Consider the following 57671-nt stretch of genomic DNA (forward strand, 5'->3'; position numbering starts at 1 on the left):
GGACGATGGCGTTGGTAACAGCTTCCGAGATTGCGGTTTTGATATCTGCGATTTCTTCCAGCGTGGGATCCAGCTGAGAGGCGAAAGCGGCTGCGCAGATGCGCGCGAAGCCCTCGTTTGCAGAGATTCCAGGAAACCGCAGTTCCATCTTATTGTTCACGTTTCTTTCCCCCGTTAAATTTTTTTGATAATGCGATACAGCCCAGAAAGGCGAAAAACCTTGTCGATTTGCTGATTTAGCCCCTGCACGGCCAGCTCGCCGCCGCTGTTTTTGAGCAGCTTATAGCGCCCGATGATCAGCCCGATTCCAGAGCTATCCATCAGAGTAACATCCCCAAAATCCAGAACGAGCCGCAGGCCTTTGCCGCCGGATTTGATGAGCGTATCCAGCTTTTCCTTCAGGGGAGCGGCGCTATGATGATCGAGCTCTCCCGAAAGGCGCACAATTTTTTGCGTCATAAAAATTCCTCCTAAGCATCCTAACCAAAATAATTCTCTTTTTGGGCAAATAACCCTTGGAAGAAAAAACACTGCTTTTGGCGAAAAATGAAATTGCGATTTCCATAAAAAACCGCTGGTAAATTTTCGCTTTATGGGGATGATAACACGGGAGGTGCGTATGAGCAAAACAAAAGAAAAAAAGAGGCCGGGAAGGGCATGGCGCATCTTTAAAATTTGCATACTCTCGCTTTTAGTATTGACAATTTCTGCCATAATATTCATGGCTTCGTATTTGATGGGCATTGAGGAGTGGCAGCAGTTTGAGCCGAGCCAGATTAAGGACAGCATGCAGATCTCTCTGCGCATCTATGATAAAAACGGCGAGGAATATCTGACGCTGGCCGGAGAGCAGGACAGGCGCTATATTGGCATCGATCAGATCCCGGTCCATGTGCGCAACGCGTTTATCGCCATCGAGGATGCGCGGTTTTATGAGCATGGCGGGATCGATTTCGTGCGCATTGGCGGCGCACTCATCGAAGATATGAAGAGCGGGAGCATCCGCCAGGGCGCCAGCACCATCTCCCAGCAGCTCATCAAGCTTTCGCAGCTGCGGCCGGATCAGACAGTGCGCCGCAAGCTGGCGGAGATCATGATGGCGTTTAAGCTGGAAAAAGAGTATTCAAAAGATGAGATTTTGGAGCTCTATCTCAACGAGGCGTATTTTGGCCGGGGCGCTTATGGAATTGAAAATGCTGCCCGTTTTTATTTCGGGAAATCCGCCAGCGAGCTGAGCATTGCGGAAGGCGCGCTGCTGGCCGGCGTTCTCAAATCTCCCACCAATTATGCGCCGCATATCCACCCGGAAAAGGCGCTGGAGCGGCGCAATCTGGTACTAAACCAGATGCTGAAAAATGAGCTTTTGACGGAGGAACAGGCGGCACAGGCCCAGGCCGAGCCGCTTGTTCTGGCGGAAAAAGAGGAGAGCGAATATCTCTATGGCTACTACACGGACATGGTTCTCGCAGACGCCTGCGAAGCTCTGGGCATCGGATATACCGAGCTGATGACAGGCGGTTATGAGATTTACACCAATCTGGATCCCGATTTGCAGCAGTATCTGGAGCAGACGGCCAAAGACACCTCGCTTTTTCCGCAAAACGCGGCGGACGGCTCCAGCTGTGAATGTGCGATGGTCGTGCTTTCGGTGGATTCGGGAAAAATTCTGGCACTGCTGGGCGGCAGGGAGCATACCACGCGCCTGGCGTTTAACCGCGCTACCAGTATGCGCCGCCAGCCGGGCTCGGCCATCAAGCCAATTCTGGTCTATGCGCCGGCGCTGGAATACCTGGGCTATGATACGACGAGCACGCTCATGGATGAACCCACGGATTTCTCCGGCTATACGCCCAGAAACTCCGGGGACAACTACCGGGGATGGGTAAGCCTGCGGGACTGCGTCGCGTACTCGATCAATATCCCGGCGGTCAAGCTCTTGCAGGAGGTGGGCGTCGGCCGGGCAAAGAGCTATGCCAGCGCCGTGGGCATTCCATTCGACGAGAGGGACGACAGCCTTTCTTTGGCGCTGGGCGGGTTTACCACTGGCGTCAGCCCGCTGGAGCTGGCGGCGGCATATCAGCCCTTTGCTTCAGGGGGCTATTACGCCGCGCCGGCCTCGATCAGCAAAATTTTGGACCGCGATCAGAATGTAGTATACCAGGCAAGGGAGGAGAAAAACGCCGTGCTCTCTTCCCAGAGCGCATATCTGATGAGCTCCATGCTGGAATCAACTGTGCAGTACGGGACGGCGCACAGCGCGCTTTCCGAGCTGGAGATGGAGCTTTCGGCCAAGACGGGCACCAGCACCTACGACGATGCCAGCAACAATAAGGACGCTTGGGTTGTGGCGTATAACAGCGAATACATCGTCTGCTGCTGGATGGGCTTTGACAAGACGGACTCTGCGCACTCGCTGCCCAAAGGAGTAACGGGCGGAACATATCCGGCGCGCTTTGCCGCAAAAATTTTCTCCCACCTCTATGAGGAGGCGGAAGCGCCCACGATGCAAAAGCCATCGGGCATAGAGCGAGTGCTGCTAAATAAGAGGCAGCTGGAGAAGAACAACGTCATGCTGGCCAGCAAGAGCGAGAAGGCGGATAATATCGCTGTGGAATACTTCAGAAAGGGGAGAATCCCGGCCAAGGCGGCGGTCATGCCAGAGGATTTCCGGGTTGCGCAGGGGGAAAAGGGGTATCCCGTCATCACGTTTACGGCGGATCGGAGCTACCGATATGTTTTGGAGCGCAAAGCGCCTGGGCCGGGAGAATTCGAGAAAGTTGCCGTGCTTCGGGGCGGGAGCACGAAAACCGACCGGACGGCACAGAAGGGCCAGGCCTATATTTACCGGCTGACTCCGGCAAACTATTATGCCGAGGAGGATTATTCCAGTATCTATGCCTATTCGCCGGACAGCGGAGCGGGGCAGGGATAGCAGGGGCTGGCCCAAAGCAATCAAAAAGCCCTGCACCATTTTGATGCAAGGCTTTTTGGCAGAGGAGCGGCTTTACGGCTCCACCAGAATCGTCTCGGTTTTGGAGAGGGCGTCTGCGATGAGCGCTTCTTCCTCCAGAAGCTTTTCCGAAAGCTCGATTTTGCGCAGGTTCGGCCGGGTAACCGGGTGCTTGGGCACGAACACCGTACAGCAATCCTCATAGGGGAGGATGGAGGTTTCAAACGTGCCGATGGTGCGGGCGCGCTCGATGATCTCATCCTTATCCATGCCGATGAGCGGCCGGAAGACCGGAAGATCGACAGCGCTGTTGGTTACATGCAGGCTGGCGATGGTCTGGCTGGCGACCTGCCCGATGCTCTCGCCCGTGACGATGGCCTGGCACTGGTTTTCCAGAGCGACGCGCTCGGCGATTTTCATCATATAGCGGCGCATGAGGATGGTCAGCTGTTCTTCCGGGCATTTTTCATAGATCGCCATCTGAATTTCCGTGAAATGCACGATATGTAGCCGGATGGGGCCGGTATATTGCGCCAAAAGCTTGGCCAGCGTCAAAACCTTTTCTTTGGCGCGCTCGCTGGTATAAGGGAAGCTGTGGTAGTGCACGGCTTCCAGATAAACGCCGCGGCTGGCCACCATATATCCGGCCACGGGGCTATCGATGCCGCCCGAGAGCAGCAGCATCGCCTTGCCGCTGGAGCCCAGCGGCATGCCGCCTTTGCCGGGCAGGATGCTGGTATAGACATAGGCCTGCTCGCGCATCTCGACGTAGACCGTCAGCTGTGGGTTTTTCACATCTACACTAAGGCCCGGGACATGCTCCAAAATATAGCCGCCGACCTCCGCCGCAACTTCCATAGAGCTTAAGGGATAGCGCTTATCCGAGCGCTTGCCCTTCACTTTAAAGCTGGTGGAGGAAAGGCCCAGCCGCGCCATCTCGGCCTGGGCCAGATCTGCCGCCTTTTGGCAGACAGCGCTCAGATCTTTCTCCATCTCGTAGGCCGGGCTGACGGAGTGCACGCCAAACACCTTGCACAGCGCATCCATCGCCGCAGGAATCTGGCTTTGCTCGATATGGCGCACATAAAACCGGCCGTCGCCTTTTTTGACGCTGCCGCCAAAACGGCGCACCGCCGCACTCATGCTATCCTTGAGCATCTTTTCAAAACGGGGGCGGTTCTGGCCCTTGAGGTGGATCTCTCCATAACGCACTAAAATAATTGGTATCATCGCTTATCTCCTGACAAAGCCTTGGTATTTTGCTAAAATTTCGCGGATGGCCGCGGCAGTCTGCTCCATCTGCTGGGCGGTATTTTCCGGGCAGAGGCTCAGGCGCAGGGCGCACTGGGAGACGTCTTTTGGGATGCCCAGTGCTTTATGAATGCGCGAATAGCCGATTTTTTTGGAGGAGCAGGCCGAGCCCGTGGCGACATAGATCTCCTTTTGCTCCAGCAGATGCAGCAGCACTTCGCCGCGCATGCCGGGGAACGAGAGATTGAGAATATGCGGCGCGCAGTGCTCAGGCGTGATGCAGACAGTGCCTGGAATCTGCATCAGGCTCTGGCGCAGCTGCGCCTGCAAAGCGCGCATATGGGCGATTTTTTCCGCGTGCCCGTCTAGATATTCCCGGGCAGCCTGGGCAAAGGCCAGGATGCCGAAGGTATTTTCCGTGCCGCTTCTCAGCGCGCCCTCCTGCCCGCCGCCCAGAAGATAGGCCTTGAGCGGGGCGCCCTTTCGGTAGAACAGCGCGCCCGTCCCCTTGAGGCCATGGATCTTATGGGCGCTGGCGGTGTAGTAGTCCACCTGGCTGGCGGCCATATCGAAGGGAACTTTCAAAAAGCCCTGAACGCCGTCTGAATGGAACACTGCCTCGGGGTTTTTCTGCTTGACTGCCGCAGAAAGCGCCGCAATATCGTTGATGGAGCCGGTTTCGTTGTTCACGTGCATGATGCTCACCAGCGCCGTCTCCGGGCAGACCAGCGCCGCGAGCTGCTCCGGGTGAACCGAGCCGTCTGGGCCGGGGGTTAGAAAATCCACACGGTGCCCCTCTTTTTTGAGCTCGGCAAACGCCTCGTAGACGCAGGGGTGCTCATAGGCGGTGGTGATGAAATGCAGTTTTTTGCCGCCCTGCCTGCGCCATCCCTTGAAAATGACGGTGTTGGCGCCCTCCGTGCCGCAGGAGTTGAAGAGCGCACCGTCTGCGCGCAAAACGCCGCAGAGGAAATCCCGGGCCTGGCGCAGATCCCGCTCGGCGCTGACCGCCGGGGGATACATGGCCGAAGGGTTGAACCACTCAGTTTCGATATGCCGCTCAAAAAGAGCCGCAAGGCTGGGCGAGGGTTTGGTCGTCGCCGCGTTATCCAGATAGATCATGCTATGCCTTTCCAACAAAGATCCGATTGCCGGTAAAAAATTGTTTTCTCTATATAAACTGCACTTATTTTACCACGCGGCGCCGGGATTGTCGAATAATACCTGATGAAAAAACAGATACTATCAGAAAAACAGGAGGGTTTTGCGATGAAAGAGTATCAAAACATCCCCGCAGATGACTTGGGCGCGAAAAACAGCCCACAGGAGCGGGAGATGCGCAATCAAATTTTAACGGAAAAGGACGTGCGTCATGAACATTAAGAAAAAACAGGAAATAGGCAACTACAACGAGTACGTCAAAGAGACCATGCCAAAATCCCATACGTTTTCCAGCTGTATCAAGGCGTTTTTGGTGGGCGGGCTGATCTGCGTCATCGGCCAGGGCGTTTCGGATATCGGAAAGAATCTGCTGAAACTGGATGAGAAGGGGACGGCAGCGTTTACCTGCATCGTGCTCATCTTTTTTGGAGCGCTTCTAACCGGCCTTGGCATTTACGATGTCATCGGGAAATTTGCCGGAGCGGGTAGCATCGTCCCGATCACGGGCTTTGCAAACTCCATGGTATCCCCGGCGCTGGAGTATAAGCGGGAGGGATATGTCCTGGGCGTTGGGGCAAAGCTGTTTACCATTGCCGGGCCTGTGCTGGTTTACGGCATCTCGACTTCTGTGCTCGTCGGGCTGATCTACTTTATTTTGAACGCGCTGGGCGTCATTCAGTTATAGGAGGCAAAGATGGGCAAAAGAGTTGGAACGTATACCGTGCAGTTTGACCACCCCGTGCTCATTCGGGGCAGAGGCAGCGCCGTGGGCCAGGAAGAGGGAAAAGGGCCGCTGGGCGGCTATTTCGACCAGATCGCGCAGGATGCGATGTGGGGCCAGGATTCCTTTGAAAAGGCGGAGAAGAGATTTTTCATGGAGGCGGCCAAGAAGGCTGTGGAATCTGCGGGGCTGGGCCTGAAAGATATTCACTATATGCTGGGCGGAGACTTGCTCAACCAGATCATCTCTGCCGGCTATTCGGCCAGAGATCTGGATATCCCGTTTTTGGGGCTTTACGGCGCATGCTCTTCCATGGCGGAATCGCTTTGCATTGGCAGCATGCTCATTGACGGCGGCTTTGCGCAAAATATTCTCTGTGCGACCAGCAGCCATTTCGCCACGGCAGAGCGGCAGTTCCGCTATCCGCTGGAGCTGGGCACGCCCAAGCCGCCCACCGGCCAGGATACGGTTACGGGAGCGGGCGCGACGGTGATCTCGGCCGAGCAGGGCGATCTGGAGGTTAAATCTGTAACCGTGGGCCGAGTGGTGGATTTTGGCATCAAGGACGCCAACAACATGGGGGCGGCCATGGCGCCTGCCGCCGTGCAGACGATTCTCTCCAATCTGGAGGATTTGAATGTCGATCCCGGCTACTACGACGCCATTATCACGGGAGATCTCGGCATTTTTGGCTCGGATATTCTGCTGGATCTGGCGGGCAGAAACAATGTGGATCTCTCGGGCGTGCACAAAGACTGCGGCAAGATGATCTTCGAGGGCATGGATAAAAACTGCGGCGCCAGCGGATGCGGATGCGGCGCCAGCGTGCTCAACGCATATTTCTTCAAAAAGATGCTGGACGGAGATTTGCAGAGGATTCTGTTCGTCGCCACGGGCGCGCTGCTTTCTCCCACCAGCGTACAGCAGGGGGAGAGCATCCCCAGCATCGCGCATGCAGTGCATATCGAAAGGAGAGCAGGCAAATGATGGATTATATTAATGCGTTCTGGGTTGGCGGGCTGATTTGCGTCATCGGGCAGCTTCTGATGTCTCTGACCAACATGACGCCGGCGCGGATTTTGGTAACCTTCGTTACGGCAGGGTGCATTTTGACGGCGCTTGGGGTGTATAAGCCCATTGTGGAATATGCCGGAGCCGGGGCGACTGTGCCGCTGACGGGCTTTGGCTATTCGCTGGCCAACGGCGTCATCGAGCAGGTGGCGGAAAAGGGCGCCATCGGCATCTTCACAGGCGGCGTCATGGCTACGGCAGGCGGCATTGCGGCGGCGGTCGTCTTTGGCTTCCTGGTTTCGGTCATCTTCAACCCGAAGGTCAAAAAATAAGCGCAGCCGCAAAGAAAAACAGCATCTGCAAAAAGATGCTGTTTTTTTGATGGGATGTTTGGCGAATTTCAAAGGTGAAAAAGATTTTCCAAAGTAGCATATGCCGGCCGCGCGAATTTGTGATACACTAGTTCATGCAGGAGGAAGAAAACATGGTAGCGGAAATATTATGCGTTGGAACCGAGCTGCTGCTCGGGGATATTGTGAATACAAATGCGGCATATCTGGCCAGGCAGCTGGCGGACCTTGGCATCGATCTCTATACACAGTCTGTGGTGGGCGACAACCCGGAGCGGCTGAAGGAGAGCCTGGCCATCGCGTTTTCCCGGGCGGATCTGGTGCTCATGACAGGCGGCCTTGGGCCGACCTACGACGATCTGACAAAAGAGACGGTGGCGGCATATTTCGGGCGGAACATGCGGCGGGACGAGCACTCCTATCAGCGGCTGATGGAGTATTTTGCCAAAGCGGGAAAAGAGCCCACGCCCAACAACCTCAAGCAGGCGGATATGCCTGAGGGCGCGGTCGTCTTCGATAACGACAACGGGACGGCCCCTGGCCTTGCCGTGGAGGGAGATGGCAAAATCGCCGTGCTCATGCCCGGGCCGCCCTATGAGATGACGGCCATGTTTGAGGCGCGCATCCGGCCCTATCTGCAAAAGTTTTCCGAGAAAGTGCTGGTTTCCCGGACGATCCGCATCGTCGGCATGGGGGAGAGCGAGGTGGAATACCGGCTGCGGGATTATATGCTCAGCCATCTGAACCCGACTGTCGCGCCATATGCCAAGCAATCCGAAGTGCAGCTTCGGGTAACGGCTTCGGCCAAGACGCAGGAGCAGGCCTATGCGCTCATCGAGCCGGTCGTGGCGGAAATTCAGGAAATGCTGGGCGATGTGGTCTATGGTGTGGATGTGGAAAACATGGAGCAGGCGGTGGTGCAGCAGCTAAAGGAGAAGGGGCTCAAAGTCGCCACGGCGGAGAGCTGCACAGGCGGGCTGATTTCCAAGCGGATTACCGAAATTCCCGGCGCAAGCGATGTCTTTGAATGCGGGGTTTGCTCGTATGCGAACCGCATCAAGCACGAGCTTTTGGGCGTTTCCCAGCGGACGCTGGAGCAGTTCGGCGCGGTTTCCGAGCAGACGGCGCGGGAGATGGCCGAGGGCATCCGGCGGCTTTCCGGGGCGGATATCGGCGTTTCGGTTACGGGCATTGCCGGGCCGGGCGGCGGGACGCCGGAAAAGCCGGTGGGGCTTGTCTATCTGGGCGTCAGCTCGGAGGGCTATTCCAAGGTTGTGCGGTATCTTTCGGGCTCTAGGAAGGCCGGAAGCAGAGAGCATATCCGCTATATCGCCTCTCAGCAGGCGCTGAAGCTGGTGCTGGAAGCGATTCGGGAAAATCAAAAGAAATAGCAAAAAAACGGGGTGAGCATTCACCCCGCTTTTTATACATGCGGCAGGGGCATTTGCCCATCAGGAGATTGGCAAAAACTGCTTCCCTGCCAAAAGATTAGACGAAAGCCGCCGCCTATCCGGGCGGGGCTTCTTTTTGTGTTGATATCCGGTGCGCATCAGGGCTTTTCCTTGCCCGGGCCGCCTCCGCCAAAGGCGCCGCCCATGTTTTTCATCATCTGCTCCATGCCGCCATTTTGGCTCATATTTTTCACCATATTCATCATCTGCCCCATTCCGCTGAGATCCGGCCCGCCAAACATCGGGAGCAGGGAAAACATGCTCTCCGGGCGTTTAGGGTCGATGCGGGAGAGCTTTTTCTGCATCTGCAAAACCCGCTCCAGCTGGGAGAAGTTCTTAGCGGACGCGGGATTATGCTTTTTGAACACGTCCAGCATGCCAAGCATGCGGTCCTGAGCGGTGAGATAGCGCTTTTTCATGCTAAAGCCGCCCAGATTGGGGCGGGAGCTGTGATAGGCCAGCTCTTTGGCCGCCTGCTCATAGCCCAGGATATCGGCAATGGCATTGCGGTCGTGCGGCGCGGCATAGGGATAGAGATCGCGCAGCAGGCTCAGCATCTGCGGCTGGGAGAGCTCATTTACCATCGCCATGGAAAGCAGCGACTGCAGAGAGCCGGAAAGGGCAGGGGGAGGCGCCGCCTCCTTTGGCTTTTGCGGCGCAGGCATCTGAACGGCGCTGCGCTCGGGCATTTTTCGATTCCAGTATTCCATGTAACAAACCTCCTCGCTCTTCCTATTATCCTATTCCGAAAAAGCACAGATGTGCACAAAAAACCGCGGGCCGCATATATTGATAAAAAACGGAGGCATTTTTATGGCAAGAGATTTAAAAAATTTTGCAAGGCGAAAAGGGAAAAATGTCGATGAGAGAATTGCAAGGGAAATTCCGAGGGACAAACAGGAGCAGGCCCAGCAAATACAGGAGCAAATTTCCCAGTATGAAGGCAAAAGCGAGGATGAGCTGTTTTCCGCGCTGCTCTCTCAGGTGGAGCAGGGCAAGCGGGACGGCAGCTTCACGCAGGAAGGCCTGCAATCCTTTATCCAAAGCGTTTCTCCCATGCTCACGGACGGGCAGCGGCAAAAGCTGGGCGAGATAGCGAATAAAATCAGATAGCGGCTCATTTTGCCGAAACATAAAATCCGGCTTTGTTTTTCGCAGAATTTGTAAAAAAATTCGTGCACAGAGCGACATTTTCTGCTGGGCGCGGCGTGTTCTAATTTTCTCACTGGAATAATAAAATGAGGTGGGGAAATGCAATCTAGGCAAGAGCGGCAAAGGAAAATTGAACTCAACATTACGCTGCGGACCGCCATCTATCTGGCGATTACATTTTTTGGCGGTTTTTTGGTTGGGAGAGTGCGCATCGGGGAGACCATCTGGCCGTTTGGCGTGGCATACGTTCTGGCGGCATTTTTGAACCAGAGCGTGCTCAACCCGTATATGGCGCTGGGGGGCGTGCTGGCCTCTATGGCGACATATTCCCTGCATATGGCAAACGCGCCCTACTGCTTCTCGGTGGTGGGCGTTGCGGCGGCGCTGATGATCGTCGCGCAGGCCGTGAAACTGCCGGCCCGGACACCGATTGCGCTGGCGGCGGCGGGCATTTCCTACCTGGGCTGCACGCTGGCATTCAAGCTGGGGCTGATTCTGCCCATCCTCTCTTCGCTGATCGAGATGCTCATCACACTGCTGATGATCGTCGTCTTTCACACGGCTCTGCGGCTTTTTGCAGGCCGGCGGCGCAAAGTGCTTTCGGATGAGGAGATCATCAGCCTCTGCTTCCTGGGCCTGCTGGCCGTGATGGGGCTGGGAGATCTGGCGCTGTTTGGCGTATATCTGCGCGAGGTTGTGGCGGCATATGTCTCGATTTTTGCGGCGTATGTCGGCGGGGCGGCCATCGGCGCGGGCGTGGGCATGTGCTCGGCTCTGGCGTGCGTCATCGTTGGGACAAACCCACTCAACATTGCGGCATATGGCATCTCTGCGCTTGCGGCCGGGGCCTGCCGCAAAATGAAGCGAGCGGGCGTCTGCTTGAGCTTTCTGGTTACCCAGGCGTTTTTTGTCTTCTATATCTGCTATGGAGAGCTGCGCAATGTCTCGGTTGTGGGCATGGTGATTGCGGCCATCGCTTTTTTGTTTACCCCAAGAAGCTTTGTGGAAAAGCTGGAAGTTTATGTGGACGCCAATCTGTTCTGGAATAAGGAGCAGACGCTGAGAGAGGAGCGCTTTCGGGAGCTGACGGTGGGCAGGCTCAAAGAGATCTCCACGGTCTTTCAAAACTCTGCCAGAGTATTCGGCGAATCGGCCAATAAAAGCCGGGAGGAGGGAAACATTTCCTACACCATGGCGAACATCCCGGAAGAGGCCTGCGCCAACTGCATGTTTTTCAGAAGCTGCTGGGACGTGAATTTCGAGGCGACCTATGAGCTGATGCAAAAGCTCTATGCCAAATATGACAGCGGGAAGAAGCTGACCGAGCGGGATTTGGGTGCGTTCAGCAAAAAGTGCATCCGAGCGGACAAGCTCATTTCTGCCGCCACCATGACATTTGAAAAATTCAACACCAACAGCAAGTGGGAGGGCAAAATCGCCGAGAGCCGGGGCATGATTGGCGACCAGATGATCGGCGTCTCGAGGGTGATCGATTCGCTGCTGCGGGAAGTGCAGGTGGACATCGATTTCAGGGACGAGATGGAGGAGAATATCAGGCTGGCTCTGGACGAGATTGGCGTGCCTGTGCGGGAGGTTTGCGCCGAGTTTTCGGCCGGGGCGCTGAATGTGGATCTGGTAGTCAAGGGCTGCGGCGGCAGAGAGGCCTGCGAGACGAAAATCCGGCGCGCGGTTTCGGGGGCATGCGGGATGCCCATGGAAAAAGCGCGGGGGTATTCGGTCTGCGGGAAAAACTGCCGGCTGCGCTATGAGCAGGCGAAAAATTACAGCTTGCAGACGGGCGTGGCCATGATGCCAAAGGAGGGGAGCTCCATTTCGGGCGACACGCATTCCTTCGAGGCGCTCAGAGACGGGCGCTATATGATGCTGCTTTGCGACGGCATGGGGAGCGGCGAGCGCGCTGCCCGGGAAAGCCGCACGGCCGTCACCCTGATGGAGGATTTCTACCGGGCCAGCTTTGACGACAAGACGATTTTAGACGCCATCAACAAGCTGCTGATTTTGAGCAGCAGCGACGATATTTTCTCGACGATGGATCTATGCATGATCAACCTCATCGACGGGAAAGCGCGGTTTACCAAAATCGGGGCGCCGCACTCGTATATCATCGGCAGAAACGGGATTCGGAAGCTGGATGCGGGTTCGCTGCCCATCGGCATTTTGGACGACTATGAGCCGGTGGTTTACGACGTGGAGCTGGAGCACGGGGATATCATCCTGATGTTTACAGACGGCATTGCAGATTTGGAAAACGCGGACGACGGCCTGCATAAGGCGATTCGCGATGCCGCTGAGATGCGCAACGCAGACGATATTGCAAACCAGATTCTCTCCTACGCTTATGCGGCTTACGGGGCAAAGGCGGGAGACGATATGACGGTGATGGTGGCGCGGGTCATCAAAAATAAGGCAGTCCGCTGAAGCAAAGAGAGGGCGCAGTTGCAGGCGCCCTCTTTTTTATGGTAAAATATGTGATAGTTTGGATGCTTTGGCCCGATGAGGGCAAGGAGTGAGAAATCGTATGGTAAAAGAATGCATGGAGGCTCTCTCGAAGCTTTCCGGGAGCTATACATTCCGCAATGTGTTTGAGATCATGTGCGGATACGGCGAGAGGACGGCGGCAGAGCTGACGGAAAAAGACGGAACGCTGACGACTGTTACATATGAAGCATACCGCGCGCTGGCCAGAGGCGTGGGCCAGGCGCTGGAAAAGGAAATTGGGGCGAAGAACAAGTGTGTGGGCATTAAGCTGGAGAACTCGCCCGCATGGCCGGCCATGCTCTGGGGCATTTTGATGAGCGGGAACGTGCCGCTGCTGCTGGACGTTCGGGCAGAGCAGAACATCACCCAGCATCTTCTGACGGAATCCGGCGCCATCGGCATTATCACCGAGGAACAGGAGAAATACCCCGGGATGAAAATCCTGCGCCCGGCGGAGCTGCTGGAAAAGAAGGCGAAAAACAGCTATGAGCCAAAGTGGGCGGATATGGTTTGCCTCTGCACTTCGGGCACCACCGGGACTTCGAAAATTTACGCTTACGACGGCTTTGCCATGGCCAAGCAAATCGAGAACGCCAAATATTTCCTGGGGGAGAACGAGGATATCATGTATGATGCGGCGGACGGCCCGCTCAAGAACCTGGCTTTTTTGCCCATGCACCATATCTTCGGGTTTGTCGCCGTCTATCTTTGGTTTTCCTTCTTTGGAAAGACCATCGTCTATCTCTCGGATAAGAGCCCCAAAGGCATTATGGAGGCTTGCAGGAAGCATCAGGTAACGCATATCTTCAATGTTCCGCTCTTTTGGAACAACGTCGCCCAGGGCATCATGCGAAAAGTGCGCCAGGGCGGAGAGCGGCGACAGAAACAGTTTGAGACGCTCTCGAAAATCAGCCATACGATGCAGAAAAATATGAAAAAATCCGGCCGGAAGATTTTGGGGGCATCGGCCCTTAAGAGCATTCAGCAGGAGCTGATTGGCTCGGGCGTGCGCTTCCTCATCAACGGCGGCGGGCACATCGTGCCCGAGACCATGCGCATCATCAACGACATCGGATACCCGCTCTATAACGGCTTTGGCATGACGGAGGCCGGCATCACTTCGGTGGAGCTGAGCCGGGATATTGACGTGCGCCTGGAAGCCAGCGTGGGCAAGCCCTTCGAAAGCGTGGAATACAAGGTTTTGCCTATGGGCGCAGACCAGAACGCCGGCGAGCTGGTCATCCGGGGCGATTCGCTTTTCTCCGGGCGCATGATCGGGGGAAAATTCGTCCCCCGGGAGGAAGAGTGGTATCAGACGGGAGATATTGCCCGGCTGGATGAGGATGGCCGCCTCTGGATTGAGGGGCGCGTCAAAGAAGTGATCATCGGGGCCTCTGGAGAGAATGTGTATCCCGACGAAGTGGAGGGATATTTCTCCGAGCTGCCCGGCGTGGAGCAGATGGTGGTTTTGGGGCTGGACGTCGGCGAGCCATATGAGCAGATTGCCATGATCCTGAAGATGGAGGAAGGTATTTCCAGCACGGAATTTGCCGCGGCCTCCATGCGCATCGCGGAGATCAACGGCGGCCTGCCCATGTATAAGCAGGTCAAGCGGGTTCTGGTTTCGGACGCTCCCATGCCTTTGGCCAACGGCATCAAAGTGCAGCGCCAGAAGCTCAAAAAGCTGGTGGAAAACGGAAGCTGGAAATGCAGGCCTATGGATGCCGCTCTGGAGCAGATGAGCGAGGATGTGGGCACAGAGGGCGAGAACGCCAATCCGAGGTTTTTGCAGATTAAGCAGGAAGTGCGCAAAATCTTCTCGGATGTGTTGATTTTGCCGGAGGAAGAGATCGGCGAGCGGGCGCATTTTGTCATCGATTTGGGCGGAGACAGCCTCTCGGTCATCGGCGTCATCGCGCAGCTGGAAGAGAAGTACAATATCGAGATTTCGGATGAGGATTTCGCAAGGGCGGTCAACGTCTATGAAATTGCAGAGCTCATCTATAAGAACACGGCGCTCTCGGGAGAGGGCGAGGGCAGCGAGGCTGTGCGGCGCATCACCTCGTTTGCGGATATGAGCGAGGCACGGAATTTTGAGGAACACAGGGCGCAGTACCAGATGCAGGGAGCGCAGTTCATCGATCTGGAAAAGGCGGCCGGCGGCAAGAGCGTCGTCAGCTTTGCGAATGCGGATTATCTCGGCGTCTCCAAAAATTCGGATGTGGTGCGCGCGGCCAGAAAGGCAGTCAAGCGCTATGGCGTAGGCAAGGGCGGAGGCCGCAGACAGACGGGCGAATGCGATATTTACGGCAAAGTGGAGCGGCAAATTGCCCAGCGCAAGCATGTAGATGCGGCGCTTTTGCTGGCGGATGCTTTTGGCGCAAACGGCGCTGTCATCCGGCATCTGTTTGGAGAAAAGGATCTGGTGTTATGCGACGAGGCGGCTTCTGCGGCACTGCGCTGCGGCTGCCAAAGCGCCAAGGCGGAATTGCAGTTTTACCCTCATGGGGATATGCCGGCGCTGGAAACGCTTTTGCGCGCGGCGCAGGGCAAATATGAGAAAGTGCTGATCGCGGCAGAGGGCGTTTGCCTCCAAAACGGGGAGCTTTGCCCGCTGGAAGAGCTGGTGCGCCTGAAGGGGAAATACCGCTGCTGGCTGCTTTTAGACGGCTCGCACAGCGACGGTGTGCTGGGCGCATCGGGCGGCGGCATCGAGGAGCTGCTGGGCATCCCGGGGCCGGCCATCGAGATTCGAACGGGCAGTCTCTGCGGCGCATTTGGCGCCAACGGCGGCTACATTGCGGGCGATGCGGCGCTGATGGATTACCTCAGATATACGCTGCCGGAGTTTGATGCCGGCGCGCCGGATTTCGCATCGGTCGGTGCGGTGGAGAAAATTTTGGAGCTGTCTGCATCCGATCAGTCCATCGTCGAAAAGCTTCAGGAAAACATCGCGTTCTTCCAAAGCGCCGCGCAAAAGAGGGGCATAAAAATGCAGGGCAATGCAAAATCGGCTGTATTCCCCGTCGCTGTCGGCTCGACGGAGCAGGCAGAGCAGGTTTGCAAAAAGCTCCTGCAAAAGGGGTATTATGCGCCCATTGCCGCGTGGCCGGAAATGAAGCAGGGGCAGGCACAGCTTCGCTTCTTCGTCTCTGCGCTGCATACGCAGGAGCAGATGGGCGGGGCGCTGGATGCTCTGAGGGAGGCCTTGCAGGAGGCATAGACAGCGCACTGTAAAAAGAGATAGCAAAAGCCGCAGGTTTTGGCCTGCGGCTTTTGCTTATTCATGATCATCGATCTCCGAGAGATTATACGGCGTTTGCTGATATACATAATAGTTGAGCCAGTTGCAATATAATAGATTCGCATGCCCTCTCCAGCGGACGATGGGGCTGAGCGTGGGATCGTCCTCTGGGTAGTAGTTGCAGGGGACGGCGATCTCGAGGCCTTTTGCGATATCGCGGTCGTATTCGCCTTTGAGCGTATGCGGATCGTATTCTGAATGGCCGGTTACGAAGATCTGCCGCCCGTTTTTGGCGATGGCGATATAGACGCCGGCCTCGGGGGATTCGCTGATGATATGCAGCGATGGATTTTTCTCGATCTCTTCCCGGTTGATCCCGGTATGCCGGGAATGCGGCGCCCAGAAAATATCGTCGAACCCGCGGGTGAGCTGCGTGGATTTATCCGTGACATGGTGCTCGAATATGCCAAACATCTTGGCGGGCAGCTCGTGCTTGGGGATTCCGTAGTGATAATACAGCCCGGCCTGGGCGCCCCAGCAGATATGGAACGTGGAAAAGACGTTCTTTTTGCTCCATTCCATGATCTCGCAGAGCTCCTCCCAGTAATCCACCTGCTCGAACGGGAGGTTTTCCACGGGCGCGCCCGTGATGATCAGGCCATCCAGCTTGGAAGAGCGGATCTCCTCGAAGGTTTTATAAAAAGTCTCCAGGTGCGTTTTGGAGGTGTTTTTAGATTCATGCGATTTTGGGCGCAGCAGGATGATCTCGACTTGCAGGGGCGAATTGCCAAGAAGGCGCAGAAGCTGCGTCTCAGTCTCGATTTTGGTGGGCATCAGGTTCAAAATTGCAATTTTAAGCGGGCGGATATCCTGCGTGCGCGCGCGCTCATCCGTCATAATGAAAATCCCTTCGTCAGACAGCGTTTTGGCTGCCGGCAAACTGCTGGGAATGTTGATTGGCACGGTTTGTTCCTCCCTTTTTTGAAGTCGCCAAGGCGTTTGACAACTATTATACTTTATCTTAGAATGATTGTATAGAAGAGAGTGCAAATATTTTTTGGGGAATGAAGATATCATGAGCAAAATCAGCGAGTGGATGAAAAATAAATCTCACGATTTGGCGGAAGAGCTGGTGGGCATCAACGCCCGGCATCTTCTGACGGATAACATCAGCGGCTTTGGCATGAAGGGAAGGGTGATTGAGCTGCTTTCCGAGCTGAAAACGGCGCTTTTCCCGAGCTTATATGAGAGGGAGCTGGTGAATGCGGATTATCTCTCGGCCAAGGTGATGGATAAACTCAACAACGCGGCGATGCTTTTGAACGCGATGATCCGCGACGTTCTGATCAACAAATGCGAGCTGGAAAAAAAGCAGAACTGCGGCGGCAGGGAGTGCTTTGCCCATGCCGATGAGATCACGGCGCAGTTTATGGAGCGGGTTTTGCAGGTCCGCAAAATGCTGACGCTGGATATTGCGGCGGCCTATGAGGGCGATCCTGCGGCCAAGAACGTCGAGGAGATTTTGCTGAGCTATCCTTCGGTCGAGGCGGTCAGCATCTATCGCTTGGCGCACGAGCTGTTTTTGCTGGAGGTGCCGCTCATTCCGCGGATCATGACGGAGTATGCGCATCAGCTGACCGGCATCGATATTCACCCCGGCGCGAGCATTGGCAGCAGCTTTTTTATCGACCACGGCACGGGCGTCGTCATCGGGGAGACCTGCGTCATCGGCAACCGCGTCAAGCTGTATCAGGGAGTAACGCTGGGGGCCAAGAGCTTTGAAGTGGATGAGCGGGGCAATCCGGTCAAGGGAGTCAAGCGGCACCCGAATATCGAGGATAACGTCGTGATCTATGCCGGGGCGACCATTCTGGGCGGGGATGTTACCATCGGGCACGACAGCGTCATCGGCGGCAACGTCTGGCTGGTGCATTCTGTTCCGCCGCATACGACGGTCTATAACGCGGCGCCAAAGCCCATCATCTCCCAGAGAAAATAGAATTTTTGAAAACTTGAAACAGAAAGAAGGAATTTGCTCCCAGGGGGAAGAATAAATAGCATAACCAATTATTCTTTCGAGTGAAAAAAGTGAATAGGGAAGAAAAATCCTCAGAGAAAACATTTTTTCTGCGGGGGTTTGTTTCAATATAAAACAAAGGGGATGTTTCGCATGATTCAGTTGATTTATGGGTCCAAGGGAAGCGGAAAGACCAAGCGCTTAATTGAAATGGTGAATGCCGAGGCAAAGGCCGCGGATGGAAATGTCGTTTTTATGGACGACAACAAGCGCTATATGTACGATGTGGATCGGGAAGTGCGCTTTGTAGATGTTACAGAGTATAATGTGGATACTGAAGATAAGCTATACGGCTTCCTGTGCGGAATGCTTGCCCAGAACTTCGATATTTCGGCTATCTATATGGATGCGTTTTTGCACATGATCGGCAAAACGCCGGATGAGCTGACAGAGTTTTTTACAGAGCTGGATATTCTGGCGGATAAGAATAATCTGAAGATTGTGCTCAATGTCAGCGCGGATATCGCGAACATCCCAGAACTTTTAAAACAATATGTCATCTAGCCCTTTCAAGGCCGCGGCAATGCCCCGCGGCCTTTTGATTTGCCGCAGTTTCTGATAAAATACGCCAAAGAGCCGGGAGTTGCTTATTGAATGCAAAAAGGCGGCGTGCTATAATCTAAATGTACCAACATATATTTGGAGGGATAGCATGAATTTAATCAGCACCAGAAATTCCGGAGAGAGCATTCCGGCGATTGCGGCCGTCTTAAAAGGCATTGCGAGAGACGGCGGGCTTTTCGTCCCGGAAGTTTTCCCGATCATTACGCTGGATATGTTTACAGAGCTGGGAAAGATGCCTTATCATAAAGTGGCGGCGCGGGTGCTTTCCGCCTTTTTTGGTTTTAGCGATGAAACTGCGGAGAACATGACGCGGTCTGCCTATGCCAGATTCGACGACCGGGAGGTTGTCCCGATTCAGAAGCTGGGCGATAAGGAATATGTCATCGAGCTGTTCCACGGGCCGACGCTGGCCTTTAAGGATATGGCACTGCAGGTTTTGCCCAGGCTGATGGAGCGCGCTTTGCAGGGCGCGGAGCAGGATGTTCTGATCCTGACGGCGACATCCGGCGATACGGGCAAAGCCGCGCTGGAGGGCTTCTGCGACGTCCCCAGAACGCGCATCGCGACGTTCTACCCGGCAGACGGAGTCGCCCAGATGCAGCGGCTGCAAATGGTGACGCAGGAGGGCGAGAACACCTATGTCTGCGGCGTGCAGGGCAATTTCGACGACGCACAGACGGCCGTCAAGCGCCTGTTTGCCGACCCGGCATTCGTGCAGGCTGTGGCGGAAAAGGGATATACGCTCTCTTCTGCAAACTCCATCAATTTCGGCCGGCTCTGCCCGCAGATCGCATACTATCTCTATGCCTATGCGCGGCTGGTTGCGGCGGGGGAGATTCGCCTGGGAGAGGAAGTCAATATCGCGGTGCCCACGGGCAACTTCGGCAATATTCTGGCGGCCTATTATGCCAAGCGCATGGGGCTGCCGGTGGAGCGGCTGATCTGCGCTTCCAATAAGAATACTGTTTTGACGGATTTCTTTGAGGGCGGCGTCTACTCTGCCAACCGCGAGTTTTACCGAACGATCTCGCCTTCCATGGATATTCTCATTTCCAGTAACCTGGAGCGCCTGCTTTTTGAGCTGTATGACAGAAACCCGGGCTATATCCAGGAGCTCATGCACGAGCTGAATGAGAATGGGCGCTTTACGGTGGATACCAGCATCAAAGTGCGGATGTCCCGGGATTTTTACGCCGGGTTTGCAGACGAATATCCCACCATGCGCACCATCAAAAAGATGTTCGATACCTATGGCTATCTGATGGATCCGCATACGGCTGTGGCTCAGCATGTCTATGAGCAGTATAATAAGCTGATGGGGACGAGAACGCCGACCATTCTGGCATCCACGGCGAGCCCCTTCAAGTTCTCGGAAGACGTGCTGTTTTCCATCAGCAAGGAGCGCGTGGACGATCCCTTCCTGGCGGCGCAGAAGCTGGCCAGCCTGGCAGAGATGCCCATTCCGGAAGCGATTGGCAAACTGGCACATAAAAAACAGCGGTTCTCGGATGTCGCCCGCCCGGAGCAGCTGGGCAAAATGGTTCTGGAGAACCTGTAGAAGAGGGAAAGATTATGGCAGAAGCGGAAAAGAAGATTATATTCAGCGGCATTCAGCCCTCGGGAAACCTGACGCTGGGCAACTATCTGGGGGCTCTGAAAAACTGGGTGGCTTTGCAGGATGATTACCACTGCTATTACTGCGTGGTCGATATGCACGCGATCACCGTGCGGCAGGAGCCGGCGGAGCTGCGCAGAAGATGCGGCGACCTTGTGGCGCTTTACCTTGCGGCGGGGCTGGATCCCGAGAAAAACACCATCTATATTCAGTCGCATGTCAGCGCGCACGCAGAGCTGGCCTGGATTTTGAACTGCTACACCTATATGGGCGAGCTCAACCGCATGACGCAGTTTAAAGAGAAGGCACAGCGGCACCCGGATAACCTCAACGCCGGGCTTTATACCTATCCCGTTCTGATGGCGGCGGATATTCTGCTTTATCAGACGGATATGGTGCCGGTGGGCGTGGATCAGAAGCAGCATCTGGAAATCGCCAGAGATATTGCCATGCGCTTTAATAAGATTTACGGCGATGTTTTTAAAATTCCTGAGCCGTATATCGGCAAGGCCAGCGCCAAGATTATGAGCCTGCAGGAGCCGGAAAAGAAGATGTCTAAATCCGATCCCAACGAGAACGGGTTTATCACGCTGCTGGATCCGCCGGAGGTCATTCGGCGCAAGATTCGGCGGGCCGTAACGGACAGCGACGGGCAGATCCGCTACAGCGAGGAGAAACCCGGGGTTTCCAACCTGCTCTCCATCTATGCGGCGATTCACCATATGGAGCCGGAGCAGGCGGAGAAGCAGTTTGCCGGGCAGGGGTACGGCGTGCTCAAAGATGCCGTGGCAGATGCGGTTGTGGGCGAATTGGAGCCGCTGCAAAAGCGCTTTTATGAGATCCGCGCAGATAAGGAGCTGATCAACTCCATCATGCAGTCGGGAGCGGAGAAGGCGCAGAGGGCCGCCAATAAAACGCTCTGGAAGGCGCAGAAGAAGATCGGCTTCGGCCCGCGTAAGTTCTAAATAAGAGCGGCAAACCTGCCGCTCTTTTTCGTCAGAGCGAAACAGGATGGGAGGCGGTATTTTGAAAAGAAAATGCAAGGCGGTTTTGGCAGTGGTTTTGGCGGTTTGCTGTTTGGCAGGGTGTGTTCCAGCGGAGCCGGAGCAGCCGTCTGCGCCGGCGGAATCCGGCTCTGCACCCACGATTTTTGCAGACGCCGCGGCTGATTTTGAGCGGCTGCAATTTGAGACGCAAGACCTGGAGGGCAATGCCTGCGACAGCAAAGAGCTCTTTGCCCTGCATGATCTGACGCTGGTCAACATCTGGGCTACGTGGTGCGGCCCCTGCATCGAGGAGATGCCTGCGCTGGAGGCAATCTACGAGGAAGGGGAGATTGGCGTCGTAGGCATCGCTGTGGAAAGCGAAAAGCAGGAGACGGCTGAGCTGGCGGCGGAGATTGCGGCAGAGCTGGGCGCGACATACCCGAACCTGCGGCCGACGCAGGAGATGATTCGGGATTTCCTGGCAGACGTTGCCTATCTACCCACGACGATTTTTGTGGACAGCGACGGGAAGGTGGTTGGCGGCGGCCTGTATATCGGCGGGCGCGGCGAACTGGAATGGAGAGATACCATTGAAAGCGTGCAAAAAAGCATGGAATAACAGGCTCTTCGCGCTGCTGCTCCTGCTGGGCGGCATTGCGCTGATGGCGGCGGGCGCGGCGCGGGGAGAGCTGGGCGTCGTTTTGGCCAGAGCGACGAATATCTGTATGGAGTGTATTGGAATTGGGTAAGGCGCGGCGTGCGATACAAGCGGCGGTCTCTCTTGCCGCAAACAGCTATGTGATCGGCTTTCTGAAGGGGAAGATTTACCGGGGGAGCCTGAAAAACCTATGCGTTCCGGGGCTGAATTGCTATTCCTGCCCGGGCGCGCTGTTTTCCTGCCCTTTGGGCGGGGTGCAGGGCGTCATTGGGAGCCGCCAATATCAGCTCTCGCTCTTCTTTATTGGCTTTTTTATGGCGGTCGGAGCGCTTTGCGGCCGGTTTGTCTGCGGCTTTCTATGCCCGTTCGGTTTTTTGCAGGAACTCATCCATAAAATTCCCAGCAAGAAAATCCGAAATTTTAAGGGAGATATGCCGCTGCGGTATTTGAAATACGCGGTTCTGGTGCTGTTTGTCCTGCTGCTGCCTATGTTTGCGGTGGATGCTTTTGGGCAGGGAGAGGCATGGTTTTGCAAATACATCTGCCCTGCGGGCACTTTGGAAGGCGGCGTGATCCTGCCGCTGCTCAATCAGGGTTTGCGCGCGGCAATCGGGGCGCTTTACCGCTGGAAGGTCGGCATTTTAGTTGCGCTTCTGCTGCTTTCCATCGCGATCTACCGGCCATTTTGCAAATATCTTTGCCCATTAGGCGCCATTTATGGGCTGTTTAACCGTGTGGCGCTGCTGCGCTACCGGGTGGACCAGGAGCGGTGCACACAGTGCGGGGCATGCCAGAGGGCCTGCCAAATGGGAGTGGATATCACAAAAGGGATGCACCTCTCCGAGTGTATTTTCTGCGGAGACTGCAGGGCCGCATGCAAGGCGGGCGCGATTTCTTTTCGCGCGGCGCGGGGAAAAAAGACTGGAGATGCAATAAATTTTAAAAGGGACGCAGGAATCTAGTAAAAATATATCGAATTATTTAATGTAGCAATTCTAAGCATCATAAATCAAATGGAGGTTTGGCATGACCAAATATATTGTAGCGCACGATTTTGGTACAAGCGGCAATAAATCCACTCTGTTTACTACAGAGGGAAAATGCCTGGGCAGCATCACGGTTCCTTACCCGACGGATTATTCCAACGTCGTCTGGGCGGAGCAGAAGGGCGAGGATTGGTGGAAGGCATTCTGCGAGAGCACCAAAACACTGCTCAAGGACGTCGATAACAAGGATGTTCTCTGCGTGAACTTCGACGGCCACTACCCGGGCTGCCACTGCATCGACAAAGACGGCAAAGAGCTTTACCCGGCTATGATCTGGCAGGATATGCGCGCAGAGGCAGAGGCGAAAGAGATCAGCGCCAAGACGCCTAACTGCAATTTCGGCTGGCGGCAGGACGGCCTGCTCAACAGCGTCTGCACGCTGCCCAAGCTCATGTGGGTGCGCAACAACATGCCTGAAATTTACGAGAAAACCTATAAAGTTCTGGCTTGCCCCAACGACTATATCATCCTGAAGCTGACGGGCAAATACGCCATCGACCACACCAACGCCGAGAGCACGGGCTTCTATGATCCGGCGATTCAGGATTGGTCTGACGAGATTCTGGAAGCTGCCGGCATGAGCCGCGATGTGCTTCCCGAGATTCACAACATGACGGATATCATCGGCGAGGTTCCTGAGAAATATGCCGAAGAGACTGGCCTTGCCGCCGGAACCAAGGTGATCATGGGATGCGGCGACGGCCCTGCCTCCTCCATCGGCGCAGGCAACATCGATCCCGGCGATGCGTATATCAGCGGCGGCTCCTCTGCATGGGTTTCCGGCGTTGGCCCCGGCGGGAAACAGCTGGGCGGCACCTGCCAGACGGCGGGCTCTTCCTTCAGCTGGCTGAAAAACGAGATCTGCAAAATCGAGCAGAAGCTGGCGGAGGAATCCAACGGGGAAAAGACAGTATTTGATATCATCAATGAGGAAGTTGCCTCGGCGCCGGTCGGCTCCAATGGCGTGATGTTCCTGCCGCACCTGATGGGCGAGCGCGCGCCGCGCTGGAACCCCAAGGCTAAGGGCTCTTTCCTGGGCATTACGCTGGCGAACACCCGCGCAGATCTGCTCCGTGCAGTTGTCGAGGGCATCGTTCTGAACCTGAACTGCATCTTGACGGAGATCCGCAAAGAAATCGACGTCAATGAGCTGATCATGATCGGCGGCCTTGCAAAGGGCGATGTTGTCCGCCAGATTTTTGCAGACGTCATGAACGCGAAGATCATCAAGCTCAAGCATATGGATGAAGTTGCTTCCATGGGCACGGCGGTTATCGGCGGCATTGCAATGGGCATCTTCGAGAATGAAAGAGCGGTTAAGAAGTTCCACGAGGTTGAGGCTATCAACGAGCCGAATCCCGAGGCACATGCGGTTTACGAGAAGATCATCCCGCTGTTCGACAAGGCATATTTCTGCCAGGTCGATCTGTTCGAGGAAATGGCAAACCTGAAGCTCTAAGAGAATGCAGAAGAGACGCGCATAAGGCGCGTCTCTTTTTTGTGGGTTATTTTGGAGAAACGGGGCGGAGTACTATAACGGCACTATATTATTGTATTTTTGTGATAAATTAGTGGAAAACGATGCAAAAATGCGGTATAATGATTTTAATCGCTACTGAAATTAAAGATTTCAAACGGGTTCCCAGATTCATTGAACCATGGCGCCGCCTGTTTCGCCGCGGCGCTGGAAGGGGAAGCAAGTTGGCGCTTGCCTTTATCATGGTATAATAAATGCACGGCTTAAGCGGAAAGGCTATGCCCTTCCCAAGCCTGGGCATTTATTGACGGCTGCCGCCAGCGCACACTGCGCGCTGACGACATGGTAGAATAAAAACACCTAATATTGAGATGGACAAAACAAAGCGGATGTTGTTTTGGACAGAGAAAGGAAAAAGAGAGATGTTTTGTACAAAATGCGGTGCGCAGATACCGGACGGCGCGAAGGAATGCCCTGTTTGCAGTAACAAGGAAGAATTGCTGCGCCAGGAAGAGGGAAAACAGGCCGTGCATATGCCGGAGGCGGAGGCTGATGTGCCTGCGGGTGCAGACACGCCGCAGAAGAAAAAGAAACTGCTTCCTCTCATCCTGGGCATCGCGGCTGTGTGTCTGGTGGCCATCGGCATTATTTTAGGTGTGCAGGGCGCGCAGAAGGCCAAGCTCAAGGAAGAGCTGATGCGAGGCTGGAGCCGGGTCGAGGAGAGCAGCGGCGGAGCATATTATCGGCTTGTGCTCGATTTTGATGAAGATACTGTGGATGTTAACTTTGAGGCTGCTGCAATCTTTGGGCTGGACAAAAGGCTTGCAAGCCTGGAATATAAGGTCATCTCGGGCAACAAAATTAAGATTCTGGATTTTGATGAGGAATTTACGATCGAGTTTGATAAAGAGCATGAGAGCTTCCGAATCACACCTGCCCTCGTAGATACCGACTATTATTATGAATATTGGTACAATTTCGATTGATGCCGGAGCATGAAAAAAGAGCTTTCATTTTGAAAGCTCTTTTTCGTTTTGAATGTTTAGGCGTGGGAGAGCGCCTGCTCGAGATCGGCGATGATGTCATCCGCATTCTCGATGCCCACGGAAAGACGGATCATATCTCCGGGGACGCCGGCTGCCGCGAGCTGTTCATCCGTCAGCTGGCGGTGCGTGGTGCTGGCAGGATGCAGCACACAGGTGCGCGCATCGGCCACATGCGTTACGATGGCGGCCAGCTGGAGGTGATCCATGAAGGCCATGGCGCCTTCTCTTCCGCTTTTTACGCCAAAGGAGATGACGCCGCATGTTCCGTTGGGCATATATTTCTGCGCCAGAGCGTGGTATTTGTTGCCGGGAAGGCCAGGATAGTTTACCCAGGCGATCTTATCGTTGGATTCCAGCCATTCTGCGATTTTCTGCGCGTTTTTGCAGTGCTGTGCCATGCGAAGCGCCAGGGTCTCCAGGCCAAGATTGAGCAGGAAAGCGTTTTGAGGCGACTGAATCGAGCCCAAATCGCGCATCATCTGGCTGGTGGCTTTGGTAATATAGGCGGCCTTGCCGAATTTTTCCGCATAGCGAATGCCGTGATAGGATTCATCCGGCTCGGTGAGGCAGGCGAATTTTTCTGCGTGTGCAGACCAATCGAAGTTGCCGCTGTCGATAATCGCGCCGCCCACAGCAGAGGCATGGCCATCCATGTATTTGGTCGTGGAGTGCGTAACAATATCCGCGCCAAATTCAAAGGGACGCAGGTTGATAGGGGTGGGGAAGGTATTATCGACGATGAGCGGAACGCCATGGCTATGGGCGGCCTTGGCGAATTTTTCGATATCCAGCACAGCCAGGGACGGGTTGGAGAGCGTTTCGCCAAACACGCACTTGGTATTTTCGCGGAAAGCGGCGTTGAGCTCTTCCTCGGTGCAGTCTGGGGAGATGAACGTCACTTCGATGCCCATTTTTTTCATGGTCGTGGAAAACAGGTTGAGCGTTCCGCCATAAATTGCGGAAGCGGAGATGAAGTGATCGCCCGCCTGGCAGATATTAAAGACGGCAAAGAAGTTTGCCGCCTGGCCGGAGGAGGTAAGCATCGCGGCCACGCCACCCTCCAGCGCCGCAATGCGCGCGGCGACGGCATCATTGGTCGGGTTTTGGAGCCGAGTATAGAAATAGCCGCTGGCTTCCAGATCAAAAAGCCGGCCCATTTCTTCGCTGGACTCGTATTTAAATGTTGTGCTCTGGTAAATCGGCAGAATTCTGGGCTCGCCATTTTTGGGCGAATACCCGGCCTGCACGCAGAGAGTTTCGAGATGTTTGTCCATTGCTTTCTCCTTATATTACTTTTCTTATCTATAAAATAACACAATGACCAAGAGATTGTAAAGCCGAGGCGGGGGAATCAGTTCCAAAAGAAAGCGTTTTTTTGGCGGATCACTATGAGGCGGATTTTTCGTTTCGGGCAATAAAAATATCGCAATCCACCAATGTGAACTGCGATACTTTTTGGAGGCGCCACCCAGATTTGAACTGGGGGTGAAGGCTTTGCAGGCCTCTGCCTTACCTCTTGGCTATGGCGCCATGAATGCGGCTTTAAGCCGCATTGTGAATTGGAGCGGAAGACGAGATTCGAACTCGCGACATTCGCCTTGGCAAGGCGACGCTCTACCACTGAGCCACTCCCGCAACTATTTGGCGACCTGGATGGGGCTCGAACCCACGACCTCTAGCGTGACAGGCTAGCGTTCTAACCAACTGAACTACCAGGCCACATTACTGTGAGCAAGTATTATTGTACCCGATGGCCTGATAATTGTCAAGCAAGACGAGAGAAAACTTTCATATTTCTTTCGACTTTCTATACCTATGCCGCTCTGGGCGGAAAGTTTCCGGATTTTTGCAAAAAACGCACAGAATTTGCAAATGGCCGGAAGAGACAAGCTATGATATACTAAAATAATATGAGGCAGGGGCAGTGTGCAGAGGAAGGAAGCGGCAAATGCCCGGGAGGAGAAACGATGGCAGCAGAAAAAGAGCAAAATGCGCGGGTGCTGGACAAAATTGCAGAGCCGTTGCTCAAGTGGTATTCGAAAAATGCGCGGATACTGCCCTGGCGGGAGAGGCCGGAGCCATACCGCGTTTGGGTCAGCGAGATTATGCTGCAACAGACTCGGGTGGAGGCAGTCAAGCCCTATTATGAGCGGTTTCTTTCTGCACTGCCCAGCATTGCGGCTTTGGCAGAAGCGCCGGAAGAGCAGCTGCTAAAGCTCTGGGAGGGGCTTGGGTATTACAGCAGAGCACGCAATCTGCAAAAAGCGGCGCAGAAAGTGATGCAGGAATATGGCGGAGCACTGCCAGCCAGCTATGAACAGCTGAAAAGCCTGCCGGGCATTGGGGAATACACAGCCGGGGCGATCGCTTCCATCGCGTTTGGCATCGCTGTGCCTGTGGTGGATGGGAATGTTCTGCGCGTGATTTCCCGGATCACTGGCAGTTTCGAGCAAGTTGATACGACGGCATGCAAAAAGCGCATATGGAAGGAGCTTGGCCAGATCATGCCGGGCGACGTGCCGGGAGATTTTAATCAGGCGCTGATGGAGCTCGGGGCGACGGTCTGCCTGCCAAACGGGGCGCCGCTCTGCGAGCGCTGTCCTCTGGCCGAGGGGTGCATTGCCCGGGCCAACGGATGGATCCCGCAGATTCCCGTCCGTGCGCCAAAAAAGCAGAAAAAGGTGGAGCATCATACAGTTCTGCTCCTATGGCAGGATGGCAAAATTGCCTTGCAGCGCCGGCAGGAGAGGGGGCTGCTGGCGGGCATGTGGCAATTCCCCAGCCTGGCTGGCCGGCTTAGCCGGGAAGAGACCAAGCGGGAGCTGGAGCAGCAGGGTGCGGAAATTTTGGAGATTCGGCCGGCGGGGCAGGCCCAGCATATTTTCACGCACATCATCTGGAAGATGAACGGCTATGATATTTGCCTGAAGCAGCCGCCCGGCTGGGAGGGTTTGCAGTTTTGGGAGCCGCAGGAAATGCTGGAAAGGGTGGCACTGCCCGCGGCTTTCCGGCATTATACGGCTCTGGTGCGGCAGGCCGCAGAAAAAGAAAGAGAGGAGTAAAAAGCGTGGCAAAGATATTTCTGGTGGAGGATGATGCGCGCATCAGCAAGGAGCTGGCTTCTTTACTGGGCAAATACGGCTATGAGTGCCAAACGGCGCAGAATTATGAGAATATGGTAGACGTTATTTTAGCCGCCCAGCCGCATCTGGTATTGCTGGATATTAACCTGCCCATGTACGACGGCTACTACATCTGCCGGGAACTGCGCAAGAGATCCGGCATTCCCATCATCGTCGTAACCAGCCGGGACAGCGACAGCGACGAGCTGATGAGCATGAATCTCGGCGCGGATGATTTTATCACAAAGCCTTATAACACGCAGATTTTGCTGGCGCGCATTGCGGCGGTGCTGGCCCGGGCCTATCAGCAGGAGGGGCAGAGCATCGAGCATAACGGCCTGCGGCTTTCGCTGGGAGACGGCAAAATTTACTGCGGGGAACAGCAGGCAGAGCTGACGAAAAATGAACAGCGCATTTTGCACCTGCTCATGGCCAGCAAGGGGCAGGTGGTCAGCCGGGAAGAGATGATGAACGCGCTTTGGCAATCGGATGAGTTTGTAGATGACAACACGCTGACCGTCAACATCAACCGCCTGCGCAAAAAGCTGGCACAGGTAGGCCGGGAGGATTACCTCATCACAAGGCGGGGCATGGGGTATTTGGTCTAGCGCTGGGCGCGGCGGCCTGACGCCTATCTTGAATTTGGAGAGACAGCGATGCTGAAAAAACTGTTGAAGGAGCAAATTTGGGCGATTCTGATCTATCTTGGGACGATGGCGTTTTCCGGATGGATTTTGATGGCCTATCATATGGGCGCTCAGGCGCTGATTTTCTTTGAAGGCTGTTTTCTGGTCTGCGGGATCGCCTGCCTTCTGATCTATCTTTTGCCGCGGTACCGATTCTATCAGGAGGCGGCACGGGCGCAGCAGGAGCTGGAGGAAAAATATATGCTCTACGATATCCTGGAGGCGCCGGGGTTTTTGGAAGGGCAGATTCTCTGCGCGCTGATGGAGGAGGCGGGCAGAGCCATGAAACAGCGGATTGCGGCATATGAGCGCGCTTCCCAGGAATACCGGGAGTATATCGAGGCGTGGGTGCATGAAGTGAAAACGCCGATCGCTTCGGGCAAACTGCTGGCGGAAAACAACCCATCCGAGCAGATGGACGCCATGGCCAGCGAGCTTTCCAAAATCGATTCGTATATTGAGCAGGCGCTCTATTATGCCAGAAGCAGCAGCGCTGAGAAGGATTATCTGGTGCGCCGGCATTCCCTGGAAGAGCTGGTGCGCGGCGCACTGCGCAGCCAGGCGCGGCCGCTCATTCTGGGCGGCGTTGCTGTTCACATGGAAGCGCTGGATTTTGCTGTTTATACGGACGCGAAATGGATGAACTTTATGCTGGGACAGGTTTTGGGAAATTCGGCCAAATACGGAGCCAAGAACCTGCGCATCTGGGCAGAGGAGAGCCGGGAATATACCCTGCTGCACCTGGCAGACGACGGCATCGGCGTTGGCCGGCAGGATATCGGCAGAATTTTTGAAAAAGGGTTTACGGGCGAAAACGGCAGGGTTTATGGAAAATCCACGGGCATGGGGCTTTATTTATGCAAAAAGCTCGCGGATAAGCTGGGACTGGGCATTTCGGCCTATTCGGGCGAAAAAGGCGGCCTGCGCATCAGCTTTGTCTTCCCAAAAGGCAGCCTTACAGAAATGTAAGGAAAGTGTAAGCCAGGCAAATGGCAAGCCGTTTTATTTTGGGCTACACTAATACTCGAAGGGCGCAAAGAGCGCCCAAGCGTGAAATGAGGTGTTAGCAAAAATGGGGTCAGTTTTAAGCGTACAGAATATTGAAAAATACTACGGCAGCAAAGGAGCCATCACCAGGGCGATCAACCACATCAGCCTGGAAGTGGGCAAGGGGGAGTTCCTGGGCATCATGGGCGCCTCGGGCAGCGGCAAGACGACGCTGCTCAACTGCATATCGACCATCGATAAGGTAACGGCAGGGCGCATCATCGTCGGCGGGCGGGATGTAACGCATCTGAAAGGAAAAGAGCTCTCCAAATTCCGCCGCCAGCAGCTTGGCTTTATTTTTCAGGATTTTAACCTGCTGGATACGCTGACGGCCTATGAGAATATTGCGCTGGCGCTCTCCATTCAGAACGTCCCGGCGCAGGAGATCGAACAGCGCGTGCGCAAAGTGGCCGCGCAGCTGAGCATCGGGCATGTTTTGGATAAGTTTCCCTATCAGATGTCCGGCGGCGAAAAACAGCGGACGGCCAGCGCCCGGGCGATCATCACGAATCCTTCCCTGATTTTGGCGGATGAGCCGACGGGCGCGCTGGATTCCAAATCGGCCCGGATGCTGCTGGACAGCCTGGTGCGCATGAACGACGGCCTTGGAGCGACGATTCTGATGGTTACGCACGATGCTTTCACGGCCAGCTATGCCAAGCGCATCCTGTTCATCAAGGACGGCGAGATTTTCAGCGAGCTGGTTCGGGGCGGAGACAGCCGGAAGGAGTTTTTTGAGCGCATCCTTCAGGTCGTAACGCTGCTTGGAGGTGATAGCGATGTCCTCTATTAAGCTGGCTTTTAAAAACGTCGGCAAGAGCATCCGGGATTACGCCATCTACTTTCTGACGCTGGCGCTGGGCGTCTGCATCTTCTATGTGTTCAACTCCATGGATTCCCAGGCATTGCTGACGGGCCTCTCTATGGCCCAGGGCGGCGTGCTGGAAATGCTGGTTACGGCCATCAACGCGACTTCCGTCTTCGTCTCGGCAATTTTGGCCTTCCTCATCGTATATGCCAACAAGTTTTTGATGCGGCGCAGAAAAAAGGAGCTGGGGGTCTACCTGATTTTGGGCATGCCCAAAGGCAAGGTTTCCTTCATTTTAGCGATAGAGACGTTTATCATCGGCCTGTTTGCCCTGGCCATGGGGCTGGTTGCCGGCGTTCTGCTCTCTCAGGGGCTGTCTGTGCTGGTGGCATCCATGTTTCAGGTCAAGCTGGAACTGTTCCAGTTTGTGTTTTCCACCGCGGCGCTGCTCAAAACACTGCTGTATTTCGGCGCGATTTTCCTGATCGTGATGCTGCTCAACGTCGTGCATGTCTCGAGATGCAAGCTGATTGCGCTGATAAACGCCGAGCGCGCCAATGAAAAGACATACAGCGGAAAGCTCTGGCTCTCGGTTCTCGCGTTTATCGCCTCGGCAGGCTGCCTGGGATATGCCTATCAGCAGATCATCGATAACGGCCTTGTGCTTTTGAACGACCAGTTCAACCGGGCGATCCTGTTCGGCGTGATCGGGACGCTGCTCTTCTTCTTTTCGCTTTCTGGGTTTTTGCTCAAGCTGATCAAGAGCAACAAGGCGCTCTATCACCGGGGGCTGAACAGCTTCGTATTCCGGCAGCTGAACTCCAAAATCAACACCAACTTCCTTTCCATGACGTTCGTCTGCCTGATGCTGTTCTTTGCCATTGCCGTTACGGCGACGGGCTCCGGGCTCAACTATGCGATTACTAAAACCGCCATGGAAAACGTGCCCTATGATGCGACGGTCTCCTTCGACGCCGTAGGGGAGCAGGGGGCGCAGGCGCAGATGCAGGAAAATGGCTTTGAGCCTGGCCATTATTTTAAGGAGAGCTGCCTGTTCTCCTACCGTGAGACGGGCGTGAAATACACGCAGTATCTGGATTCGGCAGATTTTCCCTCTAGCGGCACCAATATCAGCAGCCGGACGTTCGACGCGATCTCCGTCTCGGAATATAATGCGCTCATGCGCCTTCAGGGCAAGAAGGAGATTGCGCTGGGCCAGGGGGAATACGCCGTCAGCGCGGCGGCGGAAAAGACGCAGGGCGCAGGGCAAAAACTGCTGGATACCGGCGCTGTGATCCAGATTGGGCAGGAGCAGCTAAGGCCGGCAAAGGCGGCGCTGCAAACAGACTATTTTGAAACCATGAGTTCCAATCCCATCAACCTCGTCCTGATTTTGCCGGATGAAGCTGCCGCGCAGATTCCGGAATACCGAACCTGCCTGGCGGGCAACTATCCCAGCGGAGACAGGGAAGCGCTGGATTTGCAGCTGGACACGGATTATGAAGGCGTGTGGCCGGGGATGCGCATCGTAACGGCGGGGCGCGTGATGATGATGCAGACGGGCATGAAGGCGATGGTGCTGTTTGTGCTGCTCTATCTGGGCATCATCTTCCTCATCGCGGCTTCGGCGGTTCTGGCTTTGCAGCAGCTTTCGGAAACGGCGGATAATGTTTCCAGATATGCGCTGCTGCGCAAGCTGGGCGTAGACGACGATATGGCCAGAAAAGCCATGCGCCGGCAGGTTGCCCTCTATTTCTTCATTCCGCTGGCTCTGGCGCTGGTGCATTCGGCCGTTGCCATCTATGTGGTCAACAAGATGGTGATGGAGTTTAAAGTCCAAAGCTCGCTGCTCAGCATTCTATGCTCGGCAGGGGTGCTGCTGGTGCTCTATGGCATCTACTATTTTGCCACATACCAGAGCTGCAAGGGCATGATTCGGGAACGCAATAAATAGCTCATACCAGTCTATCTGTTCGGGCGCGCGGGAGCTTCCACCTGCGCGCTCATTTTTATGAGATAAAAAATTGCAAAGCTTCTATACAATGCGGCTTTTTTTGGTATAATAAAGTGATAGCAGAGCGGCTGGAAGCCGCCAATTTTGGGAGGAACCTATGGCGAAGATAACGATCGATTTTAACCATATGCTCGCATCTAGCATCGGGGAGCATGGAATTTGCGAGGAGGAAATTGCGCGCTGTGCAGGCAGGGTTGCGAAAGTGCATGAAGGCCTTTGTGCGAAAAGAAAAATGAATGCCTGGCGGGAGCTGCCGCATAACCAGGATGAGATCGTCCGGGATATTTTAAAGACTGCGGAAGGCATTCGGGAGAAATTCGAGTATTTTGTGGTATTTGGCATTGGCGGCTCTGCCCTTGGGATGAAGGCGCTTTTTTCCGCGCTCAAGCATCCGAGGTATAATGAACTGCCCAGGGAAAAGCGCCAGGGGCCAAAGATTTATATTGTGGACAACGTCGATCCGGATTCCCTGAACGCGCTTCTTGACGTGATCGATATTCGGAGGACGGCTTTTAACGTCATCACCAAATCCGGCAATACGGTGGAGACCATGTCGCAGTTCATGGTGGCGCTCTCCATGCTCAAAGAGCTGGGCGAGGATTTGAAGGAGCATATTTTCCTGACCACGGATAAGGAAAAGGGCATTCTGCGCAAAATTGCCAACCAATATGGCTTTCAGACGTTTGTCGTTCCAGATGGCGTGGGCGGCCGCTTCTCCGTGCTCAGCCCGGTGGGCCTGCTGCCTGCGGCGGTTATCGGCATCGATATCGAGGCGCTGCTGCGCGGCGCGGGGCAGATGCATGCGCTTTGCCAGAAGCCGGCGCTGGAGGAAAACCCGGCGTATATGTATGCGATGCTCTATTTCATCGCGATGAAAAAGGGCGTCAATATCTCGGTGATGATGCCATACGCGGACGGCCTTTTGTGCACGGCGGAGTGGTATGCGCAGCTTTGGGCGGAATCGCTGGGCAAGAAAGTGGATATCCGGGGCAATACCGTGCACGCCGGGCAGACGCCGGTGCGGGCGCTGGGTGTGACGGATCAGCACTCGCAGGTTCAGCTCTACAACGAGGGGCCGTTTGATAAAATCATCACGTTCGTTACGGTGCAGAACTTCCGAAGCAGCCTAAGCATCCCATCTTCTCCCATCGAGATGCCGGATACGCAGTATCTGGCCGGGCAGAGCTTCAACAAGCTCATCGCGTCCGAACAGGCGGCCACGGAATATGCCGTAACCAGCGCAGGAAAGATGAACATGCGCATCACGCTGGAGCGGGTAGACGAAGAAAGCCTGGCGGCGCTGCTGTTCTTCCTGGAGATGGCCACGGCCGCGGCCGGAGAGTTTTTGGAGATCGACGCCTTCGATCAGCCGGGGGTCGAGGCCGGCAAGATCGCGACTTTTGCGCTCATGGGCCGGGAGGGATATGAGCAGAAAGCAGAGGAGCTGAGCAAAAAAGAGAATGGCAATCCCGCTTTTTGCTATGAATGCAATTAGATAGCCCAAGGAATGCGGAGCCGGCATGGCCGGGGCCGCATTCTTTTTATATCATCAGGCGCCGGCCGCCTTGAAATCGACGGGGCGGCAAGGTATAATAAAAGAAAATTCCAAAGAATGCGGATTGCCGCAAAAAGGAGAAAAATATGGCTGCTTACCGAACGGATATTGAGATTGCCCAGGATGCCCAGATGCTCCCCATCAGCAAAATCGCGGATGAGATTGGCCTATCAGACGACTATCTGGAACACTATGGAAAATATAAAGCAAAGATAGATTACAACGTTTTAAAGACAAAACGGGAGACCAAAGACGGAAAGCTCATTTTGGTTACGGCCATCACGCCCACGCCCGCCGGAGAGGGAAAGACGACGGTCTCCGTCGGCCTGGCGGACGGCCTGCGCCAGATTGGCAAAAAGGCAGTCGTCGCCCTGCGCGAACCTTCGCTGGGGCCTGTGTTTGGCGTCAAAGGCGGAGCGGCCGGCGGCGGCTATGCGCAGGTTGTCCCGATGGAAGATATCAACCTGCATTTTACCGGCGATATTCACGCCATAGGCGCGGCGAACAACCTGCTGGCGGCAATGATCGACAACCATATTTACCAAGGCAATGCCCTTCGCATCGATCCTAAGAAAGTAACCTGGCGGCGGTGTGTGGATATGAACGACCGGCAGTTGCGGGAGATCGTCGGCGGCCTGGGTGTGCGCACCAATGGCGTAACGCGCCAGGATGGATACGACATCACGGTCGCTTCGGAGATCATGGCGATTTTGTGCCTGGCGACGGATATTTCGGATCTCAAGGCGCGGCTCGAGCGCACCATCATCGGCTATACTTACGACGATCAGCCGGTTACGGCGGGAGAGCTGCATGCGGCAGGGGCGATGGCGGCGCTGCTCAAAGATGCGCTCAAGCCAAACCTGGTGCAGACGCTGGAGCATACGCCGGCCTTCGTGCACGGCGGGCCTTTCGCCAATATCGCGCACGGATGCAACTCTGTGATGGCGACAAAAACGGCGCTGAAATTTGGCGACTATGTCGTTACCGAGGCGGGATTCGGCGCGGATTTGGGCGCGGAAAAATTCCTGGATATCAAGTGCCGCATGGCGGGGCTGGCGCCCAGCGCGGTAGTCGTGGTGGCGACAGTGCGCGCCCTCAAACACCACGGCGGGGCTGCAAAAGCGGCTCTGGGAGAGGAAAACCTGGAGGCGCTCAAAGCCGGCCTGCCCAACCTGCTCCAGCATGTGGGCAATATGAAAGATGTTTACGGCCTGCCGGTGGTCGTCGCCATCAACCGCTTCCCGACGGATACAGAGGCGGAGCTGGCGCTGGTGGAAGAGGAATGCGCAAAGCTTGGCGTCAAGGCGGTGTTGACGGAAGTCTGGGGCAAGGGAGGCAAGGGCGGCATGGCGCTGGCAGAGGAAGTGGTTTCGCTCTGCGAGCAGGAAAACCATTTTTCCTTCAGCTATGAGAGCGATCTTTCCATCATGGAGAAGCTGGAAGCGATTGCAAAGCGGGTTTACCATGCGGACGGCGTTGAACTCATCGGCCAGGCGCCAAAGCAGCTGAAACAGCTGGAGGCGCTGGGCTTTGGAAATGTGCCGATTTGCATTGCCAAGACGCAGTATAGCTTTTCGGATAATCCGGCTCTGCTGGGCGCTCCCAGAGGATTTAAGATCACCGTCCGCAATCTGAAAATTTCGGCCGGCGCGGGCTTTATCGTGGCGCTGACCGGCGATGTGATGACCATGCCGGGGCTTCCCAAAGTGCCTTCGGCAGAGAAAATTGATGTGGATGGCGATGGCGTCATTTCCGGACTTTTCTAAAGAAGTATGCCGGCCCGCTTTCGGGGCAGCCCGTGCGGGCCGGCGGCTTTCTTGACAATGGCTCGCCGCCATCTTATAATGGGCTAGTAGCAGTGCGCCGGAGTGGCGGAATCGGCAGACGCACGGGACTTAAAATCCCGGGTCGGCAACGGCGTGCGGGTTCAAGTCCCGCCTTCGGCACCAGCAAAAAAGCCGCATGGATGATGGCATTCATGCGGCTTTTTTGTATTTATCTGCCTTTGGGGCACAGGGAGGGAAGGTTTATGAAGGCGATCTATACAAAGGGAGGCTATCAGTTTGAACTACGGGATGTTGCGCTTAGGAGCGTAGAGCGAAACGAGGTGCTGATCCGGGTAGAGGCGTGCGGGCTATGCGGCTCGGATCTGCATACGGCCAAGAGGGCAGAAGAGTTTGTGCCTTTGGGCCATGAGGTGGCGGGCGTCGTCGAGCAAGTCGGAGCGTATGTAACCAATGTGAAGCCGGGGGATCGGGTTGTGCTGGAAAGCGGATCTTATGATCGGTTCTCGGATCTTTCGCGGGATGGAAAATATGATCTGGACAATAACGGGCGGCACTTCTTCAATACCCAGCAGTATGGCAACGGCATGGGCTTTGCGGAGTCTCTGATCGCCGCGGATGAGGTCTGCGTTCCCTATGAGGGGCTCTCTCTGGCCGCCGCGGCCATGATAGAGCCAATGGGAGTGGGGTTTGACTTGGTAAAAGTTTCGGATATTGGGCTGGGCGATTCTGTGATGGTCGTGGGCATTGGGACCATCGGCCTTTGCGCTCTGCGGCTGGCTCGCCTTCGGGGAGCTTCCCGCATTATCGCCGTCAGCACTCCGGGGCGCGGCCGCAGAGACAGCGTGGCCAAGGCTTACGGGGCTGATGAGGTCGTCTGCTGGGGAGAGGACCTCTCTGGCTTCCGGGTAGACAGGATTCTCTGCACAACGCCGCCCTACGTTATGCCCGAGCTGATGAAAAACCTGAATATCGGCGGCATTATGAGCTATATTGGAGAAGGGGACAGGGAGGAGCGCTTTGTTACCTTTGATATGAACTACTGGCACGGGCGCAAATTGCAGCTTCGGGCATCTTATGCGGCTCCGGCGCTGTATTTCCCGGCATGCATCCGGCTGGCACGCAGCGGCAGAATCGACCTGGATCTGCTTCACACGCACAATCTGCGGCTGGAGCATTTCAAGGAGGATTTCGATTTTTATATGCAAGATCGGGAGAATGCCATCAAGGCCGTGATGTTTACGGAAAGATAGTTCTGAAAAATTCCACCCTGACGGGCTCTGCCCTTGGGTGGAATTTTTTTGCTAAAGCAGAAGCAGGCAATATCCGATGACCGGCCCCAAAAAGATGGCAAGATAGATGAGGCTGATATAGGGCTGATAATCGATATAGAATTCCCGGAAACTCAGGCTCCAGGGATGCCGGATGATGACCCAGCCAAACACGTCGAACACGATGCAGATGCCCGCCCAGACTGCGCCTGTGAGCAGTGCCTGCCCCAGCGTCGGCGCGGGAAGCTCGCTCATATACAGATAGCCGAACAAGCTGAACAGGATGATGTTATAAAGCGGGTGCCAGGGCTTGGTCTTCTCATAGCCCTCACCCATGCCATGCGCGTCCATCGGCTTCATATGCAAAACATAAATATTGAAAATAGTGTGCAGTACACCCACCAGCGTTACCAAAAAATAACAGATCCAAAACCACAGCATGGACATCCCGAAATTCTGCATCTTTGCACCTCCTGGCTGATATTTTGCCTTTATCATACTACCTGAATGTTTGCAGTGCAAGGATGGCTGCGAAATGAAGAAGCTGATTGGAAAAAGAGATGGGGTTGAGTTTGCAGGAGGGCATATGATATACTAGGAGCGATAAAAAATGTTTGACTGCGGGAGTGCTTTTGCCCGCGGCAAATTGCAGACTATTTGTATCAAAGAGGTCATCAATATGTATCAGAAACCCCGTTGGATTTGTTTGCTTCTCGCAACGTTGCTGCTGGCATTTCTCTGCTCTGGATGCAAGAGCGCGCAGACGCTGGAGACACTGCAGCAGCAGGCATATGAGGCAATAGAGGAAGGAGATGCTCAAAAGGCTTATGAAGTAGTGCTCGAAGCGGAGGCGCAGTTCCCCGGGGAACTGGATAGCGCGCTTTATCAGCTGCTTTTGGATCAGGCTGGCGGCGATTTTGAGCAGGAACACGTCCTGGCCGTGTATGAGACGCTCGGCCGGAGGGGCGAGCTGGAACTGGCGCAAATGCTGGAGCTGGCGCAATATTATCAGGCCCAGGGAAAGCTCCGGCCGGCGCGGGATCTTTACGAGCTCTCTCTGCGGCGGGAGAATAGTGAGGAGATCTACTCACTGCTGCAAAGCATGACCATTTCATTCGATCAGGAAAGCGAGCAGCTTCAGGCATACCTGCGGCAGGCAGGCAGCGCCGCCAGAGAAGAACGCATGCCCGAGCTGATTGGGCTGCTGCAAAGCGCAGAGTGGCTGAATGCCGCAATGCCATCGAATGGGAACGGCGGCCGCTTCTATGAGACGGAGGAAGACGGAACGCGCATTCGCATTGCTGCGGAGCTCTTTGGCGGCAAGCCGGTTACCAGCATTTGGGTGCTGACGCAGGATGGAAAGGAAACGAGCATCAGGGTATCGCCGGAGGCAGTTGCGCTGGTGAGAGGCGAAGTGCGAGAAGGGGCTTACCAGGGCGCAGTATCCGCCGAAGTTCTGGAAATTTCTGCGGGAACATTCTATCGGATTGACGCGGCTCTGCAAAACAATCTTTTCAGCGGGCAGGCAAACTTCCAGCTGTTCTCTGTGGCCGCCCAAGATACGGTTGCGGCGCGCTGGGAACACCGGCAGGATGCCGCCGCCGGAGCGTTTAGCGGGGCTTTTGATGAAGGCGGGCATCCGCAGGCGCAGCAGCAGGGAGCGGCGGACAGTGTCGTCGTGGGATACGATGCAAACAATGAAAAGTATTTGTCTCTGCGCATCCCGGAAGGCGCTTCGGCGCAGGATGGCATTAGCATTTTCTGGATGCCGGTAGCCAATGCATGGGAGGGGCAGTAAAATGAAAGGCAAAAGACGCGGCGCTCTCATCCGCTGTATTGCGTTTTTGCTCTGCGCCTGCTTTTTTGCAGCGCTGATGCCGGCAGCCCCGGCCAAAGCAGCGGCAAAAAATCAGGGGACGCTGGCCAATTTGGTGGTCTGCATCCGGTTCAGCGACTCGGACGACGCCCATGATATTTTCGCAAATGCCGAACACTGGGAAAAAGTGATGGGCATGTACGATACGGCGGACGACTCCTTTAAAAACTATATCAAGGCGATTTCTGACCAGAAGCTTACCATCAACAACATCTTCCCCCAGCAGACGCAGAAAGATGGAAAAACCATCTGCGCGGCACTGCGGCTGGATAAGAATGCGGATTACTATAAAAGCAACGAAAGCGCGATGGTGCAGGAAGTGATCCTGGCGGTTCAGGAGGGCAGAATCGCGCTGGGCGGGGAGAAGCTGGATTACCGGGAACCGGGTGTGCTGGATAACCTGACGATCATCGTCCAGGGTTCTGCATCCAGCATGAGCGACGGTTTCTGGCCGCACAGCACAGTTTACAGCGGCTATGAGAAAATGGACGGCGTTTTGGTGCGCGGCTATAATCTCTTAAATTCAGATACGCTGATTCGCACACTCACGTCCAGCGTCAATGTTTCGGGCGCGCAGGGGACCATCACGCATGAATTCCTGCACACGCTGGGGCTGCCGGATCTGTATCGCAGCAGCGGCGGATCGCCGGTTGGGCGCTGGAGCATCATGGCCTCGACGCTCTGCTATTTGCAGTATCCGCTGGAATATTGCCGGGAGATGCTTGGCTGGATTCAAATTCCGGAAATCACAAAATCCGGGACATATACCATTCGCGTCGCCAGCGGGAAAGATAAATGGGGCGGCGCTTACCCAACGGCTCTTAAACTGAAGACACCGCAGTCCGACAGCCAGTTCTTCGTGGTGGAATACCGCAGAAAGCAGGCTGGCGCGACGTTCGATTCCTATATCCCAAGCAGCGGGCTGCTCATGTACCGGGTGGATGAATCGATATCAGACCGCAGCAATTACCGCGGAGAGAACTATATCTATGTCTTCCGGCCGGATGTTACGGACCCGGAAAAGGCGGAGGATATGAGCGGCACAACCTATCTCAGCGAGAATGCGGCGCTGGATATTGAAAAGGGCGAGACTTCCTATGGCAGCACGGATTTGAATGCGCCGTTTACGGAGAACACGCTCTATTATCCCGGCGGAAAAAACAGCGGTATTGCGATTTCCAATGCGCACTATTCGGAAGATGGGGAACTGCTCATCTTTGACGTGGAGTTTGCAGATACGAGCGGCGAGGAATACTGGCAGCAGTATGGGCAGGCCATGGGCGGCATGAAAGGCGCGGGCGCTTCCCTGGCAATGGGGGACGATGGCACACTTTATGCGGCTTCCTGCGGCAGCGATGGAAAGCTGAGGCTCATGCAAAGCAGGAATGGCAATAACTGGACGCAGGTTACGACGCTGGGCGGGGTGGAGGCGCTTCCCGATGCCGCGCTGAAATGGTATCAGGGCTCGCTCTACCTGGGCGTTATGCTAAGCGGCTCCAAGCCGGCGGCATACCGGCTGACGAACGGCACGTGGAAGCAGCTTTGGGTTTCCTCTGAGACTTATGCGATGCAGCCGCAGTGGCTGGAGCATCAAAGCACACTCTATCTGGGCTATGTGAAAAGCGGAACCAAGGCGCTGGCTCTGCAAAAAATTGCGGGGAGCGGGGCTGCGCTGCCAAACCTTACGGTGGGCAGCTACCTCACCAATCCCGCGCTTTGCAGCTGGAACGGAAAAGTCTTCGCGGTTTACAGCGACTTTATGTCCAGCAAGAATACGACCAAAGTTGCCGTGTGCAGCGGGGGCAAGTGGAGTGAGGTTTTGGATACGGGGATTACCGCTGGCAAGCTCCATGCGGCGGCATCAAACTCTTCCCAGCTGGCGCTCATTGCGGGAAACGATGCTGGAGTGGATAAGCTGTTCCTCTATGATGGGAAACAGTGGAAGAGCGAGGATGCGGCATTTGCGCGCGGGGCGCTGGAAGTGCAGATGTTCTATTATGGAAACGATCTCTATGCAAGCCATATCGATAAAAACCGGCAGATGGCTCTGCAAAAGAGGACGTCCAGCGGATGGAAACAGGTGGGCAAGCCGATCGCGGCGCCTGTGGACAGCTCGGCTTCGGATGTGATCTTTGCAAAAGGAGTCTGCTATGCGGCTTATGTCGCGCAGGGAACGCAAAACTTGCTGGTTCGTTTCCATAAGCTGGATCCTCCCAGCGGCGGCGTGGTAGACCCGCCAAAGCCAAAAGATGACTATACCGTTTCGCTGACGCTGGCCGGAACGCCCAGCAATTCCAAAATCTATATAGATGGGCGCGCATACCAGGCACAGCGCAGCGGCAGTACGCTCAAAGTTACCCTATCGAATGGGCGTGCCAGGACGGCCACATATTATGAGACCAATGCCAGCGGAGTTCCTACGGGCATGCAGGTTTGGCTGCTTTCCTTCTCCGGCGGCAAATATACCGCGCAGAGGCAGGATGCCCTCAAAGATTTGCTGACGTATCACGGTTTTTCCATTCGGATCTCCGGCGACACAGGCATCCGCTTTAAAACAGGGATTTCAGAGAGCACCAAGGGCGCTTTGCTTGGCGGCGGCCTGAACGGTTTCCGTTTGCAGGAATACGGAACGCTAGTCATGATGCAGGAGAATATCAACAAGGGATATGCCTTTGTGCTGGGCGGCGATAAAGTGGCGTCTGGGCGCAGTTACTGGAAGCAAAACGGCGCCGTGAACGACCGTGTGTTCGAGACGGTTCAGGGGCGGCAGCGCTTTACTTCGGTTCTGGTGCGCCTGCCTGCCGAGCGCTATAAAACGGAGTTTGCGTTCCGGGGATATATCATTTTGCAGAAAGACGGGCAGAGCTATACCATCTATGGGCCGCCCATGGCAAAAAGCATTTATTCGATTGCGCAGCAGCTCATCGCCCGGCACGATTATGCTGTGGGCTCGCCGGAAGATCGGTTTTTGCGTAAAATCATTACAGATGCCAGATAGGATGGAGGAAAAGCGTATGAAAAAGACAATACTTTTGAGCGGCGCGGCGGCCGTCATGCTTTTTGCCGCCGGAATGGGTAGCGGCTGGCTGCTGTTTCATCAGGAAAAAGAGGAGCCGGCGGAGCGGGAAATCCGTATCCGCGTGGCGGATGGGAATGTGGAATGGTCTGCCGGCGGCGAATGGAGCCAGGCGGGGACGGTCGCGCAATTGCAGGAGGGCGATCCCTATGCGGCCCGGGCGAGCTGGGGGGAGTACCCTGCAGCTGAAAATACCCCTTCTGCTTGGATCATAAGCGACGTGCCCAAAGTGGAAGAGCCGACATCGCGGCCAACTAAGCGCCCCAGCCGCCCGTCGGGCAGCGGCAATACGGGCGGAAACTCCGGCGGGGGCGGGGCGACGCAGACGCCAACAACCCCTTCCAAGCCCCAGGATGGAGAAGATGTGGGCTGGTCGGACGATCTGCTTTAATAAAAAGAGCGAAGAGAGAGTTCTCTTCGCTCTTTTTTCAGCGGGAAGAAAGGAAATAGGCCGAGGCGCTTATTCACGATATTACAACCTCGCGGCGTTCGCCGAGGCGAAGCCCGGGTGCCTGAGGAGTTATGGAACCATGGCACTGTGCTGAAAAAGAGGCAAGCTTGCGTTCGCCTTTATCATGGTATAATAATCTCACGGTGTTAACCGAAGCGTAGCTTCGGACGCCTGAGAGAACACTGAACCATGGCGTTGCTCCGCTTCGCCGCAACGCAAAAAGAAGAAGCAAGCTGACGCTTGCGCTTATCATGGTATAATGAACGCATAAAGGGCCGAGCGTTCATTGACGGCTGCCGCCAGCGCACGTTGCGCGCTGACGACATGGTATAATAAGAGAAAACACTTGCCAATCGGCAGGCAGGGAGGAATCGTGTGAGAATACTGCATACCTCTGATCTTCATCTTGGGATCAGCCTAATGGGCAGAAGCCTACTGGAGCATCAGCGCTATCTGATAGAAGAGCTGGCAAAAACCGTCCGGCAGGAACGGATCGATGCTGTGCTCATCAGCGGCGATCTGTTCGATCGCTCGGTGGTGGCGGCGGAAGTGATCGAGCTGTATAACGAGCTGGCCACTAGGCTCTGCATCGGGCAGGGCGTGAAGGTGTTTGCCATAGCGGGCAACCACGACGGCGCAGAGCGGCTGGCGTCCTGCAGTGCACTGCTGGAGCAGGCAGGGCTGTATGTTGCCGGGCGCCTGCGGGAGGGCCCGCGCCATATTCGGCTGGAACAGAGGGGAGAAGCGGTCAACTTCTTTTTGCTGCCCTATTTTAACCCGGATGAAGTGCGCAGCCTGACGGGCAAACCCGCCCGGGATATGCAGGAGGCGCTCCAAATTCTGCTGGCCGACTGGATGCCGGCTCCCGTTCCGGAGGAGCGCAATATTTTGCTGGCGCACCTGTTCGTGCGCGGCGGGGTGACGGCAGGAAGCGACAGGACAGCCGTCATCGGCGGAGCGGCGGTGGTTGGGGCGCAGAGCATGGAAGCGTTTGACTATGTCGCCCTGGGGCATCTGCATGCGCCGCAAAAAGTGGGCAAAAATGCCTATTATTCCGGGACGCCGCTGCCCTATTCCTTTTCGGAAAAGGATCATCAGAAGCACTTTTTGGTTTTGGATACAGAAGATCTCAGCTTGGGGGAAATCCCCATCCAGGCGCCCTATTGCCTGCGGGAAGAGCGCGGAACGCTGGAAGCGCTGAAAAAGCAGGCAGAGGATCACCCCAGCCAGGACTACCTGCGCCTGGAAGTTACAGACGCGCGCATTGCAAAAGAGGATTATGAACTCTTCCGATCGGCATACCCGAATCTGCTTTTGGCTTATAGCTCGGCCTATGCGCCGGGAGAGGAGGCCGCGCTTTCGCCCGAGCAGGTGGAGCAGCTTTCGGCAGAGGCGATCTTGCAGGAATTTTTGCAGGAACAGGAGAGCCGAGACCCCAGCCAGGAGGAAGTGCAGTGGTTTTTGCGCGCGATGGAGCAGGCAGAGAAAGGAGCGCTGTTATGATTCCGCTTTCGCTTCGGTTTGCGGCGTTTGGGCCGTATGAAAAAGAACAGAGCATCGATTTCACGCTCTTCCGCCAGGATGGGCTGTTCCTCATCAGCGGGCCGACCGGCGCGGGAAAGACCGCCATTTTAGATGCCATGACCTACGCCCTGTTTGGCAGAAGCAGCGGCGGTGGGCGGGGCAGTTTTGCCTCCATGCGCTGCCAGTATGCCAAGAAGGATGCGCAGACCTTTGCTGAGTTTACCTTTGAGCATAAGGGCAAGCGCTACCAGTTTTACCGATATCTCCGGCCCACGCGCAGGAAAGACCTGGATGGATTTGAGGAGATGGCCAGAGCGGGTGAACTGCGGGAGGACGGCGCGCTGGTTCCGTTTGCGGCGAATATGAAAAAGACAGCGGTGGATCAGTATGCGGCATCGCTTTTGAGACTCTCTTACGATCAGTTCCGGCAGATTATTCTCCTGCCCCAGGGGCAGTTTGAACGCCTGCTGACGGCGGATACGGAGGAGAAAGAAAAAATTCTGCGCACGTTGTTTGGCGCAGAGATTTGGACGCAGGCCGCGGAGTGGCTGAATCAGCAGGCGGGCGAGATGCTGGCGCAGGCCAGAGATTTGCGCAGCCGGCGGGATGCAGTTTTGCAAAGCGCAGGCGCAGGCAGCGTTGCCGCGCTGGAAGAACGGCGGGAAACGGAGGCGCAGGAGCTCGAAAAACTGCAGGAGCTTTCGGGGCAGGCGGCGCAGGCATTGGAGCAGGCCCAGACCCGGGCGGCGCAGGCAAGGCGGCTGGAGGAACAGTTTGCCCGGATGGACAAGCTGACGGAAGAGAGGGCAGCTCTTGACGGGCAGGCGGAGGAGATCTGCCGCCTGCGCGCCAAGCTGGAAAGAGCAGAGCAGGCCCAGCGTGTTTTGCCTGTTTCTGAGGTGTGTGCTTCTGCCGGGCGCGAGGCAGAGGAGCGCAGCCGCAGTTTGACGCTGGCGGAAGAGCAGATGGACAGCCAAAAGCGGCAGTATGCGCAGGCTATGGCGGAGTATGAGAAGAGCAAAGGGCAGCAGGCAGTTTTGGAAGAACTGCGGCAGGAGAGCGCGCAGCTAGAACAGCAGGCGGATCAGGCAAAAGCTCTTTTGCAGGAAAAACAGCTGTTTTTAAAACTGCGGGAAGATTGGACGAGCGCAAACCGGGAAACCGAGCGCACCCGTCAGGCGATGCAGGAAAATGCCCAAAGCCAGCTTGCCTTGCGCGAAGAGATCGCCCAGCTGGAGGAAACCGCGCAGACCGAGGGGCACTGGAGCGCCCAAACCGCGCGGCTGGAAAACCAGCTGAAGGAGAGAAGCCGCTGGGAGGAGATCTGCCAAAGGCTGGAACAGGCCGGGCAGAGGCTGACACAGCTAAAAGAATTGGAGCAAAAGCGTGCAGACCAGGCAAAGCGCTGCGAACAAGCATACGAGAGAGCATATGAGAGCTATCTTGGCAATGCGGCACAGCTGGTGGCCAGGGGGCTGCATCAGGGGGACACCTGCCCGGTTTGCGGCGGCGTCTTTGAGCGCCCGGCGGATATGGGCGAGATGGAGCAGGTGAGCAGAGAACAGCTGAGCGCCTGCCAGAAACAGCAAAAAGCAGTGCAGGAGGCGCTGGAGGAATGCAGGCGCGAACAGGCGGCCTTGGAGGAGCAGAGCCGTTCTCTGGAGGAGCGCAGGCAGGAGCTGGAAGAGCGGCTTGGCTTGGAGACGGAAAGCTGGCAGGCGGAGGAGCTTGCACAGGCGCGGGAAGCATACCGGGCGGCCAAACAGGCGGCGCAGAGTTTAAAAGAGGCGCGGCAGAGAAGGGCAGAGCTGGAAAGACAGGCGGCGGCACAGCAAGAGGGTCTAAGCAAAGCGGAAGAGCTCGAGCGGCAGCGGAGGGAACAGCTCGTGAGCAGCAAAGCCCGCATTCAGGCAATGCGCGAGAGCTTTGTTTTGGAAATACAGCCGGCCGAGCTGGAAACTCAGCGCAAAGAGAAACAGGAGGAGATTGCGCAGCTGCAGCAGGCCATAGAGCGGGCACAAGGATGGAAGGAGCGCGCACAGCAGGAGCTGGCCGTCGCAAAAGCCCGGCACGATTCTGCCGCGGAGGAGCAGGAGAAGGCGCAGGCGGCGCACTCTTTGGCAAAGAAGAGCCTGCAGGAGGCGCTCTCTGCCCAGGGATTCGCAGATGAGCAGGCTTTTCGGGCGGCACAGCTTTCGGAAGAGAGCACTGCGTGGTGCCGGCGGCAAATAGAGGACTATGCCGCAAGAATGCAGGCGGCCGAGCGGGAGGAGGGAGTGCTCGGCGGGTTGCTGGCGGGGCAGAAGCGCCCTGAGCTGGAACAAATTGTACAGCAGAGCAGGCAGGCAGAGGAAGAGGCCGGGCAGCTGCGGGAAAAATGCGCAGAACAGCGGGAGCGCCTGCGCGCGCTGGAGGGCGTGCTGAGGGAGGCGCAAAACGCAGATGCACTTTTACAGAAAAAAGCCCCCGAAGCGGATATGCTGCAAAACTTCTCGGCAACCCTGCGGGGCAACAAGGGCATCGGAATCGGCAGGTTTGTCATGGGGATCCTGCTCTCTGCCGTGACCAAGGAGGCCAATCGTTTGCTGGAAGGCGTGCACGGGGGAAGATACCGCCTGCTGCGCACCCGGGAGGCTGTGGGGCAAAAGCGCAAAGCTGGGCTGAATTTTGAAGTGCTGGATGCGCTCTCCGGCGAAAACCGGAGCGTGCAGAGCCTTTCCGGCGGCGAGAAATTTCTGCTCTCCCTGGCGCTCTGCCTGGGGCTTTCCGTGTTTTTGCAGCGCCAGACGGGCAAGGTGGAGATAGAAGCCATGTTTATCGATGAGGGCTTTGGCACGCTGGACAGCGCCTCCATTGGCGAAGCGCTGGATATGCTGCTCTCGGTCAAAAGCTCCAGGCGGCTGGTCGGCATTATCTCGCATGTGGCGGCGCTTTCCGATACCATCGCCTGTGCTGTTCAGGTGAAGAAAGGTGAGCGGGGAAGCAGTCTGCGCGTTCTGGCTTAAACGAAAATACAAAAAATCGACAAAAAGAGATATTCATAATTTATTCATATTTTAGACATGAATAAGACATATATTAAATTTAAACTAAAAGTCATAAATTCGTAATAATTACCGGGTGATGACGGTATTACGAATGGCATCGCGGCACCATAGCGGTGCGATGAAAATAGTCTGTATTGCCCCTCCCCGGGCGATACTCCCTCCCCAAAAGAGCAGGCTTGCCTGCTCTTTTTTTATTCGGCGCTGTGATAAGCCAAAAACGATTTTGTGGACTTTTCTATTTGCCAAAGTTGTATTATGATAAGAGAAGAAATGCGGGGCTGGCAAATTTGCCGGGAAACTGCTGAACCGACGGAGGTTTTGATGCTGGGGCATTTTGGGTTTTCCTATATCGGCCTAATCTATCTGCTCATGCTTTTTCTGCCCAATCTGATTTGGGCTGGGCATAAGCCGCAGGGGTATTCCTCCGCAGGGGAAAACCGCCTGCTGGTTTTTTGCGAGAGAGCAGGCGAGGTTTGCGTATGCAGTGCGGCGCTGGTTTTTTCGGATTTCAATCTGAAAGGCTGGTCCTATTGGAGCTGTTTTCTGCTCCTCTCTTTTTTGCTGATGGTGCTTTATGAGGCCTGGTGGACTAGGTATTTCAGAAGCGAAAGGACACTGCGGGATTTTTACCGCAGTTTTCTGGGAATCCCGGTTGCCGGGGCAACGCTGCCCGTGCTGGCCTTCTTTCTGCTGGGGGTTTACGGCAAAAATCTTTGGATGATGCTCGCCAGCCTTCTGCTGGGCGTGGGGCATATCGGGATTCACTTGCAGCACCGCGCGCAGATAGAGCGGCAGGAATAAAGGGTTACTAGCAATCTGTTAGGATGAATGAAAAGGAGTCATGAAATTGAAAACACTGAGAAGAACAACAGCGCTTTTGCTTTCTTTGCTTTTGGCATTTGCGGCGGCAGGATGCGCGGCGAAGCCCGAGCAGGTGCAGGCGCAGTTTGACGCTTTTTTAGCGGAAGAGCTGAGGAGCGCTCTGGAATCGGATTATCTTTCCATGCATATTCTGGCGTTTGATCCGCAGACGTATGGCATCGATCGGGAAAAAGTTCCGGTCAGCCTGGGGGAGCGGGATATCCTGCAATCCAGAGAGGCCGCGCGGGAAGAGCTGAAGGGGAGCATCAAGAAGCTGAAATCCTTCCCCAGAGCCAAGCTGACGCCAAATCAGCAGGATACCTATGATATTTACCTGTTCTATCTGGAGGCGCAGCAGTTGCTTGCGCAGAAAAAGTTCGACTATTTGGGAAGCACCTTCTCGGAGATTGGGGAATACACCCAGCTTCCGACGATGTTTGCCGATTACCGCTTTTACAGCGAGCGGGATATTGCGGATCTCATCACGCTGATTTGGGATACCCGCGATTATATGGGCGGACAAATCGCCTTCGCAAAGCAGCAGCAGGAAAAGGGAACGCTCTGCATGGACTGCGATGCCGTGATCGAATACTGCGAAGGCATCGTGCAGGAGGGCGAGCAGAGCGCCGTGCTGGCTAGCATGCAGGAAAGCATTCGGGCCATGGAGCTGGATGACGGGCAGGAACAGGAGTATCTGCGCCAGCTGAAGGAGGCGTTCCTCTCCTCTTTCCTGCCGGCTTATCAGGATATCGCCGATGCCGCCAGAGAGCTGAAGGCGCAGGGCGCCGGGTTCAAATCCCTGGCGGAAATGCCCAATGGAAAGCAGTATTACGAGGCGCTTTTGCAGTATAACGTCGGGACGAAAACCTCTGCCAAGGAGTTCACGGCGCAGATGGAGGAGGCCCTGGAGGCACAGATGGGAGAGCTCTATGCGGTTTTGAGCAAAGAGGGCGTGGCAGAGCGGTATCTGGAAACTGGCCTGGAATTATCCACATCCTATACCGATTTTGCCAAAATGCTGGAGGATTTGGAGCAGAGGATCGCAGAGCATTTCCCGAGCGTCGGCAAGGTAGACTACACGGTGGAGACCATTGCGCCGGCGCTGGCCGTGGAGACCATTGGCGCATATTTTAACATCCCATCCCTGGACGGAGGAGAGCCGGAGCTCATCAAGGTGAATACCACGAGCACATCCTCCGCTATCTCTTCTTTGGAGACGTTCATGACCGTCGCGCACGAGGGATTCCCGGGGCATCTCTACCAATACGCCTATATGCGCAAAAATCTGGCGGATCAGCCTCTGCGGCAGGTGGCGACGCTCAGCGGATATACCGAGGGCTATGCGAAATATATCGAGAGCCTGGCGGCGCGCTATGCCGGAGTGGATGAGGATCTGGCGGATCTCTACTGCTCAAACGCGCTTTGCGCCGGCTATATGACGGTTTTGGCCGATATTGGGATTCACTATGAGGGCTGGAGCAGGGAGCAAGTGCTCGAGTTTATGCAGGATTACGGACTGGATGAGCAGTATTTTGAGGAAGCCTATCATCAGCTCGTCAATAATCCCGGCATTTTCCTTCCTTATTTTGGAGGCCAGATGCAGTTTGCCAAGCTGCGCGCCAAGGCCGAGCAGGCGCTGGGAGAGAATTTCGACGAGATTGCCTTCCACGATCTGATTCTGCGGTATGGAGCGCCTTCCTTCGATTTCCTCGATCAAAAGCTGGAACTGTATTTGGAGCAGGAACAGCGCGCGGCCGCATAGCCGAATCAAACAAAAAAGCACCCGAGCCGGGTGCTTTTTTTGAAATACGCATAACTGGGGCGCCTTTTTCATATGCTGTATCAAAACGAAAAAGAGGGATACGGATGAGAAACGGAGCTTACAGAAGAAGGACAAACCGGGTTGGGGTCGGCAAACAGCAGGTAAACTCTGCGCGCGGCAGTCAACCGGCGCGCTTTGCGCCAAATAAGCTAAGCATCGCCCCAAAGCAGGCGATTCTATGGGGCGCGATTCTGCTTTTGCTTTTGAGCATTGCCATTGGAACGGGAGGAAAGAGGAAAGAGCAGGCGCCGCTTTCGGCGGTGGTCAAATCAAACGACGTCTCTGCGGAGGAACAGCCTCCGGATGCGGCGCAAAGCCAGGCTGTGATGCTCAAGGTCTGTGTGGAAGGCCGGCTGGAGGAGATGGAGCTGGAGGAATATATCCTGCGCGTCGTCTCTGCGGAAATGCCAGCCTCCTATGATCTTGAGGCGCTCAAGGCGCAGGCGGTTGCCGCGCGCACCTATACGCTGCGCAAAAAACTGGGCGGCGGCTGCAAAAAAATAGAGGGCGCGGAGATCTGCTCGGACCATACGCATTGCCAGGCCTATTGCTCGGAAGAGGATATGAAGAAAAAATGGGGCAATGACTACGAAACCTATCATGGAAAAATCGCGCAGGCTGTCTCCCAGACGGCCGGCCAGGTTCTCGTCTATGATGGGCAGCCCATCAGCGCGCTGTATTTTTCCTCCAGCGGCGGGATGACGGAATCCTCCGAGCATGTATTTGGCGGGCAGGTGCCCTATCTTCAGAGCGTCTCCAGCCCGGGCGAAAGCGATTATGCGGGCGCGCAGACCAAAAAGGAGTTTTCCTACGCAGAGGCTGCGGCGCTCATCGCCGAGCAGTACCCGGAGGCTAAAATCACCGCGCAAAACGCAAAAACCGCTATTTCCATTCTCTCGCGCTATGAGAGCGGCAGGGTGGAAAACTTAAAGCTCGGAGAGACGGCAATATCCGGCGTCAAGGCGCGGCAGCTCTTCGGCCTGCGCTCGGCCAATTTTTCCATCAGCTTTGGGGCGGACAAAATGACGTTCGAGACGGTCGGCTATGGGCATGGCGTAGGGATGAGCCAAGCGGGGGCGAACGCCATGGGAAAAGAGGGAAAAAATTACCGGGAGATCTTGCTGCATTATTATACGGGAGTTGCCCTGGGCAGTGTTTCGGATTTTCTCGAATAAAGGAAAAGCAAATGCGCTTTTCCTTTTTTTATTTTTTAAAGAAAAGAATAGGAAAGGCGCCGATCGCGGAAAATAAAAAACAAAGAAGCTCTTTATATCAAAAATCAAAAAATAAAAAAGAGGAAAATACCTGCGGAGGTATTTTTTTTGTGATAAGGGGCAAAATGAAAGCAACGGAGGTGCAGTTATGTTTGAAAATAAGGGACCGAACAAATTTATGGCATTTATGAAAAAACACGGCATTTATTTTGTCGTAGCGGTATGCATTATGGCTGTGGGAACGATTGGCTATTTGGCAGTCTCCTCGAAGGATACGCCGAAGGAACAAGGCGGGCAGAGCGTCCAGAAACAACAGTCGCCGACGCTTGAGGAGCAGATGAAAAGCGCCAGCCCGTCCGTCGCCCCTTCGCCGGCGCAGCCTTCTGCTTCTGCCAGCGAGCAGGCAAAACCGCAGGAGAGCAAAGCGGCAACCAGCGCAAACCAGGGCAAGGTTTATTTGCAGATGCCCCTCAAGGGCGAAATTACCCGGGCATTTTCCGGCGATGATCTGGTCTATAACGAGACCATGAACCTTTGGGCGACGCACAACGGCATCGATATTTCGGCAGCCGAGGATGATGAAGTCAAGGCGGCGATGGCCGGGACGGTCAAACGCGCCGAGGCGGATAACATTTTGGGCCATGTCGTCATCATTGAGCATTCGGGCAATCAGCGGACGATCTATGCCGGGCTGGAAGAACTGAGCGTCAAGGAAGGCGATAAAGTCAACGCCGGCCAGAAGATTGGCAAAGCGGGAACCCCGCCCTTTGAGCAAAAGGACGGCGTGCATTTGCACTTTGAATATGAGAAGAACGGCGAATTTATCGATCCGGTTTCCGCGATGGAAAAATAGGAAGAACGGCAGGGCATTTTGGCGCCTGCCGTTTTTTTATGCCAAACGCCAGAGGGAAATTGAGAAAAGTTCTTTCAAAACAGCCGGATTTGGTATAGAATAAAAGCAGTGATTACCTAAGGAGGAATAACATGGAATTAGCGAAGCTTCAAAACGGCAGTGATATACGCGGCGTTGCCAGCGAGGGAATCGCCGGGCAGCCGGTCAATTTGACGGACGAGGCTGTTTTTCATCTGGCGGCGGGCTTTATTTGCTGGCTGCAAAAGCGCTTGGGCAAAGAGCAGGTTCGCGTTGGCGTCGGCCGGGATTCGCGCATCAGCGGCCCGCGCATTCTGGAAAATGTCCGCAAAGCGGCGGAGTATTGCGGCGCTGCGCTCTATGATACGGGCCTTGCCTCCACGCCGGCTATGTTCATGTCTACGATTACAGAGGGCTTCGGGTATGACGGCGCCATCATGATCACGGCGAGCCATCTGCCCTTCAACCGCAACGGCCTGAAATTCTTTGTGCAGGAGGGCGGCCTGGAGAGCAGCGATATCAAAGAGGTTATCGCCATTGCGCAAAAAGAGGAGTATCAGAAGGCGGAAGGCGGCTGCTATGAGCAGGTGGATTTCATGACGGTCTATGCCAAAATCCTCGCGGATAAGATTCGCCAGGGGACGGGCAAGGAAAAGCCGCTGGAAGGCATGAAAATCGTCGTGGACGCGGGCAACGGCGCCGGCGGTTTCTATGTGGAAAAAGTGCTGAAGCCGCTGGGCGCGGATACTGCGGGCAGCCAGTTTTTGGAGCCGGACGGCAGCTTCCCCAACCATATCCCCAACCCGGAAGATAAAGAGGCGGCGGCCTCCATCTCCAAAGCGGTCTTGGATGCGGGCGCAGATCTCGGTGTCATTTTCGATACAGACGTAGACCGGGCAGGCGCGGTGGATTCCAAGGGCGGAATCATCAACCGCAACCGCCTGATTGCGCTCATCAGCGCGATTCTGCTGGAGGAGCATCCCGGGACCACCATCGTTACGGACTCGACGACTTCCAGCGGCCTGGCAAAGTTCATCAAGGCACACGGCGGCATTCACCACCGCTTCAAGAGAGGCTATAAGAACGTCATCAACGAGAGCATCCGCCTGAATCAGGCAGGGCAGGATACCCAGATCGGCATCGAGACCTCCGGCCATGCCGCGCTCAAGGAGAACTATTTCTTGGACGACGGTGCATATCTCGTCACCAAGATCATCATCAAAATGGCGCAGATGGCGGCCAAGGGAGAGAATATCTTCGATTTGATCGCAGATCTGGAAGAGCCCCAGGAGGCCGTGGAATTCCGCCTGTCCATCAAAGCGGAGGATTTCAAGGCATACGGCGCGCAGATCATCGAAGAGTTGACCAAAAAGACGGCGGCTGATGCTAGGTTCATCCCGGCAGAGGATAACCACGAGGGCATCCGCGTCTCGCTGGGCAAGGAAGACGGGAACGGCTGGTTCCTGGTTCGCCTCTCCCTGCACGATCCGATTATCCCGGTCAACGCCGAGAGCGATGAGCAGGGCGGCCTCGGCAAGATCGTCGCGGCGCTTTACGAGCTGATTGGCGGCTATGAGCAGCTGGATCTCGCGCCGATTGAGGCGTTTCTGAAATAGGGGGGCGCTATGGCAGAGGAGCAGAGCCGCGGGCCGCAGAATGGAGAGCAAATGTCGGGCACTGATAAATTCATGAGCAAAGTGAAGGAGATGGCGGATACTGTCGATAAGACGGTTTCCGAGCAGATCGAGTCCATCAAAATCAAAAGCAAAATCAGCAACCTGAACGACGAGATTGACGATTTTTACCGGAGCATTGGCATCAAAGTCTATCAGTCTGCGGAGGAAAATTTCGCAAAAAGCGATTTTCAGGCTGAAATTCAGAGCATTGGACAGCGCTTTGATGAGATTGAGCAGTATCTGGGCAGGGCCGCGCGCATCCGCGGCGTGGTCATATGCGCCGGGTGCGGCAAGGAATGCCAGCTGGAGGATGAATTTTGCTCCAAATGCGGGCGCAAGCTCAAATAAGCAAAAGAAAAAAGCAGGCATACGCCTGCTTTTTTTATGCGGAAGGCTGTATATGTTTTTGCAAGCGTTGAATATTTAAATACAAATGCATATTTTTGATTCTCAAGCAAATGTAATGATTTTTTGCTTTTATATAAGGAGAAATTGGAAATTTGCAAAATATTTTTGAATTTTATTGTTGACAAAGTGGATGAATAAATATACAATAGAGCCAATGAAACAATTTTGAAAGAGACAGGTAAGGAGAAATGGGATTTTTTGAGATCTTAGCAGACTACTATCAATACTTCCTGCAAGGCACGCGCACAACGATCATCGTCGCGCTGTTCACGGTCTTTTTCGGCGCGATTTTGGGCTGTTTCATCGCGCTGATGCGGCTCTCCAAATGCAAGCCGCTGCAGTGGTTCAGCAAGCTGTATATCACAGTCATCCGAGGCACGCCGATGCTGGTTCAGCTGTATATCGTCTATTATCAGCTGGATTTTCTCCCGTATCCCTCGGGCACGCTTTTCGGGGTGGATATGGAGCGGGCGATTCCCTGCATCATCGCGCTTTCCATCAACTCGGCGGCATATATCGCAGAGATCATCCGGGCGGGCATTCAGGCGGTGGATGTCGGGCAGACCGAGGCGGCGCGCTCCTGCGGCATGACTTCTTCCCAGGCGATGCGGTATATCATTTTGCCCCAGGCCATCAAAAACATCCTGCCTGCCATCGGCAATGAGTTTGTAACCATGGTCAAGGAAACTTCCATTGTGCAGTACCTTGGCATCGCGGATCTGATGTATAATAACGGTATCGTCGTTACGGCGACCTATAATCCGCTTCCCTGCTACTATATCTCGGCGCTCATCTATCTGGTGCTGAACGTCGTCCTTGGCAAGGGGCTGAGCATCTTCGAGAGGAGGATGAAAAAAAGTGAAAGATGAAATCATGTTTGAGGTAAAAGGCCTCTGCAAGGATTTTGGCGAATTAAAAGTGCTCAAGGGCATCAACGAGACGTTCTATAAAGGCGATGTCGCCGCCATCATCGGGCCTTCGGGCAGCGGCAAATCCACCTTTATCCGATGCCTGAACCTTCTGGAACAGCCGACTTCGGGGCAGATCGTCTTCGAGGGGAACGAGATTACGGCCAAAGGCTTTGACGTCAACCTGCACCGGCAGAAAGTGGGCATGGTGTTTCAGCAGTTCAACCTGTTCAACAACTTAAGCGTGCTGGATAATGTTACGATTTCTCTGAAGAAAGTGAAAGGCACTTCAAAGGAAGAGGCGGAGAAAAAGGCGATGGCCCTGCTGGAGCGGGTCGGCCTGGCGGATAAAGCGGCGGCCTATCCTTCGCAGCTCTCGGGCGGGCAGAAGCAGAGAATCGCCATCGTCAGAGCGCTGGCTATGGAGCCGGATGTTCTGCTGTTCGATGAGCCGACTTCCGCGCTGGATCCGGAGATGGTAGGCGAGGTATTGCAGGTCATCTCGGATCTCGCAAAAGACGGCATCACGATGGTCGTCGTTACCCATGAGATGGGCTTTGCGCAGAAAGTTGCGACGCGCGTCATGTTCATGGATGAGGGCGTCATCGCAGAAGAGGGCTCGCCCGCGGATATTTTCGAGCATCCGCAGAACCCCAGAACAAAAGAGTTCTTGTCTAAAGTTATCAATGTAATTTAATAAAGCAAATTATTTAAAATTTTGGAGGATACTATCATGTTGCACACGACCAACCCTGAAATCCTGTTCCTCAAACAGGAAGACGTTGTCAAAGCCGGCCTTCTGGATATGAAGCAGATCCTGGAAGTTACGGAGAAGACGTACTCCCTGCTGGGCCAGGGGCACATCAAAAACCCGCCCAAGACCAACACCAGCATTCCCGATAAGGCAAACTGGCAGTCGTTCTTCAACTCCATGCCCAGCTATATCGGCGGCGATGTGAACATCGCGGGCATCAAGTGGGCAGCGGAATCCAAGAAGAACGCCACCATCCCCGGCATTCCCTACGGCATCGATATCTCCATTCTGAGCGATCCCGAGACGGTGCTTCCGTTCTGCATCCTGGACGGCACGCTCATCACCGCAATGCGCACGTCCGCAGTCGGCGGCGTGCTGGCGAAATACACGGCGCCCTCCAATACCGAGACGGCGACGCTGGTCGGCGCAGGCGTAATCGGCCGCACCATGCTTTCTGCACTGCATGAAGCGCTGCCGCAGATCAAGACCATGTATCTGGCAGATCTGGAGATCGCAAAGGCAGAGGAGCTTGCCAAGGAATACAGCGAGAGCCTGGGCGTCGAGATCATCCCGACGACGGATGCCAAAGCTGCTGCGCTCAAATCCCAGCTCATCGTAGGCGAGACGACAGCCCGCACGCCGATTATCGATAAATCCTGGCTGACGCCCGGCTGCGGCCTGGTTACCATGCACACCGCTGAGGTGAGCGACGAAGTGATTCTGGCGGCAGAGAACATCGCGGCAGACTACTGGACGCAGATGAGAACGCATGCCAACCCGCTGGCTCGGCTGAGCCAGGAAGGCAAGCTGGATGAGAGCGGCATCATCGATTTGTGCGAACTCGTGCTGGGCAAGAAGAAGCTGCGCACCAGCGACGATCAGTTCGTCATGTCCGCATCCCTGGGCCTGGGCGCGCTGGATATCATGATCGGCTATCAGATGTATCTGAACGCGACCAAGATGGGCATCGGCACCAAAGTTGCGCTTTGGGATAACCCCCTTTGGGAATAAAAAATACGATTAAAACGAGGTAAAATAAGATGAAAAAGATTTTAGCACTGGTTATGGCAGCGCTGGTTCTCGTGGGCTGCGCCGCTTGCGGAAAGAAAGAAGAAAAATCCAAGATTGAGCAGATTAAGGAAGCGGGCGAGCTGGTCGTCGGCACTTCGGCAGACTATCCTCCCTTCGAGTTCCATGTGGAAATTGACGGCAAGGATACCATCGTCGGCCTGGATATGGCAATGTGCCAGTATATTGCGGATGATCTTGGCGTAGAGCTGAGAGTCGTGGATATGGCGTTCGACAATCTGGTCATGAGCCTGCAGAAGGGTGAGTTCGACCTGGTCGCGGCCAGCATGAGCAAGGATGAAAAGCGCGAGAAGGCCATCGATTTTACGGACGTCATCTACTACACGGATACGGTTCTGGTAACAAAGAAAGAAAACGCTGATAAGTTCAAAACCACAGAGGATCTGAAGGGGCACAAAATCGGTGCGCAGTCCGGCACGTCGCAAATGGATAAGGCGGTCGAGTTCGTCGGCGAGGACAATGCAGTCGGCCTGACCAAGCAGCAGGATCTGATACTGGAAGTGCAGAACGGGAAAATCGAAGGAACGCTGATTGAGGCGCTGGTCGCA

The 57671-nt window shown here is 55.3% G+C and carries 48 protein-coding genes and 4 tRNA genes (2 of these 52 cut by a window edge); 41 read left to right on the forward strand and 11 right to left on the reverse strand.

Annotated features, from left to right (window positions below):
• Both spoIIAB and AALG83_00630 read right to left on the reverse strand, forming a co-directional pair.
• Positions 1–148 carry the beginning of an anti-sigma F factor gene (gene spoIIAB, locus AALG83_00625; protein ID MEY8381668.1) on the reverse strand. 260 nt of this gene lie to the left of the window's left edge, so the window shows 148 of its 408 coding nt (coding positions 1–148); its start codon is at positions 146–148; the stop codon falls past the left edge of the window.
• A gap of 26 nt (positions 149–174) precedes the next feature.
• Positions 175–459 (reverse strand): anti-sigma factor antagonist, encoded by a 285-nt coding sequence (locus AALG83_00630; protein MEY8381669.1) that lies wholly within the window; start codon positions 457–459, stop codon positions 175–177.
• 262 nt (positions 460–721) lie between these two features.
• On the opposite strand from AALG83_00630, the gene AALG83_00635 reads away from it, so the two are divergent.
• Positions 722–2932: a PBP1A family penicillin-binding protein gene (locus AALG83_00635; protein ID MEY8381670.1), complete on the forward strand. Its 2211-nt coding sequence runs from the start codon at positions 722–724 to the stop codon at positions 2930–2932.
• 72 nt (positions 2933–3004) lie between these two features.
• Here AALG83_00635 and thiI read toward each other — a convergent pair whose 3' ends face one another.
• On the reverse strand, positions 3005–4180 hold the full coding sequence (thiI, locus tag AALG83_00640) for a tRNA uracil 4-sulfurtransferase ThiI (protein ID MEY8381671.1): 1176 nt from the start codon (positions 4178–4180) through the stop codon (positions 3005–3007).
• A gap of 3 nt (positions 4181–4183) precedes the next feature.
• Positions 4184–5323: a cysteine desulfurase family protein gene (locus AALG83_00645; protein ID MEY8381672.1), complete on the reverse strand. Its 1140-nt coding sequence runs from the start codon at positions 5321–5323 to the stop codon at positions 4184–4186.
• A 250-nt stretch (positions 5324–5573) separates the two neighbouring features.
• On the opposite strand from AALG83_00645, the gene spoVAC reads away from it, so the two are divergent.
• The 4 genes from spoVAC (at position 5574) to AALG83_00665 (ending at position 8835) form a co-directional block, all read left to right on the forward strand.
• Positions 5574–6047, forward strand: a complete 474-nt coding sequence (gene spoVAC / locus AALG83_00650; GenBank protein ID MEY8381673.1) for a stage V sporulation protein AC — start codon at positions 5574–5576, stop codon at positions 6045–6047.
• Between the two features lie 9 nt (positions 6048–6056).
• On the forward strand, positions 6057–7070 hold the full coding sequence (gene spoVAD, locus AALG83_00655) for a stage V sporulation protein AD (protein ID MEY8381674.1): 1014 nt from the start codon (positions 6057–6059) through the stop codon (positions 7068–7070).
• Positions 7070–7426 (forward strand): stage V sporulation protein AE, encoded by a 357-nt coding sequence (gene spoVAE / locus AALG83_00660; protein ID MEY8381675.1) that lies wholly within the window; start codon positions 7070–7072, stop codon positions 7424–7426. Before spoVAD ends, spoVAE begins: the two co-directional genes overlap by 1 nt.
• 152 nt (positions 7427–7578) lie before the next feature.
• Entirely contained in the window at positions 7579–8835 is a 1257-nt protein-coding gene (locus AALG83_00665) for a competence/damage-inducible protein A (protein MEY8381676.1), read from the forward strand.
• A gap of 158 nt (positions 8836–8993) precedes the next feature.
• Here AALG83_00665 and AALG83_00670 read toward each other — a convergent pair whose 3' ends face one another.
• The gene (locus AALG83_00670) at positions 8994–9605 is read right to left on the reverse strand and encodes a hypothetical protein (GenBank protein ID MEY8381677.1); all 612 of its coding nucleotides are present in this window, start codon (positions 9603–9605) and stop codon (positions 8994–8996) included.
• 103 nt (positions 9606–9708) lie between these two features.
• Between AALG83_00670 and AALG83_00675 the strand changes: the two genes are divergently transcribed.
• From AALG83_00675 to AALG83_00685, 3 genes are all read left to right on the forward strand, one after another.
• Positions 9709–10008 (forward strand): hypothetical protein, encoded by a 300-nt coding sequence (locus AALG83_00675; protein MEY8381678.1) that lies wholly within the window; start codon positions 9709–9711, stop codon positions 10006–10008.
• A 138-nt stretch (positions 10009–10146) separates the two neighbouring features.
• Positions 10147–12486, forward strand: a complete 2340-nt coding sequence (gene spoIIE, locus AALG83_00680; protein ID MEY8381679.1) for a stage II sporulation protein E — start codon at positions 10147–10149, stop codon at positions 12484–12486.
• Between the two features lie 100 nt (positions 12487–12586).
• Complete coding sequence (locus AALG83_00685; protein MEY8381680.1) at positions 12587–15769, forward strand: aminotransferase class I/II-fold pyridoxal phosphate-dependent enzyme; 3183 nt, start codon at positions 12587–12589, stop codon at positions 15767–15769.
• A gap of 57 nt (positions 15770–15826) precedes the next feature.
• Here the strand turns inward: AALG83_00685 and metA are convergent, their stop codons facing one another.
• On the reverse strand, positions 15827–16753 hold the full coding sequence (metA, locus tag AALG83_00690) for a homoserine O-succinyltransferase (protein ID MEY8381681.1): 927 nt from the start codon (positions 16751–16753) through the stop codon (positions 15827–15829).
• A gap of 112 nt (positions 16754–16865) precedes the next feature.
• Between metA and epsC the strand changes: the two genes are divergently transcribed.
• The 9 genes from epsC (at position 16866) to AALG83_00735 (ending at position 25199) form a co-directional block, all read left to right on the forward strand.
• Entirely contained in the window at positions 16866–17789 is a 924-nt protein-coding gene (epsC, locus tag AALG83_00695; GenBank protein MEY8381682.1) for a serine O-acetyltransferase EpsC, read from the forward strand.
• Positions 17790–17960: 171 nt separating this feature from the next.
• A complete protein-coding gene (locus AALG83_00700) occupies positions 17961–18371 on the forward strand; it encodes a hypothetical protein (GenBank protein ID MEY8381683.1) in 411 nt (136 codons plus the stop codon).
• A gap of 148 nt (positions 18372–18519) precedes the next feature.
• The gene (gene thrC / locus AALG83_00705; protein ID MEY8381684.1) at positions 18520–19989 is read left to right on the forward strand and encodes a threonine synthase; all 1470 of its coding nucleotides are present in this window, start codon (positions 18520–18522) and stop codon (positions 19987–19989) included.
• Between the two features lie 14 nt (positions 19990–20003).
• On the forward strand, positions 20004–21011 hold the full coding sequence (gene trpS, locus AALG83_00710; protein MEY8381685.1) for a tryptophan--tRNA ligase: 1008 nt from the start codon (positions 20004–20006) through the stop codon (positions 21009–21011).
• A gap of 61 nt (positions 21012–21072) precedes the next feature.
• Positions 21073–21651, forward strand: coding sequence for a TlpA disulfide reductase family protein (locus AALG83_00715; protein MEY8381686.1), 579 nt, complete (start codon positions 21073–21075; stop codon positions 21649–21651).
• Positions 21623–21781: a CD1871A family CXXC motif-containing protein gene (locus AALG83_00720; GenBank protein ID MEY8381687.1), complete on the forward strand. Its 159-nt coding sequence runs from the start codon at positions 21623–21625 to the stop codon at positions 21779–21781. The genes AALG83_00715 and AALG83_00720 overlap by 29 nt, the downstream gene beginning before the upstream one ends.
• The gene (locus tag AALG83_00725) at positions 21768–22652 is read left to right on the forward strand and encodes a 4Fe-4S binding protein (GenBank protein MEY8381688.1); all 885 of its coding nucleotides are present in this window, start codon (positions 21768–21770) and stop codon (positions 22650–22652) included. Before AALG83_00720 ends, AALG83_00725 begins: the two co-directional genes overlap by 14 nt.
• 64 nt (positions 22653–22716) lie before the next feature.
• Positions 22717–24195 (forward strand): FGGY-family carbohydrate kinase, encoded by a 1479-nt coding sequence (locus AALG83_00730; GenBank protein ID MEY8381689.1) that lies wholly within the window; start codon positions 22717–22719, stop codon positions 24193–24195.
• Between the two features lie 440 nt (positions 24196–24635).
• Positions 24636–25199 (forward strand): zinc ribbon domain-containing protein, encoded by a 564-nt coding sequence (locus AALG83_00735; protein MEY8381690.1) that lies wholly within the window; start codon positions 24636–24638, stop codon positions 25197–25199.
• A 56-nt stretch (positions 25200–25255) separates the two neighbouring features.
• Here AALG83_00735 and AALG83_00740 read toward each other — a convergent pair whose 3' ends face one another.
• The 4 genes from AALG83_00740 to AALG83_00755 all read right to left on the reverse strand — a co-directional run bounded on the left by AALG83_00740 (position 25256) and on the right by AALG83_00755 (position 26978).
• Entirely contained in the window at positions 25256–26533 is a 1278-nt protein-coding gene (locus AALG83_00740; protein MEY8381691.1) for an O-acetylhomoserine aminocarboxypropyltransferase/cysteine synthase family protein, read from the reverse strand.
• 182 nt (positions 26534–26715) lie between these two features.
• Positions 26716–26789 (reverse strand) — tRNA-Cys (locus AALG83_00745).
• A gap of 30 nt (positions 26790–26819) precedes the next feature.
• Positions 26820–26894, reverse strand: a tRNA-Gly gene (locus tag AALG83_00750).
• A 7-nt stretch (positions 26895–26901) separates the two neighbouring features.
• Positions 26902–26978, reverse strand: a tRNA-Asp gene (locus tag AALG83_00755).
• A gap of 248 nt (positions 26979–27226) precedes the next feature.
• Between AALG83_00755 and mutY the strand changes: the two genes are divergently transcribed.
• The 9 genes from mutY to AALG83_00800 all read left to right on the forward strand — a co-directional run bounded on the left by mutY (position 27227) and on the right by AALG83_00800 (position 37528).
• Positions 27227–28321, forward strand: coding sequence for an A/G-specific adenine glycosylase (mutY, locus tag AALG83_00760; GenBank protein MEY8381692.1), 1095 nt, complete (start codon positions 27227–27229; stop codon positions 28319–28321).
• A gap of 5 nt (positions 28322–28326) precedes the next feature.
• Positions 28327–28989, forward strand: a complete 663-nt coding sequence (locus AALG83_00765) for a response regulator transcription factor (GenBank protein ID MEY8381693.1) — start codon at positions 28327–28329, stop codon at positions 28987–28989.
• 48 nt (positions 28990–29037) lie between these two features.
• On the forward strand, positions 29038–30036 hold the full coding sequence (locus AALG83_00770; GenBank protein ID MEY8381694.1) for a sensor histidine kinase: 999 nt from the start codon (positions 29038–29040) through the stop codon (positions 30034–30036).
• Positions 30037–30139: 103 nt separating this feature from the next.
• A complete protein-coding gene (locus tag AALG83_00775; protein ID MEY8381695.1) occupies positions 30140–30907 on the forward strand; it encodes an ABC transporter ATP-binding protein in 768 nt (255 codons plus the stop codon).
• Positions 30894–32876 carry an FtsX-like permease family protein gene (locus AALG83_00780; GenBank protein MEY8381696.1) on the forward strand — a complete coding sequence of 661 codons (1983 nt, stop codon included), beginning with the start codon at positions 30894–30896 and terminating at the stop codon, positions 32874–32876. The genes AALG83_00775 and AALG83_00780 overlap by 14 nt, the downstream gene beginning before the upstream one ends.
• Before the next feature lie 157 nt (positions 32877–33033).
• A complete protein-coding gene (locus tag AALG83_00785; GenBank protein ID MEY8381697.1) occupies positions 33034–34431 on the forward strand; it encodes a glucose-6-phosphate isomerase in 1398 nt (465 codons plus the stop codon).
• A gap of 146 nt (positions 34432–34577) precedes the next feature.
• A complete protein-coding gene (locus tag AALG83_00790; GenBank protein MEY8381698.1) occupies positions 34578–36257 on the forward strand; it encodes a formate--tetrahydrofolate ligase in 1680 nt (559 codons plus the stop codon).
• Between the two features lie 96 nt (positions 36258–36353).
• Positions 36354–36440, forward strand: a tRNA-Leu gene (locus AALG83_00795).
• A gap of 80 nt (positions 36441–36520) precedes the next feature.
• Positions 36521–37528: a zinc-binding dehydrogenase gene (locus AALG83_00800; GenBank protein MEY8381699.1), complete on the forward strand. Its 1008-nt coding sequence runs from the start codon at positions 36521–36523 to the stop codon at positions 37526–37528.
• Positions 37529–37579: 51 nt separating this feature from the next.
• Here AALG83_00800 and AALG83_00805 read toward each other — a convergent pair whose 3' ends face one another.
• Entirely contained in the window at positions 37580–38008 is a 429-nt protein-coding gene (locus tag AALG83_00805; GenBank protein ID MEY8381700.1) for a hypothetical protein, read from the reverse strand.
• Positions 38009–38252: 244 nt separating this feature from the next.
• Here AALG83_00805 and AALG83_00810 point away from each other — a divergent pair, with 244 nt between their 5' ends.
• From AALG83_00810 to AALG83_00880, 15 genes are all read left to right on the forward strand, one after another.
• Entirely contained in the window at positions 38253–39344 is a 1092-nt protein-coding gene (locus AALG83_00810; GenBank protein MEY8381701.1) for a hypothetical protein, read from the forward strand.
• A gap of 1 nt (position 39345) precedes the next feature.
• Positions 39346–42420, forward strand: a complete 3075-nt coding sequence (locus AALG83_00815) for an immune inhibitor A domain-containing protein (protein ID MEY8381702.1) — start codon at positions 39346–39348, stop codon at positions 42418–42420.
• 16 nt (positions 42421–42436) lie between these two features.
• On the forward strand, positions 42437–42889 hold the full coding sequence (locus AALG83_00820) for a hypothetical protein (protein MEY8381703.1): 453 nt from the start codon (positions 42437–42439) through the stop codon (positions 42887–42889).
• Positions 42890–43324: 435 nt separating this feature from the next.
• Positions 43325–44452 (forward strand): exonuclease SbcCD subunit D, encoded by a 1128-nt coding sequence (locus tag AALG83_00825; GenBank protein ID MEY8381704.1) that lies wholly within the window; start codon positions 43325–43327, stop codon positions 44450–44452.
• Positions 44449–47478, forward strand: coding sequence for an SMC family ATPase (locus AALG83_00830; protein ID MEY8381705.1), 3030 nt, complete (start codon positions 44449–44451; stop codon positions 47476–47478). Before AALG83_00825 ends, AALG83_00830 begins: the two co-directional genes overlap by 4 nt.
• Before the next feature lie 366 nt (positions 47479–47844).
• Entirely contained in the window at positions 47845–48321 is a 477-nt protein-coding gene (locus AALG83_00835; GenBank protein MEY8381706.1) for a hypothetical protein, read from the forward strand.
• Between the two features lie 46 nt (positions 48322–48367).
• Positions 48368–50143 (forward strand): DUF885 domain-containing protein, encoded by a 1776-nt coding sequence (locus AALG83_00840; GenBank protein ID MEY8381707.1) that lies wholly within the window; start codon positions 48368–48370, stop codon positions 50141–50143.
• A 104-nt stretch (positions 50144–50247) separates the two neighbouring features.
• Entirely contained in the window at positions 50248–51378 is a 1131-nt protein-coding gene (gene spoIID / locus AALG83_00845) for a stage II sporulation protein D (GenBank protein MEY8381708.1), read from the forward strand.
• Positions 51379–51604: 226 nt separating this feature from the next.
• A complete protein-coding gene (locus tag AALG83_00850) occupies positions 51605–52270 on the forward strand; it encodes a M23 family metallopeptidase (protein ID MEY8381709.1) in 666 nt (221 codons plus the stop codon).
• 131 nt (positions 52271–52401) lie between these two features.
• Complete coding sequence (locus tag AALG83_00855) at positions 52402–53904, forward strand: phosphomannomutase/phosphoglucomutase (protein ID MEY8381710.1); 1503 nt, start codon at positions 52402–52404, stop codon at positions 53902–53904.
• A gap of 9 nt (positions 53905–53913) precedes the next feature.
• Complete coding sequence (locus tag AALG83_00860; GenBank protein MEY8381711.1) at positions 53914–54312, forward strand: hypothetical protein; 399 nt, start codon at positions 53914–53916, stop codon at positions 54310–54312.
• 248 nt (positions 54313–54560) lie between these two features.
• Positions 54561–55241 carry an amino acid ABC transporter permease gene (locus tag AALG83_00865; protein ID MEY8381712.1) on the forward strand — a complete coding sequence of 227 codons (681 nt, stop codon included), beginning with the start codon at positions 54561–54563 and terminating at the stop codon, positions 55239–55241.
• 4 nt (positions 55242–55245) lie between these two features.
• A complete protein-coding gene (locus AALG83_00870) occupies positions 55246–55977 on the forward strand; it encodes an amino acid ABC transporter ATP-binding protein (protein ID MEY8381713.1) in 732 nt (243 codons plus the stop codon).
• A gap of 36 nt (positions 55978–56013) precedes the next feature.
• The gene (locus AALG83_00875; GenBank protein MEY8381714.1) at positions 56014–57045 is read left to right on the forward strand and encodes an ornithine cyclodeaminase family protein; all 1032 of its coding nucleotides are present in this window, start codon (positions 56014–56016) and stop codon (positions 57043–57045) included.
• 29 nt (positions 57046–57074) lie between these two features.
• On the forward strand, positions 57075–57671 hold the 5' portion of the coding sequence (locus tag AALG83_00880; GenBank protein MEY8381715.1) for a transporter substrate-binding domain-containing protein. Its footprint extends 204 nt past the window's final position; the window shows 597 of its 801 coding nt (coding positions 1–597); its start codon is at positions 57075–57077; the stop codon falls past the right edge of the window.

The organism is Christensenellaceae bacterium 44-20, from assembly GCA_041223705.1.
GTDB lineage: Bacteria > Bacillota > Clostridia > Christensenellales > Christensenellaceae > QANA01.

What these genes read in the sequence shown, in the direction of transcription:
- AALG83_00670 (MEY8381677.1), bottom strand. Translation starts at nt 9,605, where the DNA reads ATGGAATACTGGAATCGAAAAATGCCCGAGCGCAGCGCCGTTCAGATG.
- AALG83_00800 (MEY8381699.1), top strand. Translation starts at nt 36,521, where the DNA reads ATGAAGGCGATCTATACAAAGGGAGGCTATCAGTTTGAACTACGGGAT.
- thiI (MEY8381671.1), bottom strand. Translation starts at nt 4,180, where the DNA reads ATGATACCAATTATTTTAGTGCGTTATGGAGAGATCCACCTCAAGGGC.
- AALG83_00675 (MEY8381678.1), top strand. Translation starts at nt 9,709, where the DNA reads ATGGCAAGAGATTTAAAAAATTTTGCAAGGCGAAAAGGGAAAAATGTC.
- AALG83_00775 (MEY8381695.1), top strand. Translation starts at nt 30,140, where the DNA reads ATGGGGTCAGTTTTAAGCGTACAGAATATTGAAAAATACTACGGCAGC.
- AALG83_00630 (MEY8381669.1), bottom strand. Translation starts at nt 459, where the DNA reads ATGACGCAAAAAATTGTGCGCCTTTCGGGAGAGCTCGATCATCATAGC.
- AALG83_00865 (MEY8381712.1), top strand. Translation starts at nt 54,561, where the DNA reads ATGGGATTTTTTGAGATCTTAGCAGACTACTATCAATACTTCCTGCAA.
- AALG83_00805 (MEY8381700.1), bottom strand. Translation starts at nt 38,008, where the DNA reads ATGCAGAATTTCGGGATGTCCATGCTGTGGTTTTGGATCTGTTATTTT.
- trpS (MEY8381685.1), top strand. Translation starts at nt 20,004, where the DNA reads ATGGCAGAAGCGGAAAAGAAGATTATATTCAGCGGCATTCAGCCCTCG.
- spoVAD (MEY8381674.1), top strand. Translation starts at nt 6,057, where the DNA reads ATGGGCAAAAGAGTTGGAACGTATACCGTGCAGTTTGACCACCCCGTG.
- epsC (MEY8381682.1), top strand. Translation starts at nt 16,866, where the DNA reads ATGAGCAAAATCAGCGAGTGGATGAAAAATAAATCTCACGATTTGGCG.
- AALG83_00735 (MEY8381690.1), top strand. Translation starts at nt 24,636, where the DNA reads ATGTTTTGTACAAAATGCGGTGCGCAGATACCGGACGGCGCGAAGGAA.
- AALG83_00820 (MEY8381703.1), top strand. Translation starts at nt 42,437, where the DNA reads ATGAAAAAGACAATACTTTTGAGCGGCGCGGCGGCCGTCATGCTTTTT.
- AALG83_00665 (MEY8381676.1), top strand. Translation starts at nt 7,579, where the DNA reads ATGGTAGCGGAAATATTATGCGTTGGAACCGAGCTGCTGCTCGGGGAT.
- spoIID (MEY8381708.1), top strand. Translation starts at nt 50,248, where the DNA reads ATGAGAAACGGAGCTTACAGAAGAAGGACAAACCGGGTTGGGGTCGGC.
- thrC (MEY8381684.1), top strand. Translation starts at nt 18,520, where the DNA reads ATGAATTTAATCAGCACCAGAAATTCCGGAGAGAGCATTCCGGCGATT.
- spoVAE (MEY8381675.1), top strand. Translation starts at nt 7,070, where the DNA reads ATGGATTATATTAATGCGTTCTGGGTTGGCGGGCTGATTTGCGTCATC.
- AALG83_00780 (MEY8381696.1), top strand. Translation starts at nt 30,894, where the DNA reads ATGTCCTCTATTAAGCTGGCTTTTAAAAACGTCGGCAAGAGCATCCGG.
- mutY (MEY8381692.1), top strand. Translation starts at nt 27,227, where the DNA reads ATGGCAGCAGAAAAAGAGCAAAATGCGCGGGTGCTGGACAAAATTGCA.
- AALG83_00785 (MEY8381697.1), top strand. Translation starts at nt 33,034, where the DNA reads ATGGCGAAGATAACGATCGATTTTAACCATATGCTCGCATCTAGCATC.
- AALG83_00855 (MEY8381710.1), top strand. Translation starts at nt 52,402, where the DNA reads ATGGAATTAGCGAAGCTTCAAAACGGCAGTGATATACGCGGCGTTGCC.
- spoIIE (MEY8381679.1), top strand. Translation starts at nt 10,147, where the DNA reads ATGCAATCTAGGCAAGAGCGGCAAAGGAAAATTGAACTCAACATTACG.
- AALG83_00635 (MEY8381670.1), top strand. Translation starts at nt 722, where the DNA reads ATGGCTTCGTATTTGATGGGCATTGAGGAGTGGCAGCAGTTTGAGCCG.
- AALG83_00860 (MEY8381711.1), top strand. Translation starts at nt 53,914, where the DNA reads ATGGCAGAGGAGCAGAGCCGCGGGCCGCAGAATGGAGAGCAAATGTCG.
- AALG83_00850 (MEY8381709.1), top strand. Translation starts at nt 51,605, where the DNA reads ATGAAAAAACACGGCATTTATTTTGTCGTAGCGGTATGCATTATGGCT.
- AALG83_00645 (MEY8381672.1), bottom strand. Translation starts at nt 5,323, where the DNA reads ATGATCTATCTGGATAACGCGGCGACGACCAAACCCTCGCCCAGCCTT.
- AALG83_00790 (MEY8381698.1), top strand. Translation starts at nt 34,578, where the DNA reads ATGGCTGCTTACCGAACGGATATTGAGATTGCCCAGGATGCCCAGATG.
- AALG83_00875 (MEY8381714.1), top strand. Translation starts at nt 56,014, where the DNA reads ATGTTGCACACGACCAACCCTGAAATCCTGTTCCTCAAACAGGAAGAC.
- AALG83_00740 (MEY8381691.1), bottom strand. Translation starts at nt 26,533, where the DNA reads ATGGACAAACATCTCGAAACTCTCTGCGTGCAGGCCGGGTATTCGCCC.
- AALG83_00815 (MEY8381702.1), top strand. Translation starts at nt 39,346, where the DNA reads ATGAAAGGCAAAAGACGCGGCGCTCTCATCCGCTGTATTGCGTTTTTG.
- AALG83_00770 (MEY8381694.1), top strand. Translation starts at nt 29,038, where the DNA reads ATGCTGAAAAAACTGTTGAAGGAGCAAATTTGGGCGATTCTGATCTAT.
- AALG83_00870 (MEY8381713.1), top strand. Translation starts at nt 55,246, where the DNA reads ATGTTTGAGGTAAAAGGCCTCTGCAAGGATTTTGGCGAATTAAAAGTG.
- spoVAC (MEY8381673.1), top strand. Translation starts at nt 5,574, where the DNA reads ATGAACATTAAGAAAAAACAGGAAATAGGCAACTACAACGAGTACGTC.
- AALG83_00685 (MEY8381680.1), top strand. Translation starts at nt 12,587, where the DNA reads ATGGTAAAAGAATGCATGGAGGCTCTCTCGAAGCTTTCCGGGAGCTAT.
- AALG83_00830 (MEY8381705.1), top strand. Translation starts at nt 44,449, where the DNA reads ATGATTCCGCTTTCGCTTCGGTTTGCGGCGTTTGGGCCGTATGAAAAA.
- AALG83_00730 (MEY8381689.1), top strand. Translation starts at nt 22,717, where the DNA reads ATGACCAAATATATTGTAGCGCACGATTTTGGTACAAGCGGCAATAAA.
- AALG83_00700 (MEY8381683.1), top strand. Translation starts at nt 17,961, where the DNA reads ATGATTCAGTTGATTTATGGGTCCAAGGGAAGCGGAAAGACCAAGCGC.